Here is a 52,558-nt window from a genome sequence, read left to right as displayed (position 1 = left end):
TCGAGCAGCGCCAGGTACGGCGCCTCCGCCGCGCTCGCGGCCGGGTAATGCCGGGCGATGGCGTGGTCGGCCAGCGCCCGCAGGGCCTCGCCGTCCTCGCGCGCGGCGAAATACTGGAAGGTGCCGACCCGGATGTGGCTCGCCGCCACGCGGGTGAACACCGCCCCCGGCAGCGCGGTCTCCCGGAACACCGGCTCGCCGGTGGTCACGGCCGCCAGCGCCCGCGTGGTCGGGATGCCGAGCGCGTGCATGGCCTCGCTCACCAGGTACTCGCGCAACACCGGGCCCAGCGCGGAGCGCCCGTCGCCGCCACGCGAGAACGGTGTCCGCCCGGAACCCTTCAGCTGGACGTCGCGCCGGCGCCCGCCCGGGCCGGCGACCTCTCCGAGCAGCAGCGCGCGCCCGTCGCCGAGCTGCGGCACGAAGTGGCCGAACTGGTGCCCGGCGTAGGCCAGCGCCATCGGCGCCGCCCCGGCCGGCAGCTCGTTGCCGCCGAACCAGCGCGCCAGCACGGCCTCGTCCGGCGCGCCGGCCGCGCCGAGCTCGTCCGCCAGGGCATGGTTGAAGGCGACGAGCCGCGGCGCCGCCACGGGCACCGGTCCGAGCCGCGCGTAACAGCGCTCGGGCAACGCCTGGTAGCTGTGGGTGAAGGCGAACATGCCCCCATGGTACTCCGCCGCCCCGCCGCCCCGCGACGCCGACCCCGGTTAATACGGAGTCCTCTAATATCCTTTTTTCTTCATATATGGTTCATAATTCCCATGGCCGGCAGGGAGGGCCAAGATGAACTACGTGGTAGAACTCGTTCGCAAAGCCGACGGCCATGGCGTCTCGATCGAGGCCCGGATCACCACCGAGGGCGACCTGCTGCTGGTCGGCCGGGAAGAACTCCCCGTCGAAGCGCAGACCGCCGGTCCGGCCGAGCAGGAATACTGGCTGCGGGTGCCCGCGGCAGCGAAGGACGCCGCGCTGCTCAGCCTGCTCGAGAACTTCTTTGGCGGCAACGCGTTGGCGGTCTCCGACCTGCGCGCGGTACTGATCGCCACCGGGGTGCCCTGCGAACTCTACAGCCAGTGAGGTGAGCATGGATGCCATCCGCAAGCGGTTCCGTGGTTGCCTGCTGGGCGGGGCGGCGGGCGCCATGCTGGGCCAGGCCGGCGCGAACGGCGATGCCGGCTGGATGACCCTGGCGACAGCCGAGGGCCTGCTGCTTGGCTGGGACGACAGCGACGAGCTCGGCAGCGCCTGCCTGGTGCAGTCGGTGCGCCAGGCCTGCCTGCGCCGGGCCGGGCCGGCCGCCGGCGACGCCCTGGCCAGCGCGGCGCCCGTGGGTCTGTTCATGTGGCGCCCCGACGGCGCGTTCTCCATCCGCCCCGCCTTCGACCTCGCCGCGGAGCTGGCCGCGAGCGCCGACGACCAGCCCGGCCCGCGGCTCGGCGCCGGCGCCCTCGCGGCCATGGTCGCCGCGCTGGCGGACGGGATTTCGCTGCCGGGCGCGCTGGCGATCGCCCGCCACCTGCTGGCGCGCTATCCGGATCATGAGCCGGTCCTGGTGGCACTGAACCGCGCGGAGTCCTATGCCCGGGCCGGCATCGACCCGGACCAGGCCACCAGGGAGCTGGGCGCGAGCGCCCCCGGGAATGCGCTGGCAATCGCGGCCTACGGGGCGCTGGTGTCGGGCTCGTTCGCCGCGGGCCTCACCCTCGTCGCCAGGCGCCACGGCGGGGCCGACGCGGCCGCCGCGGTGGCCGGACAACTGCTGGGCGCCCTCTACGGCGTCGACGCCATTCCGGCGCACTGGCTGGCGCAAATGGAACACCGCGACCCGCTCACGGCAACCGCCGACCGCCTGGCCACCTACTGGCGCAACAGCTAGGGCTCGGCCAGCTCCGAGCGGATCTTGATCTCGCCCTCCAGCGTCCGGTGCACGGGGCAGCGGTCGGCGATCTGGAGCATGCGCTCGCGCTGCGCCGGTTCCAGCTCGCCTTCGATCGCGATCACGCGGCTGAGCTCGTGGATGTGGCCGTCGCGCTGCTCGCAGTCCGCGCAGTCCTCCGCGTGGACGCGCCGGTGCGTGACCTCGCAGCTCACCCGGGTGACCGGCAGCTTCTTGTGGCGGGCGTACATATTGAGCGTCATGACCGTGCAGCTGCCCAGGGCCGCGGCCAGGAACTGGTAGGGGTCCGGCCCCAGGTCCCGGCCGCCCTTGTCGGCCGGCTCGTCGGTGACCAGCGCATGCGGGCCGGCCTGCACGCTGCCCAGGAAGCCGTCGGCCGTCAGCCCGCGGACCCGCGCCCCGGGCGCCGGCTCGGGCGCCGGCAGTTCCAGGAAGCGGGCGGCCCAGGCCGCGATCACGTTGCCGGCATAGGTCGAGTGCTCGGAGCGCGACAACAGGTGGTCGGCATCGTCCAGGCTGACGAAACTCTTCGGGTGTTTCGCGGCGACGAAGATCTTCTGCGCCTCGCCGACCGGGACCACGGCATCGACGGGCGAATGCAGCACCAGCAGGGCCCGCCGCAGCCGCGCCAGGCGTTCGCCCAGCGGGTGCCGGCGCGCGTCCGCGACGAAATCCCGCCGCACGCGGAAACTGCGCCCGGCCAGCTCCACCTCGGCGCTGCCCTCCTCCTCGATTTGTTCCAGGCCGGAGCCGAATTGCCTGAGCACGTGCTCCGGGGACGCCGGGGCGCCCAGCGTGGCCACGGCGCGCACGCTCTCGAGCCGCTCGGCGACCGCGAGGACGGCCGTGCCGCCCAGCGAATGGCCCACCAGCAGCTGCGGCGGCGCGTAGTGCCCGGCCAGCCAGCGGGCCGCGTCCTCGAGATCGTCCAGGTTGCTGGCGAAACTGGTGTCGGCGAACTCGCCCTCGCTTTCGCCGAGGCCGGTGAAGTCGAAGCGCAGCACCGCGAAGCCCGCCCGGGCCAGCGCGCGGGTCACGTCGCGGGCCGCCCGGATGTTGCGCGAGCAGGTGAAGCAGTGCGCGAACAGGGCGGTCGCGCGCCACTCGCCGCCGGGCGGCAGCTCCAGCGTGCCCGTGAGCTGGATGCCGTGGCGGTTCTCGAAGCGAAGCTTGTCCATCCGGTCTCTCCTGTCGCGCGTTCGCCGGTGTGCAATCTGCCGGCCCGGGGACTAGGGTGAAGGCTGGAACCGTTTGCGACAAGACTGACAGGGAGGCACGACATGAGCCTGAACGACCGCCAGCGCGCGCTGTGCGCGGAGCACGACTACGATTTCGCCGGCCTGTCCGCGCTCTTTTTGAACTGCACCCTGAAGCCCAGCGGCACCCTGTCGCACACCGAGGCCCTGATCGGGGTCGCGCGCGAGATCATGGCCGCCAACGACATCGCCACCGAGGTGCTGCGCCCGGTCGACTACGAGCTGGCGCCGGGGGTGTACCCCGACATGACGGAGCACGGTTTCGAGCGCGACGACTGGCCGCAGCTGAGCGCGAAAGTGATGGCGGCCGACATCCTGGTGGTGGGCACGCCGATCTGGCTCGGCGAGGAGAGCTCCGTGTGCCGGCGGCTGATCGAGCGGCTCTACAGCGAGTCCGGCAAGCTCAACGACCAGGGCCAGTACGCCTTCTACGGGCGCGTCGGCGGCTGTGTCGTCACGGGCAACGAGGACGGCGTCAAGCACTGCGGCATGACCGTGCTCTACGCGCTCCAGCACCTCGGCTACACCATCCCGCCGCAGGCCGACTGCGGCTGGATCGGCGAGGCGGGGCCCGGCGCCTCCTACGCCGACGAGGGCTCCGGCGGCCCGGAGAACGATTTCACCCAGCGCAACACGACCTTCATGGCCTGGAACCTGATGCACCTGGCGCGCCTGCTGCGGCAGGCCGGCGGCATCCCGGCCCACGGCAACCAGCGCAGCGCATGGGAGGCCGGCTGCCGCTTCGACCATCCCAACCCCGATTACCGTTGAAGCCGGCGCTGGGTATCATGACGGCATGACCGTCCTGCTGTGGATTCTGGCCGTCGTCCTGGTCCTGGTCGGGCTGGCCGGGCTGGTGCTGCCGGCGCTGCCGGGCCCGGTGCTGCTGTTCGCCGGGCTGCTGGCTGCCGCCGCGGCGGAGGGCTTCGCCTTCGTCGGGACCAAGACCCTCGTCACGCTGGCCCTGATGGCGGTGCTGGCGCTGGTGGCCGACTTCGTCGCCGGCGCGCTGGGAGCGAAACGCTACGGCGCCTCGCCCCGCTCCGTCGCGGGCGCCGCCATCGGCGCCGTGATCGGGATCTTTTTCGGCTTCGCCGGCCTGCTGCTCGGCCCGTTTGTCGGCGCGCTCATCGGCGAGCTCGCCGACCGGCGCGACCTGGTGGCGGCAGGCCGCGCCGGCTGGGGCGCCACCCTCGGGCTGGTCATCGGCACCGCCGCGAAGATCGCGCTCGGCTTCACCATGATCGGGCTGTTCCTGCTGGTGCGCTTCCTCTGAGCGCGCGCCGGCCTCAGCCGGCGAACGGGTAGTCCGTGTAGCCCTGCGGCCCCGGCGTGTAGAAGGTGTCGGGATTCGGCGTGTTCAGCTCCAGGCCCTCGCGCCAGCGCCGCGGCAGGTCGGGGTTGGCGAGGAAATCGCGGCCGACGGCGATGAGGTCGGCTTTGCCGGCGTCGATATCGGCCAGCGCCCGCTCCGCGGTGTAGCCGCCGCAGCGGATGACCGGCCCGCCGAACTGCTCCGCCATGGCCAGCTTCAGGGCCTCCGGCACCTCCGGCGCGCCGCTCGCGGAGTGGTCGACGAGATGGACATAGGCCAGCCCCAGGCGGCCGAGCTCGCCGGCCAGCGCGGTGTAGTCCGCGGCCATGGCCTCGTAATGCGGCATGTCGTTGAACACGCCGAAGGGCGACAGGCGGATGCCGACGCGCTCGCGGCCGATGGCCGCGGCCGTCCGCTCGGCAACCTCCAGTGCGAAGCGGGCGCGGTTGGCGAACGACCCGCCGTACTCGTCCTCGCGCCGGTTGGAGGTCGGGCGGAAGAACTGCTCGATGAGATACCCGTTCGCGCCGTGGAGCTCGATGCCGTCGCAGCCGGCCGCGACCGCGTTCCTGGCGCCCTGCACGAACTCGGCCTGGGCGTGCGCGATGTCCTCGGCGGTCATGGCCTCGGGCTGCGGCAAGGGCTGCAGGCCGGCCGCGTCGGTATACATCTGGCCCCGGGCCGCCACGGCCGAGGGCGCGAGGACCTGGGCGTCGGCGGGCAGGTTGCGGGGATGGCCGATGCGGCCGGTGTGCATCAGCTGCATGAAGATCTTCGCCCCGCCGGCATGGGCGGCCGCGGTGACGGCGCGCCAGCCCTCGACCTGGGCCGGCGAGAAGATGCCGGGGATGCGCGGGTAGCCCAGCCCGTTCGGCGACGGCGAGGTGCCCTCGGTGATGATCAGGCCGGCCGAGCTGCGCTGGCCGTAGTACTCGGCCATCAGGGCGTTGGGCACGTTGCTTTCGGCCCGGCTGCGGGTCAGCGGGGCCAGCACGATGCGGTTCTGGAGTTCCAGCGGGCCGAGGCGGCAAGGCTGGAACAGGGGATGGTCGCTGCGGTTCATGGCGTCTCTAGTCTAGCGGTCAGTAGCCGGTGACGAGGAAGTCGAGCGCGGCGAGAATATCATCGCGCCGGCTGGACAGGTCCGCGACGCTTTCGCCGAGGAGGCGCCGGGGGATTCCGGCCAGTTGCGGCGCGAGCATCACGTAGTCCGTGCCCTCGAGCCGGAGCACCGGCGTCAGCTGCGTCATCGGGGGGGCCGGCAACCGGGTCGCCGGGGCCAGGGGAACCACCACGCGAGTCCCGAGCTCCGCCAGCAGGTCGTTCTGCACGTCCAGCAAAAGGGGGAAACGGTCGCGCGTGGCAGGATTCGGGTTGCGGTAGACCACGAACTGCGGCATCAGAAAGAACGCAGACCGTCGCTGAATACGCCCTCGCCTTCGACGAGCTCGTTGTAGCCCTCGATCGCCGCCCGGTTCGCGGCCAGCCACTCCGCCTGCTCGCGCTTTTTCATCTCGCTCACCAGCGCCACCTCCAGCGTCCTGGAGAGGTTGATCTTCAGCGCCCGGGCCCGGTGCAACAAGTCCGAATTAACGGTCAGGTTGACGGCTTTCCTCGGTGCGTCGGCATCGAATACCGTGGCCATCGGCATCACCTTGTCGCGATAGACCATCACAGCATACGCATCCCTACCCGCATCGTCCATGCGCATTTTGGGGACTGTCCCCGGGACAGTCCCCAGCGTCGTAGTATCCTGTGCAGCGCAACATCAACCCGGACGGAGCCATGCACGCCTATCTCATCAATCCCTTCCAGCAGACCATCGAGCAGGTCGAGATCGAACCCTCGCTCGACGCCATCCGCGAGCTGGTCGGCTACCAGACGATCGACTCCGACGAAATCGCCCGCAGCGACGACCGGCTGTTCTTCGACGAGGAGTGCTTCATCCGCTCCCAGCCCCAGCCCGGGCGCTTCCGCCTCGACACCCTGCCGCCGGTGGCCGGCATCGGCATGGTGGTCGGCGGCGGGCCGGACGAAGGCACCCTGGCCTCGCCGGGCCTCACCCTGGACGAACTCAAGGACCGGGTGCAGTTCAGCTAGCGGCGGCGCGGCTTGCGGGCGCGGCCGGGCCCGATTCGCTCCACCTGCAGGCCGAAAGACACGGCGGCCCCGGTCATGACCGCATCGGCCGTCACCAGGCGCGCCTCGTGCCGGACCGCGCAAGCCAGGTGCAGCGCATCCAGCACTCGCAGGGCCGTCTTCCTCGCCAGCAGCCACTCGCGGGCGCGCGAGTAGTCGCCCGGGCCAGGCTCCACCACCTGGAAACGACCCGCGCGAACATCTTCGCGAAACGCGTTCTCGATCTGCCCGGCCTGCCCCTCGTCGAGTTCTCTCAGGCGCATCCAGCGAGCCAGTGCCGAGGCCACCTCGAGCTCGCTCAACCGGCTGAGCAGCACGGGCTCCCGTTGCGCCAGCAACAACCTCTCCACCACCGCGCTGGTCGCCTCCTCGCGGTAGAACGGCAACAGCGCGCTCGTATCGAGGTAAAGCACTCAGTAGCGCTCCTCGTCGCGGCCGGCCCGGGCCTCCGCGGCAGCCGGTCTTTGCATCGGCGGGAGAGCGGCGCGCAATGCCTCGCGCGACTGGAAGGCGATCTCCCCCCGCCCGGCCGGCACCAGCCGCGCCACCGGCCGCCCGTGGCGCATGATCACCACTTCCTCACCCGCCGCCACGGCGTCGAGGAGGCGGGACAACCGCTCGCGAGTTTCGCGCACATTCACCATGGTCATCGCCGATCCCCAAAGGTGTACACGTTTAAGTGTACACATCGTCCACCGGCAGCTCCAGTACCGGATCCCATAGTTGCGGCGCGAACCGCCGCGGGGAAGAGCGGTTATCCATGCCGGTCGGGCGCAAATGCACGGCCCGCCGCCGGGGATGCCCCCCAAGCGGACGAAATCCACGCGGCCCGGCCCGACGAAAGCGCCGACAGGTCCCCGGGGAATCCCACATGTCGCACCGCCTCGCCTGCCTCGCCCTCGTCCTGCTCCTCGCCGCACCGGCAGCCGGGGCGCGGCCCGCGTGGTTCGGCGAGGAGGACCGCTTCCGGGTCGCCTACACGCCGCGCGTGTTCCATGTCACCAACGACGATGACTTCGTCGACTGGAACCACGTCGTCGCCGCCGAGTTCATTACCCCGCGCCACGTGTTCTGGAACGCCGACCGCAGCCACTTCGGCGCGGCGGTGTTCGACAACTCCTACGGCCAGTTCTCGCAGACCATCTATTACGGCCTGGAGTGGGACTGGAAGCCGGCCTGGGGCGGGGAGTTGTTCTGGGCCGTGAGCCTCGGCCTGGTGCACGGCTACAAGGAACCGCACGAGGACCAGCTGCCCCTGAACAACGCGCTGGGTGTCGGCGTCACCGTCGTCCCTGCGCTGGGCTGGGAGCGGCGGCGTCTCGGCTTTGCGGTGAGCCTGAGCGGCAGCGCGGTGGCGCTGCGGGCGAGCTGGAGGTTCGGCGGCTGAAACAGGTTCAGGCGCGCTTCAGCCCGAGGAACTCGACGAAGGGGTCGAAATCCCGGTCCGCGTACAGCAGCGGCAGGGCCTCGGCAATACAGAAGCTCGCGATCACCGCGTCGGTCGTCTTGCGGACGGTGACGCCCCGCTTGCGCAGCGCCCGGTAGTTGTCGGCCACCCTCGGCGCGCGATTGCGATCCAGCAGCTCAAACACCGGCAACCCTTCGAGGAGCTCACGCGCAACACGGTAGTCGCGATCGCGCCGGAAGCCCTGCAGGACCTCGACCAGGATCAGGTCACCGACGGCGACGGGCTCCGTCCCCAGCAGGCCATCCAGCACGTCAGCTGCCCGCGTCGGCGCGCCGTTGAAGTAATCGATCCAGACGCTGGTATCGACCAGCACCATCAGTCCGTTCTCATGGCCTCGAGGTCACCCGTCCAGCGCAGCTTGCCGCGGAGGCCGCGAATGCGCTCCTGGCGCTTGAGCTGGACCAGGGTCTTCAACCCCAGCTCTACCACCTCCCGCTTGCTGCGCGCGCCCGACACCCGCAGTGCTTCGGCCATCAGCTTGTCGTCGATCACGATATTGGTTCTCATGCGCGGGCCTTTAATGTGTATAGATCGCCTGGGTGATACACACAAGGTAGCATTTGTCGCGGGCAAGTAAAGAAACTCAGCCTTCCCCGCGCAGCGCGAAGTAACAGCGCACACAGGCCAGCACGTCGGCGGCCGCGTCATGCGCGCCGGCGAAACCCTCGCCGAAGAGATGCTCGTGGAGTTCCGCCAGTCGCGGCCACTTGTAGTCGCCGTAGCGGCCGGGCAGGCGGCAGACCTCGACCGAGGACAGCATGGTGCAGACGGTCGGCAGCGCGCCCAGCGAACGCAGCAGCTCCGGCGCCGGCGGCATGCGGCCCGCACGCACCAGCTCCGAGAACAGCACGTTGCGGTCGAAGTCCATGTTGTGCGCCACCAGCCGGAACGGCACGTGCGTCTCCAGATCCTCGGCGAGTTCGCGCAGCACGTCGTTGAGCGGCCGGCCGAACTGCAGCGCGTGGGCGGTGCTGATGCCGTGCACCTGCTCGGCGCCCCAGGGGATGGTGAAGCCGTCGGGCTGGATGACGGCGCTGCGGTGGGCCGCGACCTCGCCCGGGCCGGCGGCCACGGCCCAGCTGATCGAGACGATGCGCGGCCAGGCGTCCACCTCGCGGTAGGTGGCGTTGCGCCGGCTGGGGAGGCCGGTGGTCTCGACGTCGAAGAACAGCAGCATCGCCGCAGCCTACACCCTGCCGGGGCCGCGAAAAAGTGAGGCCCCGGCGGGTGCCGGGGCCTCGGGGGGACGCGTCCTGCGATTGGCGGCTACGAGCCGATCATGCCGCCGTCCTTCCTTGTGATCACGAAAGTGGTGTCCCGCGGGATCGTCACGCCGTCCGGCGCGGCCGGGAAATTGGTCCGCGTGGGATCACCGTTGCCGGGATGCTGGGTGTTGATGAACATCGTGCGCCGGTCTGGCGTATAGGCGATACCAGTGATCTCATCACCGCTCACGCCGACAAACAGGCGGCGGATGTCAATGCCGTCGGGATCGGCCACCACCATCTGGTTTTGCAGCCCGGCCTTCTGGCCGCCGTCGGTCTGGATGAACACACGGCCGTCCGGATCGACCCAGATGCCGTCCGGATCCGAGAAGTTGCGCTCGTCGCCTTCGCCATGGGTGTCCTGGGCGATGAGGTAGATGTCCCAGACGAACCGGGTGCCGACATGGCGATGGTCGTCGCGCCAGCGGATGATGTGGCCATCGGGGTTCGGCGCCAGCGGGTTGGCGGCATCGGCCTCGGTGCGGTCGCGGTTGTTGGTCAGCGTGCAGTAGACATCGCCGTTCGGCGCCACGCTGGCCCACTCCGGCCGGTCCATCGGCGTCGCGCCGAGCAGGTCGGCGGCGAGTCGCGTATAGACCAGGACTTCGGCCTGGTCCTTGAACCGGGCCGCCAGCACCGGGTTGTCGATGGTCAGCTCCAGCCAGTCGCCGGTGCCGTCATCCTTGAACTTCGCCACGTAGAGCTTGCCGTGGTCCAGCGGATTCATGCCGCGGGCGCGCATGGACTTCCAGTTGCCGTCGGAGACGAACTTGTAGATGTAGTCGAAGCTCTGGTCGTCGCCCATGTAGACCACCAGGCGGCCGCCCTTGCCGACCACGACCTCGGCGCCCTCGTGCTTGAAGCGGCCCAGCGCGGTGCGCTTCACCGGGATCCTGCGACCGTTGCGCGGATCGATCTCGACCACCCAGCCGAAGCGATTGTCTTCGTTCTTGTAGTTGGGATCGGAGAGGTCGAAGCGCTCGTCGTACACGTGCCAGCCGTAACCGAACCCGACGTTGGTGAAGCCGTAGCGGGCTTGCTCGTCAGTCGGGGCCCAGTTGGGATCACTCGCGCCGAAGTAGCCGTTGAAGTTCTCTTCGCAGGTCAGGTAGGTGCCCCAGGGCGTCTCGCCATTGGAACAATTGTTGACCGTGCCGAGGGTCGGGTTGCCCGCCGGCGTCTGCAGCAGCGGGTGGCCCGCCGCCGGGCCGCTGAATTCGACCGGCGTGTTGACGTGGATGCGGCGCGCGTTGCGGCTCCAGACCTGGCGCCACCTGCCGCGGATCTTGGCCAGGGCCACCACGGAGACGCCGTGGGCGTGCTGCGACACGCGGACGTCCTCGAGGCTCTCGGGGAACGGCTTGCCGAGGACGTGAGAGTTCCTGCCGAACTCGTGGTTGATGCAGAGCATGCCGGCCCTGTTGCGCTTGCCGACGGGGAACAGCGTCATGCCGTCATGGCCGATGCCGATCAGCTCGGCCTGCTCGTCGGCCTTCGGGCGCCGCTCCGGCTCGCCGTTGTACGGCTGCACCGGCGAGCGGGGGTTGACCTTCTCGCCCCAGGAAATCAGGGTCTGGTACTGGTAGTCGGGCGAGATCAGGGGCACCTTGCCGCCGACGTCGTTGGCTTCGGCGATGGTGACCGGCTTGAAGCCGATCAGCTCCTTGCTCTTGCCGCCCTTGCCGTACTTCCAGCCCTTGTTGCCGGCCAACGCCACGGACGACGTGGCGACGTAGGCGGTGGCGGCCGTGGCCAGGCTGCCCATGAGCATTTTGCGGCGCGACAAGCTGACCTCGAGGACGTCCCGGAACGGGCGGTTCTTCGAGGGATTGGAAACTTCGTTATCGTGGTCGTGCATCGGGGGATGCTCTACTCCTGGCGGCAGTGCTTGTTGGGGTTATTCGAGAGAGTGGCATTTGTACCCAGTGGATATTTCAGGACGGTTCTGAATTTGTGAAAAAGATGATCCTGGTCGACGGCCATAACCTGCTCTACGCCGCCCGCGCCCGCTTCGCGGCCGAACTGGTGGGCGGCCATCCCGGGACGGCGGCCCGCGAGGCGCTGGTGGAATATCTCGTCGGGGTGTTCACGGGGGCAGGCGCCGAGGTCCGCATCTACTTCGACGGCGGCGCGGCCCATGCCGAGCGCCGGTCGGAGCAGGTCGAAGTCGTCTACCCGGGCGGGGACGGCGACCAGCGGGCCGACCGCGCCATCCTTGCCGCGCTTAAGGACCGGTCCTGGGGACAGTCCCCAGGACCGGTCCCTGTCGTCGTCACGCGTGACATCAAGCTCGCCCGCCGCGCCCGCAAGCGCGGCGCCGCCGTCCTAGACCCCGGAAAATTCCTCGCAGACTGTGACGCCGGGCTCATCCCCTGAGCCCCCCGCCTCGTACGCTGGCCCCCACAACAAGGCGGCAGGGAAAGCCGCAGCACGGAGGAGCCAGACATGCCATCGTTCCTGCCACGCCGGGATTTCCTCAGGCAGCTGCTGGCCGTGCCTTTCGCGGGCGCGCCGGCCCTCGCCCCCGCGCGCACGGCGGAGGTGGATTTCAGCGTGTTCCCGGTCGCCGGCTTCCGCTACTACGACGGCCCGAACCTGCTCGACCGGCTGCGCGCCGGCGATCCCGTGCGCCTGGTGCGCGAGCCCGACAACCCGCACGACCCGCAGGCCATCCGCATCGAGGCGCTGGGCCAACGCGTGGGTTATGTGCCGCGCAGCGAGAACCGCCCGCTGGTCCGCCTGCTGGAGCAGGGCGCGGAACTGCGGGGCCGGATCATCGCCGTGGATCCGGGCGGCGACCGCTGGGAAGCCGTGCGGGTCGGCGTCTCGCTCTACCTGCCCGGGACCTGAGCGCCCCTCACTCCCCCCGCCCGCGCAGGCGCAGCTCGGCGCGGATGCGCGCCAGCTCGGTCTCGACCCGGTCGCGGAAATCCACGCCCCAGATGGCGCGAAAACCGCGCAGCAGCAGGTAGAGGAACACCAGCGGCATCAGCAGCGTCTGGAACACGAACAGCGCCATCAGGTTGAGCACGTTCGGCACGATGTTCTTGATGCGCTCGACGATCTCCTCGTAGCGCTCCACGTCCACCAGGGCCTTCACCTTGCCGGACATCCGGGTCCACCAGCCCTCCTCCTCTTCGCCGGCCAGCGTCGCCGCGGTGGCGGCGAGCCGGGCCTCGACGTCCGCCAGCTGCGCCTCGGCGCGCGAGCGGGCGCGGATGGCGGCCGCCACGGCCTGCTCCTGCTCCTGCAGCGCCAGCTTCGCCGCCTGGTGCTCGGGGTTGCGCGCGAAGGGATTGAGGACCTCGCTCATGGTCATCTGCGACTCGATGGCCTCCAGCGCCTGCTGCGCCTCGGCCAGCCCCGCCCGCGCATCCGCCTCGGCCGCGCGCAGCTGCCCCAGCTCCCCGGCCAGCGCCTCGCGCTGCGCCCCGAGCGCCTCGAGCTCGCTCTCCAGCCGGCCCTGCTCGGTTTCGGTCAGGGTCGCGGTCATCAGCTTCGCTTCGACCTCCGCCGACAACACCTCCAGCCGTTGCATGTTTTCCTGGGTGCGGGGGCTGACGAAGGCCTGGTCGACCAGCGCATTGCCGGCCAGCACCAGCACGAACAGAAAGCGCAGCAAGGCGGCCAGCGCGAACAGCTTGAGCGGGATGAGGGCGTAGCGCCCGCCGGCGACGAACAGGCTGGCGACGACCACGACGCCGAACACCGTCAGCAGGATCCTGAAGAACCGGGTGGAGACGATCTCGATCAGCAGCTTCTGGGTCACCAGCGAGCCGACCGCGAACTGCATCACCGTCGAGTACTGCTCGACGAGGTCGTTGACCGGGTCGAGCAGCTCCAGCGGCCGGATGCTCGATTCGAGCTTCACGCCGAGGCCGGAGGACTGCCCGACCTCGACCGACTGGGCCATGGAGATGACGGCATTCAGCAGGCGAGCCGTGGCGAAGGCCGCCAGCGCCTGGACCGTGGCGTCGTCCACGTAGGCCTCGGTCTTGCGGTCGATCCAGCCGGACCACGAGACCGCGACGGTCAGCAGCACCACCAGGATCGCCGCCATCTTGCGCCGCCCGCCGAGCATGTTCTCCGAGTTCATCCGGGTCTCCTGGCGACACCCGTCGCCTGCACCTGAAGCCTGGCCGATAGCTTAGCGCAGGGCACCGGATGGACGCGGCATCGAGAATTTGCAATCGTTCCGGTGGGGACAGTCCCCACGGGGGGAAGCGAGATGACCCAGCTCCGCAACATCGTCCTCATCTGGACGCTGCTGACCACGACCTTCTTCTGGACCACCACCATGCGGCTGGTCCTCAAGCCCGAGATCTCCGACTGGCGGATCTTCGGCGTCGGCGGCAAGGGCATGGCCGGCGACGCCTGGCTGCCGCCGCTGGTCGCCCTGGTCGCGCTCGGCGCGTTCTACCTCGAGGGCCGCGGCCGGCTGCGGCCGCTGTTCCACGGCTGGCTGCTCGCCTGGCACGGCGTCCTGTTCGCCCTGGCGCTATACGGCACCCTGCTGGCCGGCGGCGAAATCTCCTTCGCTACCTGGGGCCTCACCCTGTCCTTCTGGTGGCTGGTGGTCCCCTTCGCCGTGTTCCTCGGGCTGGCCGCCTGGCTGGTCGTCCACGAGACGCGCTTCGGCCACCAGGTGCCGCTGTTCGGCTGGCAGCAGCTCAACTACAAGCCGCTGGCCCTGGCCGTCGCGCTGCTGCCGGTGGCCGTGGTGTTCTTCCGCCTCGGCGAGGGCTTCGACGGCTGGGTGAAGATCGCGGTGGCGACGACCGTCCTGCAGTGGGTGTTGCTGGTGGACGCGGTGGGCAGGCCGGCCGCGCGCCGCTAGCCCAGCAGCCCCGCATTGTTCCGCCACAGCCAGAAGTTCAGCGCGCCGGCGAAACTGACCCAGGCGAGATAGGGCACCAGCAGCACGGCCGCGACGCGGCTGAAGCGCCAGAAAGCGAAGACGAGGGTGACGATCAGCGCCCACAGCAGCAGCAGCTCGACGAACGCCCAGAAGCCGAGGTTCCAGGCGAAAAACAGCCAGCTCCACAGCGCATTCACCGCGAGATGGACGATGAACAGCGCCAGCGTGCCGCGGGTCGCCTCCAGCGGCGCCGAGCGCCACACCAGCCAGGCCGCGATGCCCATCATGGTGAACAGGGTGGTCCACACCGGGCCGAACAGCCAGGCCGGCGGCGCCCAGGTGGGCTGCATCAGCTGGCCGTAGAACTCCGGCGCGTTGACCGAGGCGATGGCCCCGATCGCAGCGGTGATATAGGCCAGGGCGAGCCAGAAGACGAGGCCGAGGAGCTGGGTGGCGGGTGTCCTGCGAGGGGTCGGGTTCACGCCGGTTTTCCATTTTCGAGCCAGGCTGCAGAATAACATCGACATGACCACACCTTCGCAACCGGACCGGCCGGCCTTCCTGCCGCCAGAGCAAGAGCTCGCCGAGAAGTTCATCCTCACCGGCGGGCCGGGCGGGCAGCATGTGAACCGCACCGAGTCCGGCGTCCAGCTGCGCTTCGACGTGCCGGCCTCGACCTTCATCAGCGACGCCGTCAAGGCGCGGCTGCTCAAGCTCGCCGGCAGCCGCGCCGACTCCGCCGGCGTGATCACCATCGAGGCCCGCAGCCACCGCAGCCAGCACCGGAACCGGGCCGACGCCCGTATCCGCCTGGCCGCGCTGATCGAGCAGGCCAGCCGCACGCCGCGCAAGCGCGTCCCGACCAGGCCGAGCGCCCGCGCGAAGCAGAAGCGGCTCACCGAGAAGCGCCAGCGTGGCGAGGTGAAGCAGAAACGCGGTGCGCCGGGGATAGATGACTAGGACGGGGTAATTTCTCGCGCCGTCTTGAGGAGCTCGTCCCAGCTGTCCGGCGGATTCCCGCTCTCGATCATGCGCCGAAAAACGCGATATGCGTCGGTCGCGCTCCCGTAGGCCCGCCGCGTGTCCGCGTCGTTGACCCACGCATAGACGATCACTCGGGCCTTCGCCTGGTAGCGAAAGAACAGTCGGTATTGCTGGTAGAACCTGGCGCGGAACCAGTGCCTGTGTTCCGGACCGAGTGCCTGGCCCTGGCGGTATTCCGGGCGTGCCGGGTCCTGCGGGATCAGCTCGAACGCCAGCCGATAGTCGATCAGCGTGCCCTCCCGAATCTCGACCCGCCCGGGCGTCAGCACCCGGAACCGCAGCTCCGGCGGAGTGATCCGCTCGAGGTTGTGGACGTCGCAGAAGAAAGGAAACACCTCCGCCGGCGCCACCGGCAACACGATCTCGGTCTCGAGGCTGTACCAGCCGGCGCCGTGGCGCTGGTGGCGTACTCGGGGAGAGGCGGGAGCAACCATGAGCCCCATCTTGCCGCAGGCGGTTATCCAGTCAAAACCCACGGAAACTCATAAGGAAATTGGGCCTGTAATTCTCTCCAATGGGCTGCACTATCCGCTTGACATTTACTGTAGCCCATGGGATACACTCCGCCTAAACGGCTTCGAGCGACGCAGACCTTCCTTGACTGGATAAATCGACTGAAGGACCTGGGTGGGCGAGCACGCATCCAGATGCGGATCGACCGACTCGCCCACGGCAACCCGGGCAAACACAAGCGCCTGTCAGCTCGGGTTTGGGAGCTCAAGATCGATTTCGGACCGGGGTACCGCGTCTATTACTCGGAGATCCGATCCGAGCTGATCGTCTTGCTGACAGGCGGAGACAAATCGAGTCAGAAACGGGACATCGAAACGGCTATTCGAATGGCAGATCAACTGGAACTCGACGACTCATGAAGCGCTCATCGCACAAACCCAAGGCACCCATCAAGACGGTTGCATACGACGTCGCCGACCAACTCCGCACACCTGCGGAGATGGCCGCTTACCTCGATGCCTGGCTCGAGGAAGCGCCGGACGACGCCCAGGGAATCGCGCGCGCTCTAGGCGACCTGGCTCGTGCGAAGGGCATGTCCGCTGTGGCTAGAGAATCCGGTTTAAGTCGGGAGAGCCTCTACAAGGCGTTGAGTGAGAACGGAAACCCTAGCTTGGCGACGGTCCTGAAAGTCGCGAAAGCGCTCGGGGTGAGGCTGCATGCGGCTGCAGCGTAGCGACCTGCTCGACAAATGCTTCAAATGTCCAGGATCCACTGGATCAGCAGCTTCATGACGAAGCCCAGCATGCCCAGCGCCAGCACCAGGAACAGCACGAAGGTGCCGAACAGCCCGGCCTTCGACTGGTAGGCGATCTGGCCGATGATGAACAGCATGTAGAGCATGAAGGCCGTCAGCCCGAAGGTCAGGCCGAACCAGGAGATCTGCTGCTCGGTGAAGCCGAACAGCTCGGCGGCGTTCACGGCGCCCTCCGCGCTCGCTCCGGCAGGTTGGCGACATCCAGCGTGTCGCGGTAGGCATGCCAGCTGGCATACCCCAGCAGCGGCACCACCACCAGGCTGCCGAGAAGCGCCACGGCCAGCCCGGCCACCGACAGCCCCGCGAGCACCCCGGCCCACAGCGCCATCACCCCGGGGTTCCTGAGTACCACCAGCCAGCTTGCCGTGACCGCCTGCAGCACCGTGACCTGCCTGTCCAGCAGCAGCGGCAGGGTGATGACGCTGGAGGCGAACACCGGCGCGGCCATGAACGCACCGACCATCAGCCACAACTCGAACAGGTAGTGCTCGCGCGAGGCGACGACGTAGCGCAGGAAGTCCACCGGGCTGTTGATCGGCTCGGGCGACAGCGCCGTGATCAGCGCCGCCGAGGTCAGCACCCAGCCGGTGCCGGCCAGCGCCAGCAGGCAGCCGAAAATCACCAGCCGCCAGTCGTGCCGCGGCACCCCGCGCCAGCTCATCCAGGCGTCGTAGACCGTCCTGAAGCCGCCCGGCCGCCCCGCCTCGAGCTCCCGGCTGACGGCATACAGCCCGACCGCGATCACCGGCGCCACCAGGAGGAACCCGCTGAAGGCGCCGGCCAGCAGCCAGAAGTCGTTGCCCGCGACGAGCAGGACCAGCACCGCGAACAGCACGACCGCCGCGCCGTGCGCCAGCCCGACCGGCCAGGTCCGCCGGAAGTCGGCCCAGCCCGCCCGCAGCCAGCGCAAGGGGTGGTCTGGGTTCAGGCGGCGGACGGTGAGCGCGTGTTGGAACTGGTGGTCCATGGGCGAAGTGTAACCGGGGTCAGGTACGCGTTCTGCGCGGGCGCCCTGCTTCAGCCGTGAGCCGTAACCACAACCCTCGCGGTGACAGGATCTCGATGGGCGCGTCGGCCGCGATGGAAAGAAGGTCCTGGTCGCCGGTCACCAGCGCCTCGGCGCCACCCGCAACCGCCTCCGCCAGGACCAGTCCGTCGGAAACGTCCCGGATCAGCAGCGGCAATGCAGGGGTCTTGCCAACTACCACCGCCTCCCGGCGCAGGAAGGCAATGAGCTCCCCGATGGTTTCCACCGGGATTCGCATCTTCTGGCGCAGCACCCGTTGAGACTCAGCCAGCACCGTGACCCCAAGGACCAGCTCGTGCTCGGCGAGCACCAGGTTGAAAAGATCGGCGCACAAGCCGCGCGTGGCAAAAGCGCTCACGAGCACGTTAGTGTCGAAAGCGACCTTCACGACACGTCTTTGAACACGTCCTCGTCAGTCAGGTAGCCGCGCGCCTCCGCCAGGGGCATGACGCGGCGACGCAGGTCCTGGAACTCGGCCAGTGCGAGCTGGCGACGAACCGCGTCACGAACGACCTCGCTGCGGCTGCGCCCGGTGCGCTTCGCTACCCGCGCAACCAGGCGCTCAAGATCCGGATCAAGACGAATAGTGAGGGCTGACGATTTCATGTCATACATTGTAGGACACCGTGCTGCCGGCAACAATTGGCGCCGCCGTGGCCGCGCCGGCATGACCCGCCACCGATCTCCCTACGTCGGCGCCAGGGTCAGCGCCGGCGCATCCGGCAGCCGCTCCAGCAGGGCCAGGCGCTCGGTGTCGGACGTGGTGCCGGCGACTTCGTCGGTCCATACCCGAAAAACCTTCAAATCGTAATTGCCGAAGGACGTCATCATCGCCCCGTCTGCCGCATCGCGGCCGCGCACCACCAGCACCCGGCCGATCCGCGGCGTGTTGTGGCGCGCATCGAAGGTGAACCAGCGGTTCTCGAGATAGGCCTCGAACCAGGCGGAAAAATCGCCGGGGCCGCTGTCCGGGACCCCGATATCGCCGAGATAGCCGCTGGCATAGCGCGCCGGGATGTTCATGGCGCGGCACAGCGCCACCGCCAGGTGGGCGAAATCGCGACACACGCCGGTGCGTTCGCGCGCCGCGTCGGTCGCGGTCTTGTCCGGACGACCGAAGGGGTAGCCGAAGGTGAGCTGGCTCTGCACCCAGTTGCAGATCGCCTGGACCCGCGCCCAGCCCTCCGGCGTCGCGCCAAACAGGCCCCACGCCAGGTCGACCAGCTCGTCGCTGTTGCAGTAGCGGCTCGGGGTCAGGTAGCGCAGCGTGTCCGGCGGCAGCTCGGCAACCGGGTGCTGGCGCGCGTTCCAGTCGAAGGGGTCCGGCTGGCCGTCATTCTCGACTATGCAGTCGGACCACAGCGTCGTCCGCCCGGGCGGCGCGACCATGCGCACCCGGCGATTGGCGAACTCATCGAGATACTCTTCCTGCGGCACCGCAAGATCGGTGCGGACCTCTTCAGACCCGATCACCCGCCCGCCATAGCTCGGATGCGGCAACAGCGCCAGCAACAGCGGCGTCGGGCGCGCGCACTCGATGGTGATCTCGAAACCGATACGGATAAACATGAATACGGTGGCTGGCTCCTTTGAGCCCCAGCATGGACTCAATGGCAGTGGTTCTCAAACCTGGTGTGGCCTGATCAGGTCAATGCTCGCGGCCTGAACTGATACCGCGCCTCAGTCCACCACCGGATAACACGCCTCGCCCCACACGCTGTAGGCGTGCTCCATCATCAGGTGGATGACGATCGGCACGACGTCGCCGAGGATGTTGGCGCCGTCGCGGATCTGGTCGCGGTTGATGCGGCTATTCCAGGTGGCGCCGCCGTGCAGCACCTGGTTGCGCAGCACGTAGAGCCGCTCGAAGGTCGCGGCGAACAGCTTCTTGGTGCGCCCCTCGCCCAGCGCCCGGCGCGCCGAGGCGCGGCTGCGGTCGAAGCGCTCCTGCCACTCCGCCTCGGTGAGGTAGCCGTTCACGTAGTCCCAGTAGGGCTGGTAGACATAGCGGTTGTCGATCAGCAGGCGGATGGACGACGGGTAACGGGTCCACACCAGCTCGTACAGCAGGTTGTCGCGGTCCGCGTCGATCAGCCGGCTGAGAAACTGGAGCAGCAGGCGCGTCTCGGAGAACTCGCGCCGGTTGGGGAATTCCTGGGCGTAGGCGGCGTTGAAGGCCAGCCACAGGAAGATGAACCGGGCGTCATGGTCCTCCGGCTCCTGCTCGGCCCGGTACAGCCAGCTCAGGGCACGGTGTACGCGCAGGGCGAGCGGCTGCGGCCAGTCGGCGCGGTGGGCGCGCTGGTGGGCCTTGAGCGAGGCGTGGTCGAGGGCAAGCTTCACGTCATCCTCCGTGGCGGCAGCGGGCCTTCCATGGCCCCGGCGCAAGGCCCGTCACGTCCGGGTGACGAGCCCAGTATCCGGGGCGGCGGGCTCAGGGGATGAGCCTGGATGCCGATTGGTGCAGTACTGCAGCCGCCGCGGTAACATCCCCGCTCGCCTCGCTCAGGACAACAAAAATGACAATCAACTGGGTTCTCGCGGAAAGCTCGCGCATGCGCTATGCCGCCGGCTCATCCATGTATTTTGCGCAGGGCATTCCCTACGGGCTGATGAACATCGCCGTGCCCGCCTGGCTGGCGAGCCAGGGGGTCGGGGCCGGCCAGATCGCCACTTTCCTCGCCGTCATCATCCTGCCCTGGGCCTTCAAGCTGTTGTCCGGGCCGCTGATGGACCGCTACCAGTTCCTGGCGATGGGCCGGCGGCGACCCTGGGTGCTGGGCGCACAACTCGGCATGACGCTGTCGTTCTTCGGTCTCGTCCTCGTCGACAACCCGGTCGAGCAGGTCGGCCTGCTGACGGTGCTCGGCCTCCTTATCAACGTGTTCGCGGCGACGCAGGATGTCGCCGTCGACGGCCTGGCGATCGAGGTCACGCCGGTCGATGAGCAGGGCCGCCTGAACGGCTTCATGGTGTTCGGCAAGGCCATCGGCTGGGCCGTGACTTCGGCGGTCAGCGGAATGATGCTGGTCACCTTCGGCATGGGCGTTACCGCGCTTGTCGCGGCCGTCGTCCAGGCCGTTTTCCTGCTCGGCTTCATGATGACCGTGGAGCATCGCGGCGAGCGTCGCCTGCCGTGGAGTACCGGCGCCGCGATGTCTGAGCGGCGTGCGGCCGCTTCGTTCGCGGACGTTTTCAAGGGGCTGAACGCGGTGCTGTGGTCCCGGGTCAGCCTTATCCTGATGGCGATCATGCTGTTCGACGGTTTCATCAGCGGCTACGGTCACGCCCTGATGCCTATCGCCGCCATCAACCTGTTCGGCTTCACGACGCCGGAATGGTCACAACTTGTTGCGGTGATGGGGCTGGCGGGTGCAGCCGTGGCGCTGGCGCTGGGGCCCATGATCGATCGCTTCGGCGCCAAGCGCATGCTGATACTGACGGTCTCGCTCGTCGCCATCCACGCCATCCTGCTCGCCCAGACGCAGTTCCTGTGGGAGAACACGACCTACGTCAGGGTGATGCTGGCCGCCTGGGTGTTGCTCGGGCCCGTGACCATGGTGTGCATGATCGCGCTGGCCATGGCCATCTGCTCCAGCGCGAATTCCGCCACCCAGTTTGCCATCTACATGTCGGTGGCCAATCTCGGCGCCTCAGCCGGCTCGAAGAGCTACGGCATGATTGCCGAGCAGACCTCGTACGTCGAAGCCTACCTGCTGCTTGGCGCCATCACCGTCACGATGATCTTCATCACCCTGTTCCATCGGCACCGGCCGGCAGAACAAACCGGCCGCAAGCGGGCGCCGAGTTACACCGTGGGCATGGGCGCCGGCGGGTCCGGCATGTATTTTTCCGGCGCGATGCGCTGCCCCAAGTGCCGCGCCGACATGGAACAGGTGATGATCGACAACACCGAGGTCGATCGGTGTTTCTCCTGTCACGGCCTGTGGTTCGACGCCGGCGAGCTCAGCAAGCTGCGCACGAAAGAGGCGGCGGCTGCGCTCGACATCGGCGACATCAAGACCGGCAAGACACAGAACCGGGTCGACAACTACCGCTGCCCGCGCTGCGCCGGCCCGATGCATCGCATGGTCGACCCCGAACAACCGCACATCTGGTTCGAGCAGTGCGGTTCCTGCCGTGGTTCGTTCTTTGACGCCGGCGAGTTGACCGACCTGGTGACCGTGTCGGTGGGGGATTTCTTCAAGCGGTTTGTGACGCCGGAGCGGCGCTGAGGGCGTTAAGCGGCGACCTTAAGACGCCATATCAGGCGACCGCAGTTTCCACCTTCCCGGGCAAACGGCTCAATACAAGCCTGCCCAGGTCGACTTTCGCCGAAGCATTGTCGATATCGATCCCGACCAGCTGCCCGTCTGAATCATAATCGAGCACTACGCCCTCGGAGATCTCACGGCTCTCAGCGCTCGGCCGATCTGAAAGGTCGATGTACAGTGAATCCGTCTCGGCGTGGTAGCTCAGCTTCATGGCCGGAACCCCCGGTCGGGGAAAGCGTTGTGGATAGCCACTCTATCCTCGAGGGTGACCACTCTCAAGCACCTGTTGCCAAGCTCCAGCGTCAGAATCCGAGGCGTTTAACCGGAAACGCGTCCCGCCAGCCACCGGCGCAGGGACGCCTGGGACTCGTTGGACGGCAGGCCGCGAAGCAGCGAATCGACGCTGATATCCTCATCGACCGCTGGCCAATGGATGCCGGTGCCGTGTCCGATCAGCTCCCAGTCCTGCCGCTCTTCACTCGTCGCGTGCTCCAGGCGCGGATACCACGCCAGGGGAACAGAGATCGTCCGGCCGTCACTTAACACGACGGTCAGCTCGTCATCGGAGCTGCTGACTGACACGGCGCGTGGCCTATCGATCTGCTCGGCTGAAGAACTCATCCCAGGCCTCCAGAAGCTTGTCAGCCCTGCTCAGGCAGCAACCAGCAGCTTCTCGCGCAGGAACTCGGGGGCGAAATCGGCACCATTGGGCCAAACCAGCGTATGCAGCTCCGGGTGGAGCTCGACCCGAGCGAAATAAGCCTCGTCGCGTAGCGGCTCGAACACCTCGCCAGAGAGTTCTGCGGACAGGTCGACCGGTCCTTCGAGCCCGTCGTTGAACCGAAGCCAGACCGTATGACCGCCCAGATACCTGGCTGCAATGATTCTTGTCAGCATACCGTTACTCCAGCGGCGCAATCCGCGTAAGACGCTGACCCGCCTGCGCTCGATCCCACGCCGATATTAGCTCAGCTTTGCGCAGCACGCGCCGTTCGAGTCACTCTCCCTACCGCATCCCCACATGCCGGCCGCTGATATCCGCAATCGAGGCCGCGCCCACCTGCCCCATCACCATCGCCAGCTCCGCCCGCAGCATCTCCAGCACCTTCTCGACGCCCGCCTGGCCGAAGGCCGCCAGGCCCCAGATATAGGGCCGGCCGATGCACACCGCATCCGCACCCAGGGCGAGGGCCTTGAAGATGTCGGTGCCGCGGCGGAACCCGCTGTCGATCATGACCGGGACGCGACCGTTCACAGCCTCCACCACCTCGGGCAGGCTCTCCAGCGCGCCCCAGCCGCTGGCCTCGGCGCGGCCGCCGTGGTTGGAGACGTAGACCGCGTCGGCCCCCGCCTCGACCGCGCCGGCCGCATCCTCGCGCGTGACGATGCCCTTGACCACGATCTTCATCGAGCTGGCCCGGCGGATCCGCTCGAGGTAGTCCCAGGTCATGTCGGCGGTGCCGAAATCGGCGTACGTAACCTGCGAGCCCTGGTACATCGGGTTCAGGCGCAGGAAGTCCTCGACGCTGTACGTGCCGTGGCAGGTCGAGCAGTCGCGGTCATCGATGCGCTCGTGCTGGCCCAGCAGCACGCGGTTGCTGCCGGAGTGGAGGTCGATGGTGAGCACGACCACGCGGGCCCCGGCCCGCTCGGCCCGCTCCAGCATCATCTGGGCGGTGGACCACTGGTTGGTCGGATAGAGCTGGAACCAGACCGGCTCGCCGCGCGCGGCGATCACGTCCTCGATCGGCGTCGTCGCCACGTTCGACAGGAGCTGCAGGTGGCCCTGCGCCCGGGCCGCCCGCGCCGTGGCGAGCTCCGCGTCGGGGTGGAACGCGCCCTGGCTACCGACCGGGGCCAGCACGATCGGCGATGAGAGCGACTCGCCGAGTAGCATGGTCTCGAGGCTGACCCGGCTGGTGTCCACCATGCGCATCGGCCGCAGGTAGACCTGCTCGAATGCGCGCCGGTTGGCGGTCAGCGTCTCGTTGCCGTCGGTGCCGGTGGCGAGGTAACCGTAGTGGGCCGGCGGCAGGTTGTGCTTCGCGACCGCGTGGAAGTCGAACACGTCGAGCGCATCGGCCGGCGACTTGATGAGGTGGTCGGGCAGCTCGAGGGCGTCGAGGGATTCCTCAGCCAAGAGGCGGCCGGCCGCGGTGCAGTACAGCAGGGGACTGGCGGCGAGAAATTTCAGTAGCTGCCGGCGGGCTGGGTTGTCCATGCTGCATTCCTCCGGTCGGCGTGTTGCGGTTCAAGGCCCAGCATGGGGATCGGGCTTCGGGGGAAACTAGCAGTTGGTGTGCTGTGGGGGTAGTCCAGTGCTATGAACTACTCCTACGGCTCTCGATTCAAAACGAACTGGACTGCAGCTTGAGATCCCGAAAGCGAGTAAACCATCGTGATTACATCCATGTCACCGTAGCAGGTCCTTTCCACCTGAACGGCCAATCGCGACCCACCAGCGAAAGCACGCCAGAATCCCCTCTCATCCCGCGGGTGCAGAAACGTCGCCGAGTTATCCGTAGATCTTGACGTATCGGCAATTGGAAATTCCTCTCGATCGACCGCAAGCCCCCAGTTTCCGAAGGCACACTCAATCTCTTCTCCCACCATCGCAGACAGCAAGACTTCCGCAGTGGAGTACGGATCGCCGATGAATAGCTCAGGACTCCCCTCGTAGGCGTTGATGCCCACGAAGGCAAGCTCTGATTCGGCGCTCGATTCATCGGGGAGTGCAGAGGTCGTCGCCCAGCGGCTCTCGAATGCTGTCCCAGTGCCCTCCGTACTCAATTCCCATGAGCCGTTGGCCGAAACTCCTTCCTCTGCCCCGGGCAAAGTCGGCTCAAGCTCCGATAGCCCCGAAGTGTCTTCCGTTTCGGAGACGCTTTCGAAGTGGCGGCGCACGCATTGGCGATACGCCGCCGGCCCCTCTACCTTGGCGCGAGCACAAGCGAGTTCAATCGACCCACGCGTGTCCAAATCGAGCCCGGAGAGATCAGGCGAAGTGTCCATACCCTCAATGCTCTCCAACTCGCGACCGACACAGGCGCGATATGTAGCTGGGCCCTCCGTCTTCGCACGGGCACAAGCCAGTTCAATAGACGTACGGGTATCCAGATCAAGCCCAGAGACGTCAGGCAAAGGATCCATGCCCTCGATACTCTCTAGTTGATTGACGATGCAGTCGCGATATACAGTCGGCCCCTCTACCTTTGCACGAGCACACGCCAGTTGGATCGACGTACGGGTGTCCAAGTCCAGTCCTGAAAGGTCCGGGACCTGAGCAATAGCGTGTCCCGATACAATCGAACTAACCAACAGCATGTAGCTTATTTCGCGCATATTCTCGTCACTCCGCGATCCTGGCAGGCGGGCAGGGCCTGCTCAGACTATCGAAAAATATAACCGTCCGCCCGCTTCAAATGGAGCTTTCGGGACCGAGTAACTTTTCCACGGTTCAGGCGGCGAGACTAGTGACCACCGCGCTTTCCGCTACGGCCAAGCTCGGCGCGCGCGTAGCGAGAAAGATGCGCCGCGAGCGAGTGCACGTCCGCGTCGGCCATCTGGCTTCGACTGCTATCGATAAACGCCGGCAATGCCTTTGGGTTCAGGGCCCACACGTCACTCGACTTGGCCTCCGCAGTCGGCTGAATGAACTACCCTGGGAAAACGACGACAGGCCGAACGGCAACCCTCTTCCCGGTAAGCTCCTGAATCAACTCGCTTAGCCACCTCGCGGAGGCTCGCGCCTGGATAACCGGATTCCGATCAGGCTCCCTGCCGAGCACCAGCACGCGCTCGCCATCGAAAGTAATCAAGGGTTCGCCACGATCTGGTTTCGAGAAGGTCTTGGTTTCGATCAGGTAGACGCCGCTCTCGTGGATCACGATGTGGTCTACATTGAAGCCCTCGCCAGGGAAGTCATGGAGGACGGAAGCGCCACGATTCCGTAGCGATTCAAGAAACTGCCCAACGGCGGCTTCGCCTTCTTGGCCTAACTTCAATGCTCTGAATCTCTTGAAGTTTCTGCGGATACGATTGAAGGCAACGCCAGCCACGATGATCGCTACAACGGTGTAGATCACCGGTTGGGGCCGCATGTCCGTATACCAGCGAAACCACTCCAAGCCGGCGAGCAGAACCATGAACATGGCAATGAAGTAGTCGGAAAGGACTTTCTCGTTGACGAGCTTGTCCATCTCCTTACGGACCGAGTCACCGGGATTGCGGAGAGGCTTTCTTTTGAGCGGTGAACGCATTTCTGACAATCCCTTTCGAGTCCGTGAAGGCCGCTAATCCATTCGAACCACGCCCGTGTCCAATGACCCGGAAGCCGCCGTAGGACAAACCTTCCGCATATAACAGCTTGCGCAATCCGAGCGTCTCGGCCTGCACCAGTGCCGCCCGATCTCCCACGCTGGGAAGTCCAGCAATCCCGGGAATTCGGGGCTTAGACTCCGCGCCCGGAAAATTACCTGATTCACATCAGCATTGGGCCCAACCAAGCCCAATCGCTCGAAAACGCGTTTCACGTGGACATCCGCGGACACGTCTATGGAGTAGTAATCCCGAAGCGGCACCTTGAATTGTCTGGCTAGGATGTTCGCTGCCATGGTGGCGATCTTCGGCCCGACCCCGCGGAATTCAAGAAAGCGATAGACGAGCTCGGCGCTAGAGGGCTCATTGGCCCAGATGCGCGATGCATCGCCTCGATATTTGGCAGCAATCAGTTGAATAGCGAACTGGAAGTTCCGTGCCATCTCCGCGTTGTATCGGTGCAGCGGTGTTGGCCTGGAGAACGCGTCGAGGACCTCGGCATCGCTGAGACGGCGCAGCCGTTTCATATCGAACGTCCCAACTCGATGCTTGAACTCGTAAGGGATAATCCAGCAGCGCTCCGCTCGCATCTGGCGGCTCATGATGCAAGCGATGACGAACGCATGAGGCTGCCGATCCAGGTCGTTCACCATGCGATCGGCGTTGGCGTTGCCGGTGGATTCTAGATTCTGAGAAGGCCCGCGAAACAGCTTGCGGCCACGCTGGATGAGCAACCGAGAAATTTTGGCGGCCGGAGCTTCCGTCATACGGGGCTCCTAACCTAGTCCTTAATCCCGAAGCGACTCTTAAGGCGCTCCATGTTATGCACCCACTTCATTGCCTTCGGCTTAGCGACACTGTTCTGGTTACCGAAGAAGCCTTTCTCCTTGATGGCCTACTCCAGCGGCACCGTCTTAATCCATGCAACCGGCACGTAGTGCTCCATCAAGTCCAAAGGCTTGTCGATCAGGTCCACCAGCAGGCGGCGCAGCTTGGCCGGGTCTAAACCTGGATTACTTAGATTAGACATGTCCGCCCACGCCCTTAAACTTCTCGACGAACGCGGCGATTTTCTGGAACACCGTCTGCTTTTTGGTCAGGTATTGCGGGTTAAGCGGGCTCATCTTTGGCAAGGCAGCGTTGAGTTCTGTACCACTGTCACTGGCATACTCGCGCTTGAGTGAGCTGGCGATATAGTGTCTAGCCGCCTCGGCATTCAGGTTTTCGGCGTCGATCAATTCTTGCGCTTCACGCTGTTGTACTGCTTGTGCAAAGATAAAGAAGGCTTCGATCACGCTGGCCTTGTCGCCGATCTCGTCCAAATCCGTCTGATTGATGAAATCAACGACCAGGCTTTCCTTGGCCCGGTTGCCCAGGCTTGCGCGAATCACCCGGCGTACTTCGTCCACTAGCTCTGCTTTGCTCTTTGTCTTCTTGTTGTGCTCGAAAATCAGCTCCAGAATATAGTCAAGGTTGATTTCCTGGGACGTGAGCAGGTCTACCTCAAAGACAACGTCATCCCAGTCGATTGTCGATTTATCTTTGTCGGCAGAATCCTTCTGCCGACGCAACCAGTCGCGAACGTCGTTGTAGGTTGAGCGGTAGTCCTGAATCTTCCGCTCAGAGGGAATGTGAATATCTTTCAAGGCGGCCAATGCGTCATCGTCCAGGTAGTGCTTGGCCTTGAAGGCCTCAACCGCCGTCGCATCGTTCGTGTCGAGATCTTGCAAAGCCTTGAGGCTGGCAAACTCGTCGTAATTCTGCAGCACGTTCTCAACGCGCAAATACTCACCAAACAGCTTGGCGAAGGCGTTCTTGTCCGCTTCCTTTTCAATGGCAGCGGGGTCAGGAAAGCGCTGCTCAAGCTCCTTCACAACGTCCACGAAACCACGTCGTGCCTCACCAGTGGCCACATCGGTGAAGCCTTCCATGTATTCCTTGTAGCTCTTCTCCAGCACAACGTTTTTGGTGTTCTTGTCGCCGAACAAGGTGATGGCGGCGATGGTCGCCTGCTCCAGGTCGCGAAAGGTGACGATATTGCCGAAGGTCTTGGTGGCGTCAAAAATACGGTTGGTTCGCGAATACGCCTGAATCAGCCCGTGGTATCGCAGGTTCTTGTCCACGAACAACGTATTCAGCCTGGGCGCATCAAAGCCGGTTAGGAACATGCCCACCACGATCAGCAGGTCGATCTCCTTGGCTTTCACCTGCTTGGCCAGATCACGGTAATAGTTTTGGAAGCCGTTGCTGTCCACGCTGAAGTTGGTCTTGAATAGCGCGTTGTAGTCCGCAATCGCCGCGCTCAGAAACTCCTTGGCGCTGCTGTTCATGGCAGAGACATCAAAGCTCTCGTCCTGAATGTCGCCGACCGCGTCCTGCTCCTCGTTAGCGGCAAACGAGAAAATGGTCGCCACCCGTAAAGACTTGTCGCTACCCTTCTGTAGCGTCTTGAAGGACTCGTAATACAGCTTGGCGGCATCCACGCTGCTGACCGCGAACATGGCGTTGAAGCCCTTGTTGCCTGCCTGCAGGCGGTGGGTTTTCTGCCGGAAGTTGTTCAGAATGTATTGCGTGATCTCGCGGATGCGGTCAGGGTGCAGCAAGGCTTGCTTATTCTCCGCCGCGCTTAGCTTTTTCTCATCCTGCTCAGTTTCGATGGCCTTGAACTGCGGGCGCACATCGTTGTAGTCGACCTTGAACTTCAGCACCTTCTCATCGCGAATGGCATCGGTGATCACGTACGAATGCAGCTCACGGCCGAACACGCTGGCGGTGGTGTCAGCGCCGAGAGCGTTCTCAGGGAAAATCGGCGTGCCGGTAAAGCCGAACTGGTAGAACTTCTTGAACTTCTTCTTCAGGTTCTTCTGCGCTTCACCGAACTGGCTGCGGTGGCACTCGTCAAAAATGACCACCACTTGCTGTCCGTAGACCGGCAAGTCGCTCTCGCTCTTCATCAGGTTGTTCAGCTTCTGGATGGTCGTGACGATGATCTTGTTGTCATCCTTGTCCAGGTTACGCTTCAGCCCCGCGGTGCTGTCCGACCCATTCACACTGTCCGGTGAGAAGCGCTGGTATTCCTTCATGGTCTGGTAATCCAGATCCTTGCGGTCCACCACGAAGAACACCTTTTCGATAAAATCTAGCTCGGTGGCTAGGCGTGCCGCCTTGAAGCTGGTGAGGGTCTTGCCCGAGCCTGTGGTGTGCCAGACGAACCCACCGCTTTCGGTGTTGCTCCAATTCTTCGCCTGATACGCGCTGTTGATCTTCCAAAGAATGCGTTCGGTCGCGGCGATCTGATACGGGCGCATGATCAGCAATGTGTTACTGCTGTCAAACACCGAATAGTGTAGAAGCACATTAAGTAGCGTGTGCTTTTGGAAGAAGGTGGCTGTGAAATCCTTCAGATCCTTGATCAGGCTGTTGTCGGCCTTCGCCCAATTCATGGTGAAGTCGAAGCTGTTCTTGTTGCGCTGCGTGGTATTCGCAAAATAACGGCTGTCGGTGCCGTTGGAGACCACGAACAGCTGCAAATACTTGAACAGAGAGTGCTCGCTGTTGAAGCTCTCCTTGCTGTAGCGGTGCACCTGATTGAAGGCCTCGCGAATCGCCACGCCGCGCTTCTTCAATTCCACCTGCACCAGCGGCAAACCATTGACCAGGATTGTGACGTCGTACCGATTCGCGTGACTGCCGGTCTGCTCGAACTGCTTGATCACCTGCACTTTGTTACGGGCGATGTTCCTCTTATCCATTAGATAAATATTCTGGATATGCCCATCGTCAAAGACAAAGTCATGAACGTAGTCATCGTGAATCTTGCGGGTCTTCTCGACGATGCCATCGCTGGGCTTGTCCAGCCAGGTCTCGACAAAACGCAGCCACTCGCCATCTTCAAACGCCACGTCATTCAGTGTTTGCAGCTGCTCACGCACATTGACCAGCATGGCTTCAGGCGTGTTCAGCCCCTGCGGAGCCTCATAGCCCTGATTCACCAGATCCTGAATGAACTCGCGCTCCAGATCGCCTTCGCTCTGGTAGTTCTCATGGACTTGCCATTCCTTGCTGTACTTGTCCAGAACGATGAAATTTCTGGACTCGGCAATGGTCTTGTAGTCGTGCATGCTTATTTCTTGTTCGCCTTGTCCGAGCTTTCATTCTGCTGAAAGTGGTAGGTCTTATTGAACTCTTTCACCAAGTAACCCAACACCCGCTTGTCGTCTTCTGTGAGCTCGACCACCTCTTCACCTGCGTGCTTTGAATGGCTGGAGATGTTGATGATTCTGGCCTCGTACGGATTGGTTCGGCCATGGTCGGTCCTCGGCAACAAATCACCCCACTTTTTGTAGCCAAGGAACGTAGAGGTTTTCTCCAGAATGTTCCGCAAGAAGTTGAAGTGGTATTTGCTGACCTGGCCGCTTGCAATGGCCTTTTCCAGCTCTGCCTTCAGGTAGAGGTGATACGAGAACGGCGAATCATTGGGCTGGGGAATCAGCTGACAGGTGCCATCCCCATGCATCGTCAGCCGGTACTTTTCGAAGCTCTTCTTTTTGTAGCTGCCATCGTCGCTGTTCAACTCGTTGTGCACCACATTGTAAAAAAGCGGATTGTGCGTGGTGATGATGAACTTGACTTCAGACTGGCTAGATTTGATCAACTGCGCCAGGTCGACGGCCAGCTGAATCAGATGGTTCTCGTCCAGCGAACTCACCGGGTCGTCAATGAACACGTATCCCAACTGATCGAACACGTTGGTTTCTCGTTCACCGGGCTCCGGCACATTGAGCACGCCAATGACTTGATCAAGCAAAGTGTAGAAAATGCTCCAGACGAAGTTGCTCTCTTCACCCTTGGAGATCTTCAGGTTTCCCATGCGCGTGTCGTCACCGCGCTCCATCGAGAAGGTGACTTCCGAAAAGGCCTTTATCACGATCTCTTTGCCGTCCTGATCCGTTTCCGGTCGCTCTTCATTGAAGCGCGGCGTGAGCTTGTCGTTGGTGTAGCGCTGAAACGTTGAGATGATGTTCTGGTCCTGACCTTGTTCTATCAGCACCCAATCCGTGAACGTGTTCGGCTGAATTCTCAGCCTGGGCTCGGCATCCCGTGCCAAGTCGTTGTCCCAATAGAATAAGTCTTCTGTGAAGGCGTTGTAGTAGAGAATCTTGTTGCGCGACAGCTCCGGAACGTCAACCTCATCGTCGGGGTAATCGCGATCACCCCTCGGTGCAATGAGCTGCTTGAACGCCCGCGACAGACGTGTTTTACCCATGCCGTTGAAGGCATAGATCAGCTGCACCTTCTTGTTGGCATCTTTTAACTGCTGGGCGATATCGGTCAGCGTCGTGCTCATCTTAGGCCCCGGTCTATTCCGGCTTTGGGAAGCTCAATAGCAGATCGCGGTAATAGGTGTATTGCTTCTGGCGCAGTTCGATTTCGCGGGGCAGACCTTCGGTGATGGAGTTGGTCAGAGTGTCGAACTTATCCAAGATGCCAACAATTCGCTTCTTCTCGTCGGTTGAGGGGTCCGGGATGCGAATACTCTCCAGATTCTTTTTGTTCAGCTTTGGCTGTGCTGCGCCCGAAATGTAGGGAGTTAGGTCAATGCTGTTTAAATAATATTCAACGTACTTTCGCTCATCATATGTCTCGAATCTCAGTACATGAGCATGATTGTTCACCCAGCTTTTCCCGCTGATGCTGAAAGCGATTGGCGTATTTCGCGCTAACAAATTGGCTCCATCTTCGGAGACCAGCAAGAAGTCTCCGTCAAAGAGATAGTCCTTGACATAATCTACGATTCCTGAGGCGCCATAGTATGGAATGTCGCCCGGATCCCGTTGATTGCTCGTAATTGGCTTACGCTTGGAATCAAGATTCTCGGCGAGCTCGCCCAGAGTCTTCCACTCCACGCGGCCCCCTTCAAAACTCAACAACTGGTCGCGGTAGTGGTTGTATTGCTTCTTGCGGGCGGTCAGTTCGGCGGTCAGTTCGGCGGTCAGTTCGGTGAAGGTGTCCAGAATGCGGACGATTTCGGCCTGGATTTCTCGTGATTTTGAAGGGTTACCTGGACATGGGATGGCGATAGGGATGTCCAAAATTTCACTAGTTCGCAATGCTGGTATACCAGCGCCGTGCTGTTTGTTAGTTAGCTTTTCCTGATTCAGCTTCAACAAATGATAAACATATCTATTTTCAACCACTTCAGCGTTCGGCAGCACGACATAACAGTGCGCATTAGCGTAGAATTTTGAAGTAACGAAATTGACATAGCCCGCTGATGCTCCACCTTGGCTCACTATGGTTTTGTTTTCAGTGAAGTTGTAAGTGTCGGTGAATCCGGAATGAGAAATGCCCCCGTTATATGCAGGATAAAGTCCATTCTCAGATAGTAAATCCTTATTTCTCTGCCTGCCTTTTTCTAATTTAATAACAGTCCCCAGCACCTTCCACTCTACCGCGACTCCATCTAGCAATTTGTCCATAAAGTTCAGGCTGCTCACGCCTCCTGCTCCTCCCCTTCGATCTCGCCCACGATGGCGTCAATGTCTTTACGTAGCTTGTCGATCTTGGCGACTGTGGATTTCAGCTCGGCATTGAGCTGGGCAATATCCACCACTTCGCGGTTGTCCTTGGCTTCGACATAGCTACTGACGGACAGGTTGTAGTCGTTGCCGGCCACTTTCTCTAACGGCACGGACTGGGCGAAGTGATCCACGTTCGCTTTGCTGTCGAACACCTTCAGGATCTGTTCGATGTGCGTGTCCAGCAGCACGTTGTTATTGGTTTCCTTCTTGAAGTAGTCCGGACCGCTGGCGTCAATGAATTGGATGTTGGTGTCGGTCTTGTGTTTCGACAGCACCAAAATGTTCACGGCGATGGTGGTACCGAAGAACAGGTTTGGCGCAAGAGAAATCACCGTTTCGACATAATTGTTGTCCACCAGGTACTGGCGAATCTTCTGCTCCGCCCCGCCCCGGTAGAAGATGCCGGGGAAGCAGACGATGGCGGCGCGGCCTTTCGCTGAAAGGTAGCTGAGCGCGTGCAGCACAAAGGCAAAGTCTGCCTTGGATTTGGGGGCGAGCACACCGGCCGGAGCAAAGCGGTCGTCATTGATCAGCGTGGGGTCGTCGCTGCCGACCCACTTTACCGAGTACGGCGGATTGGAGACGATGGCGTCGAAGGGTTTGTCGTCGCCAAATTGCGGTTCGATCAGGGTGTTGCCGAGCTGGATGTTGAACTTGTCGTAGTTGATGTTGTGCAAGAACATGTTCATCCGCGCCAGATTGTAGGTGGTGTGGTTGATTTCCTGCCCGAAGAAGCCCTCTTCGATGGTGTGCGCGTCAAACTGCTTTTTGGCTTGCAGCAGCAGCGAGCCTGAGCCACAGGCCGGGTCGTAGATCTTGTTGACGCTGGTCTGCTTGTGCATGGCGAGCTGCGCGATCAGGCGCGACACGTGCGGCGGGGTGAAAAACTCACCGCCCGATTTACCAGCGTTGGCGGCGTAGTTGGAGATGAGAAACTCGTAGGTGTCACCAAACAGGTCGATGTGGCTGGCATCGAAGCTGCCAAAGTCCAGCCCCGCCACGCCTTTGAGAACAGCGGCTAAGCGTGCGTTCTTGTCTTTGACCGTGTTGCCGAGCCGACTGCTGGTGGTATCGAAGTCAGCAAACAGGCCTTTGATGTCTTGTTCCGAAGGGTAGCCGCTGGCAGACGCTTCAATGGCGGTAAAGATAGCGGCCAGATCAGTGTTCAGGCTCTCGTTGGTGTTGGCACTGGCGGCCACGTTGAAAAACAACTGGCTGGGGTAGATGAAGTAGCCCTTGGTCCTGATGGCATCTTCTTTTGCGGCCGCAATGTTTTTGTCGTCATCATCCATTGCGGCGTAATCCACAGACTCATCGCCCCCGGTGATGTAGTCAATGAAGTTCTCGCTGATGAAACGGTAAAACAGCGCGCCGAGGACGTATTGCTTGAAATCCCATCCATCAACCGCGCCGCGGACATCGTTGGCGATTTGCCAGATCTGGCGTTGCAGGGCGGCGCGTTGTTGGGTGCTTGTCATCACATAAATCCCGTTTAAACACTTCTAACCTGTCATTGGAACATAGGGGTCAGAGCCTTCAACAGCCCTGCTTGAATTGTGCATTCTTTACTAATTTCTCAGTTTCGCACGGCTGATGATGCGGGTGCTGGGGCCTAGCCTTTGACATCGCGCATGACGGGGCATTCGCGGATCGCCACGCCGCGCGACGCGTGAATGTTCGCGTCCGAAGCATTCAATGCGGACCAGCCGGCGAGCTGGGGTAGCCGGTCAACCTCAACTCTGGCTTCTTGTTCCGGGGTCATGATCAGTGGTTACGGCACATTCATTGACGCGCGACACCAGCACACTGGGCGGATTTGAACGGCCGGTAAATCGACCACGAAGAACGCTCGAAGAGAAAAGCGACGATTAGATTCAGCGTCCTGAGCAATACCTGGTCAGCGAAAGCGGCCGATATCCCCAACAAACCTATATCGGCTCTTCTAGAGCGGAATATCATCGTCGAACCCTCTAGACGACTCCAGAATCTGCTTTCCATTGAATTCAAGTTCTTTACCAGTTGCACTCTCTAGGTATCTCTTAAACCAGTTACGACGGTTGTGTATACCTACACAGGTATGTAACTGATCGTTTTCTGCATACCCTTTCGCGATAAGGTCGAAATCGCTCTCTGTCAGCTTATCTGTGGTCTCGGTTAGCCGCTTCAAGTTGGCAATCGCATCATGGTAGCTACCAGAGCTGATAAAGGCTTCGATTAGCACCTCCTTGACCCGCCCAGCTTGCCTAACCTCCCCTAATAGTGACTTTAGGATGTCCGATGCAGCCAATTCGAGCTCTTCGGGTTTCCGTTTCATTGCTTGATGGGCACTGAGAAACCCTTTTGGGTTTAGGTTTCCGATTTTCAGGCAAATGATCGGAATGCCGCGACCGAGCGCGAACCCAACCTCTTGGTTGGTCCATACGCTTTCGTGAAAGCGATCGCTCAGAAGGACCAACATTACTTCCATCGTAGCCAGGCCATTGAGTATCTCTTTCTGCCACTCCTTCATGGGCTTGATTGCGTCGTGCGCAACAAAGGCGGAGACGCCATATGCCTCTAGAGCATTAGCTAGCGATCGTGCAGCCAACTTATCCTCATCTCGGTGGCTTATGAACAGTCGTAGAGCGTTGGCCTTCCACAACCCGACGTCCTGAGGGCGAGCTATCGGCTCGATTGAAAAGGGCGTCGACTGCTGAACGTTAGGGTCTGATTCGTATCGGGCATTGATATACACGGCCCTGACATATTCGTTTTCGACCTCTGGGGTGGCCTTTCTTAGATCTTCTTGAATGCGATCTTGCATCGCTGCTTGCTCATCCAAATCAAGGAGACCAAGCATCTCCTCGGGAAGGAAAATATAAACGTCATGACCGTACGTGCCACCATCCCATGGGTCATAGTCAGTACCAGTTTTGGCGAAGATGCTACTCGCCTCTATCAGCGCACAAAGCTCGGATTCGGCGCGGCGCTGGTAATGTTGCCGTAAGCGCCGGAAGGCCGGAATGAGCTTAGAGGGAAGCGCGAACTCGGTCATGTCCGTACCTCGTTCCACTGCTTCCAGACACCTCCCGGGGGTATCCAGACTACCGCCCGAAGGAACTGGAGAATCGCAAGCCCGACTACAGTCGATCGAATAAAGAGCATTGTGGTACCCCAATCCCTAATGACCGAGTTTGGCTAGATAAGCGAATCATGCCGCACCTAAAAAGCGCGCAAATCTTAGAGCCAACCGCTCTTGATCTGGCCAATCGGCCTTTCTAGAGGGCAACCGCAACTGAGACCCACTTAGTTGCTTCAACGCCTCTAAGATCGGTCCATCGCTTTGCGAGAGCAGCCTCTCTGATATGTGTACCGCGAAGTCCGGATCGATACCGATCAATTGTGCATCAAAAGCTGCATGGTGGAGTTTCGAAAGCGGGATCCCGTTTGGCACGACTGGCTGGCCAAGATGCTCGTGCTTATCCGCAATGATGTGAGCGGCATCCAGTAGCCTGGACTCGGGCAGTCCGGACAAGGCACAGCGACCCTTGTAGGCCGTGATCACAGCCTCTCTAAATGAAGCTTGATGTAGGCGTTGCTTCACTTCCCGCAGCGCATATCGACGCTCTGCGGTGTTCTCCGGTGGCGTCCAGACGTCGTTATCCGAAACACCAAAACCAATCCGTGCCTTTAATGTGTTGGCGTCCCATCCCATCACGAACACCGGAAAGATAGCCTCGTAGAGACCGGGCGCGACGCCGAGGAAGTAGATGATCGGAATTTGCCATTCGTAGGCTTCCCGCAGCCAACGATTGTCAGCAGCGTCTGGATTCGTCCCCATGAAGGCGTAATCGACCAACTCGTCGCCTTCGTATATCTGCCTGTGGACCTCGCGCTGGTCGTCGTACCAAACGCGGTTCCCTGGCCTCGGGAATACGGTCTTGATCGACAGGAGGTACTGCATCTGTTTGGGCTTGAAGATGCCACGCTGCGGATTAACCAGCGGAATCCGCTCACCGTCGAAGATAAAGCCAGGCTTGAGATCAGCGGCGGATAAATGCTGCTTGAGCTCGGCAAGGCGGCGGACATGATCAAACGCGGCCCTTCGTATTCGGTCGTCGCTATTGTCCATTACGCATCCATAGCCTCTGGATCCCGGCGCTTTTTGGGCTTTCTAGCCCAATATCGGACCTTGACTCAATACGCACTTGACCCGGCGCTGGCCTGCGACGGCCATCAGGTGGGAGAGGAAGGGAATCCGCCTGCCCTTGCGGCACTGGCCCGCGTGGGCGATGGCCGCGTAAACGAACGCGGCCTCGATCTTGGTCGTCAGCATGGGAGTCCTCTCGGAGTCAGTCCGGGGTGGACGCTGCCAGTTTACGAGCGGGCGGGCTCAGGGCGTGAGCCCGCCCCTCCCGCAACCCCAATAACCCACCTACACTCTCCTCATGCCCTTCAACCCGCCCGTGGCAAACACCCCGCTGCGAACCCGCCCCGCGGCCGCCTGCCTCCTTCTCCTCGCGCTCACCCTGCCAGCCTGCACGTCTTCCGGTCCGCCGGAGGGCGCGGTAGCCGACGTCCAGGCGCTGGTCTCGCTGCAGCCGGCCGGCGCCTTCTACCGCGACGGCCACCTGCTGATCCGCTACGACTTCGACGAGGGCGAGGCCGGCCTGGTCGCGGCCTGGTCGCCGCCGGGCTCGGACGAGGCGGGCCACCACCTGCGCATGGCGGTGATGGACATCGAGACGCCGCTGCCGGCGACGCCGGCGGAGCTCGCCAGGGACTGGGAGCCGGTGGCGCTGTTCGGCTATCCGCGTTGGCGGGCGCTGGTCACGGCGCTGCTGGAGCAGTTTGCCCCGGCCGCGGCCGGCGAGGCCACGCTGGTGGCGATCCGTCGCGCCGATTTCGTAGTGCACCGCGCGCCGGACGGGGCGCTGCGGGTTCACCCCCTCGCCGACGGGCCGGCCGGCCTGCGCATCGGGCGGCGCGTCAGCGAGGAAGCCTTTTCCGCGGCGGCCGCGGACTTCCTCCAGGCGCAGCTCGAGGCCGCGGGCGAGCCGGCGGCCCTGGCGCTCTTTGCGGTCGCCGAGGACGAGCTCGGCAGCAGTTTCGTGCTGTTCGACTTCGCCCGGCGCCAGTCGGTGTTCATCGCCCCCATGCCGCGCGCGGACGCGCCGCACGAGCAGCTCGACTTCTCGCTGCGGGTGCTCGGCTCGGTCAGCGTGCAGGGTCACGTCCTCACCGTGGCGCAGCAGCCCTTCACCTTCGCCAACCGCCTGTTCTGGACCACCGCGCAGTCCGGCCTGGCCGCGCTGCCCATGGCGCCCCCTCCGAACGGCGACATCCCGCCGGTCTCGGGCGCGGCGCCGATGGACGTGGTGGCTTGGGAAAAGGCGCTGGACAAGCTGGTCGGGCGCGACCGCTATCGCGGCAGCATGGAGCTGTTGATCGACGGCGAGGCGTTCTTCGAGACCCTGCTGCAGGCGGTGCAGGAGGCGCAACGCAGCATCGACATCCGGGTCTACATCTTCGACCGCGATGATTACGCGCTGCGCGTCGCCGACCTACTCAAGGCCCGCTCGCAGGACATCAAGGTGCGGGTGCTGGTGGACCGGCTCGGCACCCTCGCGGCCGGCCACGCGCCGGGCGAGCTGGCCCATGAGACGCGCAACGGCGCGGCGCACTCCATCGTCGACTACCTGCGCCGCGACTCCAACGTCGAGGTGCGCGTGGTGGAGAACCCGTGGTTCACCTCGGACCACACCAAGGTCATTGTGATCGACCGCGCGCGGGCCTTCGTCGGCGGCATGAACATCGGCGGCGAATACCGCTACGACTGGCACGACCTCATGGTCGAGGTGCGCGGGCCGATCGTCGGCCGCCTCGACAAGGACTTCGAGAAGCGCTGGGCGCACACCGGCGCCGGCGGCGATTTCGCCTTCGCCCTCAGGGCGCTGCGGCCGGAGCGCCATGCCGGGCCGGCGCAGGATCCCGCCTACATGGACCTGCGCCCCCTGTACACGCGCACCGGCGACCCCCAGGTGCTGCGCGCCCAGCTCGCCGCCATGCGCGCCGCGCAGTCACGCATCTACATCCAGCAACCCTACGTCGCCGACAGCCAGGTGCTGGCCGAGCTCATCCGCGCGCGCCGCCGCGGCGTCGACGTGCGCATGATCCTCCCCGCCGAAGGCGACTCGAAGATCATGAACAGCGCCAACCTGGTCGCCGCGCACATGCTCATCAGCAACGGCGTGCGCGTGTTCGTCTACCCCGGCATGACCCACGCCAAGGCCGCGCTCTACGACGACTGGGCCATCATCGGCTCCGCCAACTTCGACAAGCTCAGCCTGCGCATCAACCAGGAAACCAACCTCGCCACCTCCGACCCGCGCTTCGTCGAGGCCCTCGAGCGCGAGCTGTTCGACGTCGACTTCGCCCGCTCCACCGAGTGGACCGAGGCCGCCCCCGTCGGCTGGGGCGACTACATCGCCCGGGTGATTGCGAAGCAGTTGTAGGGGCGGGGTCGCGCAACCGCCCCGTCCGGTTCATGCCTGTGTCAGGCTCACCCGCTCGACCTTTCGCAGGTCCGTCTCCCGGCGGGCATGCCACAGGTCATAGGCGCACTGCATGGCCAGCCAGCTCTCCGGCGTGCGCCCGAGACACTTGGACAACCGCAGCGCCATCTCGGGACTTACCCCGCTGGCGCCGGCAAGCACCCGGCTCAGCGTCGAGGGCGCCACGCCGAGCCGCGCAGCCAGCTCTCTCCCGCTCATTCCGTGGGGAGCGAGGTAGACCTCGGTGATGAACTCGCCGGGATGCGGAGGGTTGTGCATGGCCATCAGTGGTAGTCCTCGTAATCCAGGACGTAGGCATGTCCGTCCCGGAACGCGAATGTCAGTCTCCAGTTGCCGTCGACCCAGATCGACCACCGCCCGCGCGCATCGCCTTTAAGCGGATGGAGGCGGAAACCGGGAATATCCGTGTCGCCGATAACCTGTGCCGTATCCAGTGCTGCCAGCAGCATCCTTAGCCGCCTCGCGTGGTGCGGCCTGATGCCGGCCAGGCTGCCGAGCTCGAAAAACCTGCGCAGTCCCTTGTGTCGGAAGGACTGGATCACGGCGCGATTGTACGGCGTTGCGCATCACGCAACAAGTCGGCCGCACTGATGGCGCCGCTACAGTGGTTGGGACGGAACATCATCATGGTTTCAGTCTAGTGGGGCACGATTGCCGTCGGAACGCCCGATATCTGTTGATTCTCGGGGTAAATACTTGGGACAGCAGCTCACCGATGATACGCTCCGGTTATCTTCAGGTGATAACGACTACTAGCAATGAAACCCAGCGTCATCAATGTCGGCATCATCTCGCGCGACGACTACATCCGGCGCACGATGGCGATCGCCCGTGGAGAGTACAAGCCCGGTTCCGGCGAGCCGAAGGTATGGTTCGAATCCCTGCGGTCCATGGCCGAGGCCCTGAGTCCCGACAACCAGGAGCTGCTGCGCCTCATCGCTGCAGAGAACCCGCAATCCCTTGCCGAGCTGGAGCAGCTCTCGGGTCGCAAGAAGAGCAATCTCTCCCGGACGCTCAAGATGCTCGAGGGCTACGGCATCGTATCGCTCGCCCGGAAGCAACACCGGCTCGTCCCCAAGGTCCACGCCACGGATTTCAAGGTGGAGTTCGGGGTCAACGTAGGCAATTGGAGGCCATGACATGAAAGCAATCCGACTCACGGCCCTCGCCGCATTGCTGCTGCTGGCCGGCAGCGCGCTCGCGGAAGATGCTGCCGCCCCGGCGAGCCCGGCCTTCGACGCGGCGCTGGCCGAGACGCTCGGCGCGGACGACTACGGCATGCGCCAGTACGTGCTGGTGATCCTGAAGACCGGCCCCACGCCGGTGCCCGCCGGCGCGGCCCGCGACGAGATGTTCCGCGGCCACTTCGCCAACATGCAGCGGCTCGCGGCGGAAGGTAAGTTAGCTTTGGCGGGCCCGCTCGACGGCGTGGACGGCTGGCGCGGCCTGTTCATCCTGGCGGTCGACGATCCCGAGGAGGCCGCATCGCTCGTCGCCACCGACCCGGTCGTCATCCACGGCGAGATGATCGCCGAGTACCACGCGTACTACGGCTCGGCCGCCCTGATGCTCGTCAACGAGACCCACGAGAAGGTGGCGCGGAAGGGGTTTTAGGGGGCCCTGGGGATCCGCTTCGGGGGAAAGCAACAGCGCGGGCCACTCCCGCTTCGACTGCAACAACGAAACGAGTTCCGAGTTCCTTCTGCTCCGCAACATATCGGCTGGTCTGCGCCAGGTATTCGTCACTCGCCTGGCCAACGAAGCGAGCTCGTTTCAACGAGTCAGACGCCGCGCTTCAGCAAACACATCCTCAGCCGCGTAGTCGGGCAACTCGCCCCTGTCGAATGCAGCAACGCGGTTCTCGATCTCCCGGGCCCATTGCGCCTCCACCTCAACAACAGGCAGGTGCAGGGACTCAAGCAATGACTCGGCGAGCCTGGCCCGATCCTCGGGACTCAGGGCCCGGGCAGATTTTTCGAGGTCCTTCAGCAACGAAGACATCTTCTTCCTCCGGCGCGTGCGGGGCGAGATTCGATACCCCGCATGTTACGACGAACCACCGGTCACGGCGAAACTGGGACTTTCTCGACCAAACCCATAGAAATAACCGATTGCGATTCAACGGCCTCCGCGCAACAATACTGTATGTCTGAACAGTATCCGGGAGCGCCGCAATGTCCCACGCAGACCACCGCCAACCTGGCCCCGCGCTGAACCCCGAGGGCTTTGCCCGCCAGGCCCGCGCGGCCGAGCTCGAGGGCGAGATCGCCTCGCTGGCCGCCCACATCAACGCCGCCAATTACCGGCTCATCGAGATGCTGCGCGAGTTCGACGAGCTCGAGGGCTGGAGCGGCTGGCCGACGGCGGCGCACTGGCTGCAATGGCGTTGCGGCTATTCACTCGGCGCGGCGCGGGAACGGTTCCGCGTCGCCCGCGCGTTGCCGGGCCTCCCTCAGATCCGCGAGGCGTTCCGCGCCGGCCGGCTCTCCTTCGCCCAGCTGCGCGCCGTGATCCGCGTCGCCACGCCGGGGAACGAGGCGACCCTGCTGATGTGGGCGCAGCATTCCACGGCTTCGCAGCTGGAGAAGTTCGCCCGCCTCTACCGCCGCCACGGGGAGAACGCCGCGGCCATGAGCCAGCACCGCGAGCGCTCCTTCACTTCATGGGAAGAGGACGACGGCATGGTGTCGTTCCGCATCCGCCTGCCGGCCGAGCAGGCGGCGGTGGTGTTGCGGGCCATCGACGCGGCGAAGGCCTCCCTCGAAGGCGGCGACCGGGAAGATGACGTCTCCGCGGAGACGCCGCCCTCGTTCTGGGACGAGCCGCCCGCGCACCCCGACGAGGACGTCTCGGCGGAGACGCGCTGCGCGCGCCAGGCCGACGCGCTGGTTCGGGTCGCGGAGTCCTATCTCGATCCGGACGGCCGGCCGCGATCGCTTGCCGAGAAATACCAAGTCCACGTGCACCTCGACCTAAGGCGCGACGCGGATGGCCCGGTGCCGGATCCCGACGCCCCGGCGCTGGCCGAGGAGACCGTCCGCCGGCTCGGCTGCGAAGCCGGGCTGGTGCCGGTGCTGCACGACGGCGAAGAGATCCTGTCGGTGGGGCGCAAGACGCGCGCCGTGCCGCCGGCGATCCGGCGGGCGTTGCGGCTGCGCGATCGCGGCTGCCGCTTCCCGGGCTGCACGCACACGCGCCACGTCGATGCGCACCATGTGCATCACTGGGCCGACGGCGGCGAGACCAGGCTGTCGAACCTGGTGGAGCTCTGCAGCGCGCATCACCGGCTGCTGCACGAGGGCGGCTACGGACTGCGCGTCACCGACGACGGTGCGCTGGTGTTCACGCGCCCGGACGGCGAACGCATCCCCGACGTGCCGCGGCCGCTGGTCCTAACCGGCGATCCGTTGGCGCTGCTCGCCGCCGGCAATCAGCGCGACGGCGTCTCCGCGGAGACGTTCCGCTGCAAGTGGGACGGCAAGCCGCCGGACTATGGGGCCATGGTGCGGTTGCTGGATGGGCTTCGCCCGCCAGGGCCCTGCCCGGACGGCCAAGGCTAATGATCTGCTCGCGTATTAACTACGATCCCGCCAGTAACCCGGGCGTCGAGATTGGTGCGCCACCGCGACAACCAGAATCTCGTCGTCTTGCTCTCGCACAACGACGTCATACGGAAAGCGCCTGAGAATCAGCCTCCTGGCCCCGCCGGAATACGCGCCTGCATAAGCCTGTTGAACTCGCTGCGATCCAACAGCTTCGCCGTACCCGAATCGATCTCGGCGAGGCGGCGTGCGACCTCCCGCTCCCAAGCCTCGCCTGCATCGGGATCGGCCGGCGAATCCAGGCTCTTGACCAAGGTGCACGCAAGTTCAGCGCGTTCCGCCTCCGGAAGCGAAAGCGCATCAGAACGTAACTTGCTCAAAGCATCGGCGCTCATGGGCCGAAGTCTATAATGAAGCGCGCTCCAGCGCCTCCGCCCTCCTCGCGATCTCCGCCACCGCCCCGTTGACCAGCGGGCTGTACAGCGGCAGGTGGCCGTACCAGTACAAGAGCCCCCAGAACCCGGCCGGGTGCCAGTAGGAACAGAGCTCGACCATGCGCTTGCCGTCGCGCTCGCGGATGTTGAACTCCTGCAGGCCTGAGCCGGGCGCGCGCATCAGCATCGACAGGGTAAGCCGCTCGTTCGGCTTCAGGCCGAGCACGCGCCAGCCGTCCACGATGTCGCCCATGCGCAGCGTCTCCGGGTCGCGCCGGCCGGTGCGGAAGCTCGGCCCGCCGATCAGCCAGTCGAAGGCGCGGCGCAGCCACCACAACGGACGATACGAGAAGAAATCCCCATCCCGGCCGAACTGCTGCAGCACCTCGAACAGGGCCTCGCGCGACGCAGTGGTCTCCTTCTCCCCGCAGAACTTCTTGGCGTAGAAGGAGTACTTGGGGTTCCAGTCGCGGCAGGCGATCGAGCCCTCGACCCAGCGGGCCGGCGCCTGGCGGTTCTTCTCCGCCTCCAGCGTCGCGGCGATGGACTCGCGGAAGGTGAGCAGCCGCTGGGGCACCAGCTCGCGCATCTCGTGGTCTTCGGCGACGTAGTCGTGCGCCAGCCCTTCGACCAGCGACATGGCCGTGGTCGGCGGGACGGAGGTGACGAAATACAGCCAGTAGCTGGAGAGCTTCGGCGTCAGCACCGGCACGGGGAGCACGATCGGCTTCTTGCCGACGAACTCGCCGTAGATGTTCATGATCTCCTGGTAGGTCAGGACGTCCGGCCCGGCGATCTCCAGCGTGCGGTGGCCCTCGAAGGGCAGGTCCGCCGCGGCGATGGTGTAGGTGAGCACGTTCTCGAGCGCGATCGGCGTCGAGCGCCGGCGCACCCACTTCGGCGTGATCATGAACGGCAGGTGGTTGACCAGGTCGCGGATGACCTCGAAGGCCGCTGACCCGGGGCCGACGATCATCGCCGCCTGCAGCTCGATGACCTGGATCGAACCCTCGCGCAGCGTGTCCCCGACCACCCGCCGGCCCTCCATGTGCTGGGAGCGCTTCTCCTTCGGCATGATGCCGCCGAGATACACGATCCGCCGCACCCCGGCGGCCTCGCAGGCCTTGCGCGCGTTCTCCGCCGCACGGCGCTCGACCGGCACGAAGTCGCTGCCGGTCCACATCATGTGCACGAGGTAGTAGACGACGTCCGCGCCCTCGAGCACGGGCGCGAGCGTCTCGGGCTTCAGCACGTCCGCCGACCAGCACTCCACGCCCGGCCATTCGCGGGCCTCGAGCACGGCCTTGTTGCGCGCCACCGCCCGCACCTGCCAGCCGGCCGCGGCCAGCGCCGGCGCCAGGTTGGAACCCATGTAGCCGCTCGCCCCGAGCACCACGGCGACTCGCCTGTCGTTCATCGCCGCCTACCAGCCCCGCGTCCCGGGCCCGCCCTTGAACGGCCCCTTCACCCAGGAGGTAATCCAGCCGCCGTAGAAGTCGCCTTCCTGCGGCTGCACGCGCTCGCCGGCCACGTAGCAGGCCTCGACCCGCCCGGCGTAGAACGAGACGTGATCGCGGATCCGCTCGTCCACCGGGTCCGGGTAGGCCCAGCAGGCGTCCCGCACCAGCCCGCTCTCGGTGCGCAGGTGCCAGTAGCGCGCCTGGCCTTTCCACTCGCAGAAGGTGCGCGTGGGGCTGGGCTCGAGCCGGGAGAAATCCACGTCTCCCGGCGGGAAGTAGAAACACGGCGGATGCGAGGTCTCGAGCACCCGGATGCCGTTCGTTGTCGCCGCGATGACCATGCCGGTGTCTTCGACCTTCAGCGGCCAGTCGATGCGCTCGATGCGCGGCGGGCGCGGGTAGTCCCAGACGGATTCTGCGGTGGGGAGGGGGGTCATGGCGGGCGGCTCGTTCGTTGCGGGTGCCCGCACACTATAAACTCCCCTCATGGCCGTGGACCTGAACCAGCCGCCCCACCTCCTCGTCGTCCACGGCGCGCAGCGCGGCCGCGCCAGCCAGGTCAAGGCGGAGAAGAAGATCCGGCAGCTGGTCGCGACCGCCCTCGCCGCCCGCAACATCGCCGAGGACTTCGAGGTCCGCCAGTACGTCTACGAGTCCACCAAGGACCGCCACCCGACGGTACAGCTCGGGAAGCTGGTCTCGCTGGCCATCGCCCGCGGCCGTCCGCTGGCGGGCTTCGCGCTGGCCACGGCGGTGGACCTGGTCGGCGACGTGCTGCTCGGCGTGGCCGACGGCAGCACGGCGGCCGCGGTCCGCGCCGGCCTGAAGGCGTCGATCCTCGAGTCGCACGCCGCCGGCCACCGCGTGCTGGTGGTGGCCCACAGCCTCGGCACGGTCTACGCCCTGCAGGCGGTCAACGAGCTGCTCGAGGAGTCGCCGCAGCATTTCGCCGGCGACGACCGCCGCCTCTGGGCGACGCAGGGCCTGGTCACGCTCGGCAGCCCGCTGGGGCTGGACTTCAGGCTCTTCGGGCTGCACGTCTTCCCGCGCATCCCGCTCCGCCCGGTGCCCTCCGACTGCGAGCGCTTCCCCTGGCACAACTTCTTCAGCCGCCACGACCCGGTCGTGACCGGCCGCGTGTTCGGCGAGTGCATGGTGTGCACCGAGTCCGAGAGCCCGGTCGAGCGCCGCTACCGCGACCACACCGACGCCGCCGGCTGGCTGCTGCAGGGCCACCATGTGCGCACCCGCACCCGCTGGCTCACCGCCCACGCCGCCTACTGGACCGCGCCCGCGGTCGGGGACCGGCTGGTGGGCATGCTCTGGGGGTAGGCCGGAGCGAGGGCCTGTCCGCCGGCCCCAATTGATAGTGGCTTCTACTATCGACAGCCCGAACCGGGCCGCGCTAAGATGCAAATGATTCTTGTTTGTATTAATAGCTGCTCATGAACACCCGCGCGGCTTCCCTGAAAAACCCTTCCGGCGTACTCGAGCGCGTCTACGTCGACCACCACGGCTGGCTGCGTCACTGGCTGCAGTCGCGCCTGGGCTGCCCGGACGCCGCCGCCGACCTGGCCCAGGACACCTTTGTCCGGGTCGTGGCCCGGCGTGAGGAGCTGCAGCGCTCGCCGCTGCGCCAGCCGCGCGCCTTCCTGCGCGTCATCGCGGGCGGCCTGCTGGTGGATCACCTGCGCCGGCGTGACCTGGAGCGAGCCTTCCTCGACGCGCTCTCGGCCCGGCCCGACCCCACCGCGCTGTCCGCCGAGGAGCGCGAGATCCTGCTCGAGACCCTGGACCGCATCGACAAGCTCCTCGACCGGCTGTCGGCGCCGGTCCGCCGGGCCTTCCTGCTGTCCCAGCTCGACGGGCTCGGCTACGCCGCCATCGGCCGGCGCATGGGCGTGTCCGAGCGCACCGTGAAGCGCTACATGCAACAGGCTTACCGGCAATGTCTCGCAGCGCTGCTGTAAGCGACGCCGCGGTATCGCCCCCGATCCTGGACGAGGCCGCCGGGTGGCTGGCCCTTGCCCGGCAGCGCGCCCTCGACGCCGATGAGGCGGCGCAACTGGAGGCCTGGCGGCGACGCAGCGCGGCCCACGAGCAGGCCTGGCAGGCTGCGCTCGAGTTGCAGCGCATGCTGCGGGACGTCCCCCCCGGCCTTGGTGCGGAGGTGCTGGGGCGCCACCGGCTGGACCGCCGCTCGGTGCTGAAATCGCTGGCGATCCTCGCGGTCGCGGCCCCGGCGGGCTACGCCGCCTGGCTGCAGGCGCCCGGCTGGCACGCCGACTATCGCACCGCCACCGGCGAACGGGAGGACGTGACGCTGCCGGACGGCAGCCGGCTCACGCTGAACACGGCTTCGGCCGTGCGGCTGGCCTGGTCCGACAAGGAGCGCCGGCTGGTGCTGGTCGAGGGCGAGATCCTGGTCGCGACCGCCGCCGGGAGCAAGTCCGACCCCCGTGCCCTCCTGGTCGAAACGGCGCACGGCACGATCCGCGCCCTCGGCACCCGGTTCAGCGTCCGCGAGACCGGCGACGGGCGCACCGGCGTCAGCGTGTTCGCCGACGCAGTCGCGGTCCAGCCGGGCGCGGGCGGGCCGGCGCACCGCCTGGAAGCGGGTAACACGCTGGCCTTCGACCGCCTGCGGGTGTTCCCGGCCGCAGCCCACGACACCGGCGCCTCGGCCTGGACTCGGGGGCAGCTGGTCAGCAGGAACCAGCGCCTGGGCGATTTCGTGGCGGAGCTGGCCCGCTACCGGCCCGGCGTCCTGCGCTGCGACCCGGCGGTGGCGGACCTGCGGCTGTCGGGGGTATTCCAGCTGGAGGACACCGACCGCATTCTCGACCTGCTCGGCGAGACCCTGCCGGTGCGGGTCGAGCGCCGCGCTCCGTTCTGGGTCACCGTCACCGTGCGCTGAACGCGCGGCCCTGTCCCTTTTTCCGGACTCGTCCGGCATAGGTGAATGCAAACGCCAATTATTGGCATTCATCAGCTACTGGATACCGGAACCATGCAAGTCAACCATCACGCCTCTTCCTCCGCATCTCGCGCCGGCCTGGCGGCCGCCGCGGCCCTCGCCGTGCTCGCCGCCCTGGCCCTGCCGGCGTCCGCCCCGGCCCAGGACGCCCCCGCGCAGCCGGCCGCCGCGGCCGGCGCACAGTCTTTCTCCATCCCGGCCGGGCCGTTGGAGCAGTCGCTGACCCGGCTGGCCAGCGAGGCGAACCTCAACCTGTCCTACCCCCCCGGCCTGGTCGCCGGCAAGCAGGCCCCGGCGCTGCAGGGGCAGTTCACCCCCGAGCTCGCGCTGCGCATGCTGCTGGCCGACAGCGGGATCGTGTACCGCTTCACCGGTCCCGACACCTTGGTGCTCGCGGCCGCGCCCGCCGGGCCGATGATGGTCGACGCCATCCGCGTGGAAGGCTGGCGGCCCTCGCGCAACAGCGGTTACCGCGCGGAATGGATCAGTTCCGCCATGAAGACGGATGCGCCGCTGGTGGAGACGCCCGCCTCGGTCGCCGTGGTTACTGAGGCGGTGATCCGCGACCAGAATGCGCGCACGGTCGAAGAAGCCCTGCGCAACGTCGCCGGCGTGGGCGCCGGCGCCAACGCCGCCAATGTCTCGGTGCAGGAATCCTTCTCCATTCGCGGCTTCAACTCGCTGCTGATCCGGGTCAACGGCGTGCAGCGGCGCTCCACCGGCCCGCTCAGCCTGGCCAACGTCGAGAGCGTGGAAGTGCTGAAGGGGCCGTTCTCGGTGCTCTACGGCGACCTCGCCCCCGGTGGCTTCGTCAACGTCCAGACCAAGCGCCCGCAGGCGGAAGCCGCGGCCTCGCTCTCGGTCGGCGCCAGCGCCGTGGCCTCGGGCAGCGGCGCCGAGGGCTTCGGCAGCGTCGACTTCACCGGCCCGGTCGGCGCCAGCGACCAGCTGCTGTACCGCTTCATCGCCTCGGCCGAAGGCGGCGACACCTTCGTCGACACCACCGACCGCGAGCAGTTCTTCATCGCGCCGTCGCTGTCCTACCTTGGCGCCGGCGACCGGCTGCGCCTCGACCTGGACCTGAGTTACCTCAGGAACGACGAGAGCTTCCTGTTCGGCATCCCGACGCGCAACGGCCGCCCTGACGCGCGCATTCCGCTCGACGCCCAGCTCGGCAGCGCCGACAACGAGAAGCTGACCGAGGACTACAGCGCTGAGCTGCGCGGCACCTACCAGCTCTCCGACGCGACGCGCATCGACAGCGCGCTGACCTGGCACCTCACCGATCACCTGTCCTTCGCGCTGCGACCCTTCGGCAGCCTGGGCCAGCAGGTCGCCGCCGACGACACCGTGCGCCGCAGCGTCAGCCTGCGCAGCTACGAATCCACCGACCTGCAGTACGAGGCGAACGTGATCCACGAATTCGCCTGGGGCGCGACCGACTGGCGGCTGCTGTTCGGCGCCGACATCCGCCAGACCGAGTTCAAGCACACGCCGCCGGGCTTCGGCAACATCACCAACTTCGATTTCGTCAACGTGCTCGACCCGGACACCGGCGTGGCGCTGCCGCCGCAGAACGACCCGGGTATCTCGCTGTTCGCGTCGGCCACCGACACCACCGACACCTATGGCTTCTACACCCAGGCCGAGGTGTGGGCGACCGAGCAGCTCAAGCTGCTCGCCGGGCTGCGGTACACCGAGCTCGACTACGTTTACGAGGACCCTTTCTTCACCTTCGAGGAGAACCCGGACAGCGTCGACCCGCGCCTGGGCGTGCTGTACAAGCTCACGCCGGCGTCTTCGTTCTATCTCACGTACAGCTCCTCCTTCGAGCAGTCCTTCAGCTTCGACGAGGCGAATCGCGACCCGCTGGAGGCGAGCCAGCTCGAGGCCGGCTACAAGCACGACTTCTTCGGGGGCGCGCTGTCAGCGACGGTCGCCGTTTACGAACTGGTCCAGGAGAACCTGGTCACAGTCAACCCGGACACACTGCTCGACGAGCAGATCGGCGAAGCCCGCTCGCGCGGCTTCGAAGCCGGGCTCAGTGGGCAGCTCTCGCCGCGCACCCGCATCGCGGCCAGCTACGCCTACCTCGACAACGAGATCACGGAAGACAATAACGGCAACCAGGGCAACCGCCTGCCCAACGTACCGGAGCACGAGGCCAGCATCTGGCTCAACTACACCCTGTTCGAGCGCGCCTCGGGCCGCCTCGAAGCGGGCGGGGGCGTGTTCTACGAGGGCAAGCGTTTCACCGGCGGCCGCAACACCGTCACCCTGCCCAGCTACACCACGATGGACCTGGCGCTCAACTACAGCTTCGCGGCCGGCGGGATGCCCATGGCGCTGCAGGGCGGCGTGCGCAACCTGCTCGACGAGGAGTACTACGTCAGCGGGTTCGGCGAAGGCATCGCCTTTGCCGGCGCCCCGCGCACGGTCTACCTGCGGCTCGACATGAAGCTCTGATGGTGAGACCGGCCGGAGTTGCCAATGAAGGCGCGGCTTTCGGGCCGCGCCTGCTTCGTTTCCGGTCGTGAAGCGCTCGCGGCTGTTCTTCCTGGTGCACAGCTGCACCGGCGTGGCCGCCGGGCTGGTGCTGTTCGTGATCTGCTGGAGCGGCACCTTCGCGGTGTTCGCGCACGAGCTCGACTGGCTGGTCACCCCCCAAGCGCGCGTGTCGCCGGCCGAGAACCGGACCGGCTGGAAGGAATGGGAGGAGGCCGTGCGCGCATCGCGCCCGGGGGCGGAGATCAGCGGCCTCGAGGCCCCGCGCTACGCCCGCAGCGCGGCGGTCGCGCACATCTTCGACGCGCGCGGCCAGGCGCGCTTCGTCTACGTCGATCCCTACCGCGCCGCCGTCCTCGGCGACACCAGCACCTACACCCTGCACCGCTTCCTGCGCAACCTCCACATGTCCTTCTTCATGGGCTCGATCGGCATCTACGTGGTGTCGGTGTTCGCCCTGTTCCTGCTGCTGTCGATGGTCTCGGCGCTGTTCTTCTACCGGCGCTGGTGGCGGCGCTTTTTCTTCATGCCCCGCGGCCGCGGCCACGGCTACTGGAGCGGGCTGCACCGGACCACCGGGCTGTGGTCGCTGCCCTTCGTGCTGCTGATCGGCCTGACCAGCGTCTGGTACGGTTTCGAGCTGCTGCGGGTGGACGCCATCGACGGCAAGTTCAGCCACGCCGGCGTCGGGGATGCGGCCGTGCGCCAGATCCCTGCCCCGGCGGCGGAGGCGGGCGACCCGCTGCCGCTGGCGACGCTGCTCGAACAGGCGCGCGCGGCGCGCCCGGACCTGGAGATCCGCCAGCTCGGCTACGCCTTCTATCACGAGGGCGCGCTCTACCTGGAGGGCCAGGCCGGGCACCTGCTGGTGCGCGACCGCGCCAACCAGCTGCATCTCGACCTGCGGGCCGGCGCCGTCCTGTACGACCAGTCGGCCGGCCGCCTGCCGCTGTACTGGCGCTGGTCGGAGACCGCCGACCCGCTGCACTTCGGCGATTTCGGCGGCTTGTGGACCAAGTCGCTGTGGTTCCTGTTCGGCCTCATGCTGAGCGGGCTGATCCTCACCGGCGCCTGGCTGCACGCCGGGCGCCTGCTCCGCGACTCCGACCAGCGCTACCGCTGGCGGATCATGACGCCGGCGCTGGCGGCCTCGGCGGGGCTGTTGGCGCTGGCTACCTGGGCCGGGCTCGACCAGGCGGCCGTCTACGGCTACACCGTGGATGGCGTCGCGCACCGCCCGGACCTGGCCCCCGGGGTGCGCTGGTTCATGCTCGCCTGGCTGCTGGCGACCTTCGCTATCATCGGCGGCTGGTTCTGGCTGCTCGGCAGGATTCGATGATGATTCATCTCGCGGGCATCGCCGCCGTGCTGACAGGCCTCGCCGCCGACGAGCGCATCCGCCTCGATGGCGTGCTGGACGAGGCGGCCTGGCAGCGCGCCGCGGCGCTGGACGACCTGCGCCAGAGCCAGCCGGTGCCGGGCGCGCCCGGCAGCCAGCGCACGGTCGTGCGGCTGGCTTACGACGACGCGCACCTCTTCATCGCCGTCGCGGCCTTCGACGACGCGCCGGAGGGCATCGTGGCGCGGCAGCTGCAGCGCGACAGCGAGCTGTTCTTCGACGACCACGTCACGGTGGTGCTCGACCCGCACGGCCGGACCCGCGAGGGCTACCTGTTTCGCGTCAACCCGCTGGGCGCGCGCAGTGACGCCATGATCTTCGAGGGCCGGGGCGAGGATTTCGACTGGGACGGGCGCTGGCGCGCGGCGGCGCGGCTGCACGAGGCCGGCTGGACCGTGGAAATCGCCATTCCCTTCACCACCCTGTCGGTCGAGCCGCAGGCGACACGCTGGGGCGTGAACGTGGAACGGCGGATCGCGCGCGCCAACGAGCGGGTGCGCCTCGCCGGCGGCCTGCGGGAGACGCCGATCAGCTCGCTCGCCGACACCATGCCCCTGGCCGGTGTCCCGGTCGTCGCCCCCGGTCTGGGCGTGCGGCTGGAGCCTTACCTGGCGCTGCGCGGAACCCGCGACCACGAGGGCGCCGGCAGCGACACCGAGTTGACGCCGGGCCTCGACGTGTTCTACCAGGTCACGCCGGCGATCACCGCGGCGCTGACCATCAACACCGACTTCGCCGAGGCCGAGGTCGACGAGCAGCGCGTCAACCTGACGCGCTTCCCCCTGTTCTTTCCCGAGAAGCGCGAGTTCTTCCTGCAGGATACGGCGCTGTTCCGCTTTGCCGGCCTCGGCCAGTCGCCGCTGCCCTTCTTCTCTCGCCGCATCGGCCTCGACGAGGCCGGCAATCCCGTCGACATCGACTTCGGCGGCAAGGTCTCGGGCCGCCGCGGGCGGCTCGCCTTCGGCGCGCTGGGCGCGCG

Annotated in this window: 64 protein-coding genes (1 of these 64 cut by a window edge); 23 read left to right on the top strand and 41 right to left on the bottom strand. The window is 65.3% G+C overall.

Features of this window, described 5'->3' with window-relative positions; translation table 11 throughout:
- On the bottom strand, positions 1-659 hold the start of the coding sequence (locus tag G6N75_RS00715) for a protein adenylyltransferase SelO (RefSeq protein ID WP_165346149.1). 784 nt of this gene lie to the left of the window's left edge; 659 of the gene's 1,443 nt are visible here — the first part of the coding sequence; it begins with the start codon at positions 657-659; its stop codon lies beyond the left edge, outside the window.
- A gap of 124 nt (positions 660-783) precedes the next feature.
- Here G6N75_RS00715 and G6N75_RS00710 point away from each other — a divergent pair, with 124 nt between their 5' ends.
- Both G6N75_RS00710 and G6N75_RS00705 read left to right on the top strand, forming a co-directional pair.
- The gene (locus tag G6N75_RS00710) at positions 784-1,077 is read left to right on the top strand and encodes a hypothetical protein (RefSeq protein ID WP_165346148.1); all 294 of its coding nucleotides are present in this window, start codon (positions 784-786) and stop codon (positions 1,075-1,077) included.
- Positions 1,078-1,084: 7 nt separating this feature from the next.
- Entirely contained in the window at positions 1,085-1,876 is a 792-nt protein-coding gene (locus G6N75_RS00705) for an ADP-ribosylglycohydrolase family protein (protein ID WP_165346147.1), read from the top strand.
- Here the strand turns inward: G6N75_RS00705 and G6N75_RS00700 are convergent.
- Entirely contained in the window at positions 1,873-3,075 is a 1,203-nt protein-coding gene (locus G6N75_RS00700; RefSeq protein ID WP_165346146.1) for a bifunctional alpha/beta hydrolase/OsmC family protein, read from the bottom strand. The two genes, G6N75_RS00705 and G6N75_RS00700, sit on opposite strands and share 4 nt — an antisense overlap.
- 102 nt (positions 3,076-3,177) lie before the next feature.
- Between G6N75_RS00700 and G6N75_RS00695 the strand changes: the two genes are divergently transcribed.
- Both G6N75_RS00695 and G6N75_RS00690 read left to right on the top strand, forming a co-directional pair.
- Positions 3,178-3,924, top strand: a complete 747-nt coding sequence (locus G6N75_RS00695; protein WP_165346145.1) for a flavodoxin family protein — start codon at positions 3,178-3,180, stop codon at positions 3,922-3,924.
- Between the two features lie 25 nt (positions 3,925-3,949).
- Positions 3,950-4,429 (top strand): DUF456 domain-containing protein, encoded by a 480-nt coding sequence (locus tag G6N75_RS00690; RefSeq protein WP_165346144.1) that lies wholly within the window; start codon positions 3,950-3,952, stop codon positions 4,427-4,429.
- A gap of 13 nt (positions 4,430-4,442) precedes the next feature.
- Here G6N75_RS00690 and G6N75_RS00685 read toward each other — a convergent pair whose 3' ends face one another.
- From G6N75_RS00685 to G6N75_RS00675, 3 genes are read right to left on the bottom strand one after another with little or no spacing between them, the layout of a single operon-like run.
- Positions 4,443-5,531: an alkene reductase gene (locus G6N75_RS00685; RefSeq protein ID WP_165346143.1), complete on the bottom strand. Its 1,089-nt coding sequence runs from the start codon at positions 5,529-5,531 to the stop codon at positions 4,443-4,445.
- Between the two features lie 19 nt (positions 5,532-5,550).
- Positions 5,551-5,868: a CcdB family protein gene (locus G6N75_RS00680; protein ID WP_165346142.1), complete on the bottom strand. Its 318-nt coding sequence runs from the start codon at positions 5,866-5,868 to the stop codon at positions 5,551-5,553.
- The gene (locus G6N75_RS00675) at positions 5,868-6,140 is read right to left on the bottom strand and encodes a type II toxin-antitoxin system CcdA family antitoxin (protein ID WP_240900856.1); all 273 of its coding nucleotides are present in this window, start codon (positions 6,138-6,140) and stop codon (positions 5,868-5,870) included. The genes G6N75_RS00680 and G6N75_RS00675 overlap by 1 nt, the downstream gene beginning before the upstream one ends.
- Positions 6,141-6,223: 83 nt before the next feature.
- Between G6N75_RS00675 and G6N75_RS00670 the strand changes: the two genes are divergently transcribed.
- A complete protein-coding gene (locus tag G6N75_RS00670; protein ID WP_165346141.1) occupies positions 6,224-6,568 on the top strand; it encodes a hypothetical protein in 345 nt (114 codons plus the stop codon).
- Here G6N75_RS00670 and G6N75_RS00665 read toward each other — a convergent pair.
- Together G6N75_RS00665 and G6N75_RS00660 are read right to left on the bottom strand one after the other, a co-directional pair.
- On the bottom strand, positions 6,565-7,020 hold the full coding sequence (locus G6N75_RS00665) for a type II toxin-antitoxin system VapC family toxin (RefSeq protein WP_165346140.1): 456 nt from the start codon (positions 7,018-7,020) through the stop codon (positions 6,565-6,567). The two genes, G6N75_RS00670 and G6N75_RS00665, sit on opposite strands and share 4 nt — an antisense overlap.
- Entirely contained in the window at positions 7,021-7,257 is a 237-nt protein-coding gene (locus G6N75_RS00660) for a type II toxin-antitoxin system prevent-host-death family antitoxin (RefSeq protein WP_165346139.1), read from the bottom strand.
- A gap of 221 nt (positions 7,258-7,478) precedes the next feature.
- On the opposite strand from G6N75_RS00660, the gene G6N75_RS00655 reads away from it, so the two are divergent.
- On the top strand, positions 7,479-7,994 hold the full coding sequence (locus G6N75_RS00655; RefSeq protein WP_165346138.1) for a hypothetical protein: 516 nt from the start codon (positions 7,479-7,481) through the stop codon (positions 7,992-7,994).
- Positions 7,995-8,001: 7 nt separating this feature from the next.
- Here G6N75_RS00655 and G6N75_RS00650 read toward each other — a convergent pair whose 3' ends face one another.
- From G6N75_RS00650 to G6N75_RS00635, 4 genes are all read right to left on the bottom strand, one after another.
- A complete protein-coding gene (locus G6N75_RS00650) occupies positions 8,002-8,391 on the bottom strand; it encodes a PIN domain nuclease (protein ID WP_165346137.1) in 390 nt (129 codons plus the stop codon).
- Positions 8,391-8,582 (bottom strand): type II toxin-antitoxin system VapB family antitoxin, encoded by a 192-nt coding sequence (locus tag G6N75_RS00645; RefSeq protein ID WP_165346136.1) that lies wholly within the window; start codon positions 8,580-8,582, stop codon positions 8,391-8,393. The genes G6N75_RS00650 and G6N75_RS00645 overlap by 1 nt, the downstream gene beginning before the upstream one ends.
- A gap of 76 nt (positions 8,583-8,658) precedes the next feature.
- The gene (locus G6N75_RS00640; protein ID WP_165346135.1) at positions 8,659-9,252 is read right to left on the bottom strand and encodes a 3'-5' exonuclease; all 594 of its coding nucleotides are present in this window, start codon (positions 9,250-9,252) and stop codon (positions 8,659-8,661) included.
- Between the two features lie 89 nt (positions 9,253-9,341).
- Positions 9,342-11,198, bottom strand: a complete 1,857-nt coding sequence (locus tag G6N75_RS00635) for a PhoX family phosphatase (protein WP_165346134.1) — start codon at positions 11,196-11,198, stop codon at positions 9,342-9,344.
- 104 nt (positions 11,199-11,302) lie between these two features.
- Between G6N75_RS00635 and G6N75_RS00630 the strand changes: the two genes are divergently transcribed.
- Complete coding sequence (locus G6N75_RS00630; RefSeq protein WP_240900855.1) at positions 11,303-11,716, top strand: NYN domain-containing protein; 414 nt, start codon at positions 11,303-11,305, stop codon at positions 11,714-11,716.
- 69 nt (positions 11,717-11,785) lie between these two features.
- Positions 11,786-12,190 (top strand): HIRAN domain-containing protein, encoded by a 405-nt coding sequence (locus tag G6N75_RS00625; protein ID WP_165346132.1) that lies wholly within the window; start codon positions 11,786-11,788, stop codon positions 12,188-12,190.
- A 7-nt stretch (positions 12,191-12,197) separates the two neighbouring features.
- On the opposite strand, the gene G6N75_RS00620 is transcribed toward G6N75_RS00625, so the two are convergent.
- Positions 12,198-13,436: a hypothetical protein gene (locus G6N75_RS00620; protein ID WP_165346131.1), complete on the bottom strand. Its 1,239-nt coding sequence runs from the start codon at positions 13,434-13,436 to the stop codon at positions 12,198-12,200.
- A 132-nt stretch (positions 13,437-13,568) separates the two neighbouring features.
- On the opposite strand from G6N75_RS00620, the gene G6N75_RS00615 reads away from it, so the two are divergent.
- Positions 13,569-14,177, top strand: coding sequence for a hypothetical protein (locus G6N75_RS00615; RefSeq protein ID WP_165346130.1), 609 nt, complete (start codon positions 13,569-13,571; stop codon positions 14,175-14,177).
- Here the strand turns inward: G6N75_RS00615 and G6N75_RS00610 are convergent.
- Entirely contained in the window at positions 14,174-14,680 is a 507-nt protein-coding gene (locus tag G6N75_RS00610) for a TspO/MBR family protein (protein ID WP_346765452.1), read from the bottom strand. The genes G6N75_RS00615 and G6N75_RS00610 overlap by 4 nt on opposite strands.
- A gap of 43 nt (positions 14,681-14,723) precedes the next feature.
- On the opposite strand from G6N75_RS00610, the gene arfB reads away from it, so the two are divergent.
- Positions 14,724-15,158, top strand: a complete 435-nt coding sequence (arfB, locus tag G6N75_RS00605) for an alternative ribosome rescue aminoacyl-tRNA hydrolase ArfB (protein WP_165346129.1) — start codon at positions 14,724-14,726, stop codon at positions 15,156-15,158.
- Here the strand turns inward: arfB and G6N75_RS00600 are convergent.
- Positions 15,155-15,676, bottom strand: a complete 522-nt coding sequence (locus tag G6N75_RS00600; protein ID WP_165346128.1) for a type II toxin-antitoxin system YhaV family toxin — start codon at positions 15,674-15,676, stop codon at positions 15,155-15,157. The two genes, arfB and G6N75_RS00600, sit on opposite strands and share 4 nt — an antisense overlap.
- A gap of 117 nt (positions 15,677-15,793) precedes the next feature.
- On the opposite strand from G6N75_RS00600, the gene G6N75_RS00595 reads away from it, so the two are divergent.
- Positions 15,794-16,114, top strand: coding sequence for a type II toxin-antitoxin system RelE/ParE family toxin (locus tag G6N75_RS00595; RefSeq protein WP_165346127.1), 321 nt, complete (start codon positions 15,794-15,796; stop codon positions 16,112-16,114).
- Positions 16,111-16,428 carry an addiction module antidote protein gene (locus G6N75_RS00590; RefSeq protein WP_165346126.1) on the top strand — a complete coding sequence of 106 codons (318 nt, stop codon included), beginning with the start codon at positions 16,111-16,113 and terminating at the stop codon, positions 16,426-16,428. Before G6N75_RS00595 ends, G6N75_RS00590 begins: the two co-directional genes overlap by 4 nt.
- Positions 16,429-16,448: 20 nt before the next feature.
- Here the strand turns inward: G6N75_RS00590 and G6N75_RS00585 are convergent, their stop codons facing one another.
- The 6 genes from G6N75_RS00585 to G6N75_RS00560 form a co-directional block, all read right to left on the bottom strand.
- Complete coding sequence (locus tag G6N75_RS00585; RefSeq protein WP_346765451.1) at positions 16,449-16,673, bottom strand: DUF2788 domain-containing protein; 225 nt, start codon at positions 16,671-16,673, stop codon at positions 16,449-16,451.
- On the bottom strand, positions 16,670-17,476 hold the full coding sequence (locus G6N75_RS00580; RefSeq protein WP_165346125.1) for a DUF2189 domain-containing protein: 807 nt from the start codon (positions 17,474-17,476) through the stop codon (positions 16,670-16,672). The genes G6N75_RS00585 and G6N75_RS00580 overlap by 4 nt, the downstream gene beginning before the upstream one ends.
- Positions 17,477-17,495: 19 nt before the next feature.
- Positions 17,496-17,924, bottom strand: coding sequence for a putative toxin-antitoxin system toxin component, PIN family (locus G6N75_RS00575; RefSeq protein WP_165346124.1), 429 nt, complete (start codon positions 17,922-17,924; stop codon positions 17,496-17,498).
- Positions 17,921-18,142, bottom strand: coding sequence for a type II toxin-antitoxin system VapB family antitoxin (locus tag G6N75_RS00570; protein WP_165346123.1), 222 nt, complete (start codon positions 18,140-18,142; stop codon positions 17,921-17,923). Before G6N75_RS00570 ends, G6N75_RS00575 begins: the two co-directional genes overlap by 4 nt.
- An 81-nt stretch (positions 18,143-18,223) precedes the next feature.
- Positions 18,224-19,105 carry a transglutaminase family protein gene (locus G6N75_RS00565; RefSeq protein ID WP_165346122.1) on the bottom strand — a complete coding sequence of 294 codons (882 nt, stop codon included), beginning with the start codon at positions 19,103-19,105 and terminating at the stop codon, positions 18,224-18,226.
- Positions 19,106-19,216: 111 nt separating this feature from the next.
- Positions 19,217-19,879: a HEPN domain-containing protein gene (locus G6N75_RS00560; RefSeq protein ID WP_165346121.1), complete on the bottom strand. Its 663-nt coding sequence runs from the start codon at positions 19,877-19,879 to the stop codon at positions 19,217-19,219.
- A 176-nt stretch (positions 19,880-20,055) separates the two neighbouring features.
- Here G6N75_RS00560 and G6N75_RS00555 point away from each other — a divergent pair, with 176 nt between their 5' ends.
- A complete protein-coding gene (locus tag G6N75_RS00555; RefSeq protein ID WP_165346120.1) occupies positions 20,056-21,771 on the top strand; it encodes an MFS transporter in 1,716 nt (571 codons plus the stop codon).
- Positions 21,772-21,802: 31 nt separating this feature from the next.
- Here G6N75_RS00555 and G6N75_RS00550 read toward each other — a convergent pair whose 3' ends face one another.
- From G6N75_RS00550 to G6N75_RS00485, 15 genes are all read right to left on the bottom strand, one after another.
- The gene (locus G6N75_RS00550) at positions 21,803-22,021 is read right to left on the bottom strand and encodes a DUF2283 domain-containing protein (protein ID WP_165281328.1); all 219 of its coding nucleotides are present in this window, start codon (positions 22,019-22,021) and stop codon (positions 21,803-21,805) included.
- Positions 22,022-22,128: 107 nt separating this feature from the next.
- Positions 22,129-22,431: a DUF2442 domain-containing protein gene (locus tag G6N75_RS00545; protein ID WP_165346119.1), complete on the bottom strand. Its 303-nt coding sequence runs from the start codon at positions 22,429-22,431 to the stop codon at positions 22,129-22,131.
- Positions 22,432-22,461: 30 nt separating this feature from the next.
- Positions 22,462-22,707, bottom strand: coding sequence for a DUF2442 domain-containing protein (locus G6N75_RS00540; protein ID WP_165346118.1), 246 nt, complete (start codon positions 22,705-22,707; stop codon positions 22,462-22,464).
- A 109-nt stretch (positions 22,708-22,816) separates the two neighbouring features.
- Positions 22,817-24,031 carry an alpha-hydroxy acid oxidase gene (locus tag G6N75_RS00535; RefSeq protein ID WP_165346117.1) on the bottom strand — a complete coding sequence of 405 codons (1,215 nt, stop codon included), beginning with the start codon at positions 24,029-24,031 and terminating at the stop codon, positions 22,817-22,819.
- 113 nt (positions 24,032-24,144) lie between these two features.
- Entirely contained in the window at positions 24,145-25,152 is a 1,008-nt protein-coding gene (locus G6N75_RS00530; RefSeq protein WP_165346116.1) for a hypothetical protein, read from the bottom strand.
- Between the two features lie 314 nt (positions 25,153-25,466).
- Complete coding sequence (locus tag G6N75_RS00525) at positions 25,467-26,009, bottom strand: nuclease-related domain-containing protein (protein ID WP_240900848.1); 543 nt, start codon at positions 26,007-26,009, stop codon at positions 25,467-25,469.
- Positions 26,010-26,102: 93 nt separating this feature from the next.
- Positions 26,103-26,894, bottom strand: coding sequence for an iron-sulfur cluster loop (locus G6N75_RS00520; protein ID WP_165346115.1), 792 nt, complete (start codon positions 26,892-26,894; stop codon positions 26,103-26,105).
- Between the two features lie 128 nt (positions 26,895-27,022).
- The gene (locus G6N75_RS15395; RefSeq protein WP_276611190.1) at positions 27,023-27,157 is read right to left on the bottom strand and encodes a hypothetical protein; all 135 of its coding nucleotides are present in this window, start codon (positions 27,155-27,157) and stop codon (positions 27,023-27,025) included.
- Positions 27,150-30,248, bottom strand: coding sequence for a type I restriction endonuclease subunit R (locus G6N75_RS00515; RefSeq protein WP_165346114.1), 3,099 nt, complete (start codon positions 30,246-30,248; stop codon positions 27,150-27,152). The genes G6N75_RS15395 and G6N75_RS00515 overlap by 8 nt, the downstream gene beginning before the upstream one ends.
- A gap of 2 nt (positions 30,249-30,250) precedes the next feature.
- Positions 30,251-31,474, bottom strand: coding sequence for an AAA family ATPase (locus G6N75_RS00510; protein ID WP_165346113.1), 1,224 nt, complete (start codon positions 31,472-31,474; stop codon positions 30,251-30,253).
- A gap of 13 nt (positions 31,475-31,487) precedes the next feature.
- Positions 31,488-32,624 carry a restriction endonuclease subunit S gene (locus G6N75_RS00505; protein ID WP_165346112.1) on the bottom strand — a complete coding sequence of 379 codons (1,137 nt, stop codon included), beginning with the start codon at positions 32,622-32,624 and terminating at the stop codon, positions 31,488-31,490.
- A complete protein-coding gene (locus G6N75_RS00500; RefSeq protein WP_165346111.1) occupies positions 32,621-34,186 on the bottom strand; it encodes a type I restriction-modification system subunit M in 1,566 nt (521 codons plus the stop codon). Before G6N75_RS00500 ends, G6N75_RS00505 begins: the two co-directional genes overlap by 4 nt.
- Before the next feature lie 464 nt (positions 34,187-34,650).
- Positions 34,651-35,742 (bottom strand): toll/interleukin-1 receptor domain-containing protein, encoded by a 1,092-nt coding sequence (locus G6N75_RS00495; protein WP_165346110.1) that lies wholly within the window; start codon positions 35,740-35,742, stop codon positions 34,651-34,653.
- Positions 35,743-35,898: 156 nt separating this feature from the next.
- The gene (locus tag G6N75_RS00490) at positions 35,899-36,819 is read right to left on the bottom strand and encodes an HNH endonuclease (protein ID WP_165346109.1); all 921 of its coding nucleotides are present in this window, start codon (positions 36,817-36,819) and stop codon (positions 35,899-35,901) included.
- A 42-nt stretch (positions 36,820-36,861) separates the two neighbouring features.
- Positions 36,862-37,023: a hypothetical protein gene (locus tag G6N75_RS00485; RefSeq protein ID WP_165346108.1), complete on the bottom strand. Its 162-nt coding sequence runs from the start codon at positions 37,021-37,023 to the stop codon at positions 36,862-36,864.
- A gap of 130 nt (positions 37,024-37,153) precedes the next feature.
- Here G6N75_RS00485 and G6N75_RS15520 point away from each other — a divergent pair, with 130 nt between their 5' ends.
- Entirely contained in the window at positions 37,154-39,202 is a 2,049-nt protein-coding gene (locus tag G6N75_RS15520; protein ID WP_165346107.1) for a phosphatidylserine/phosphatidylglycerophosphate/cardiolipin synthase family protein, read from the top strand.
- 30 nt (positions 39,203-39,232) lie between these two features.
- Here G6N75_RS15520 and G6N75_RS00475 read toward each other — a convergent pair whose 3' ends face one another.
- Together G6N75_RS00475 and G6N75_RS00470 are read right to left on the bottom strand one after the other, a co-directional pair.
- Positions 39,233-39,526, bottom strand: a complete 294-nt coding sequence (locus tag G6N75_RS00475; protein WP_165346106.1) for a HigA family addiction module antitoxin — start codon at positions 39,524-39,526, stop codon at positions 39,233-39,235.
- Complete coding sequence (locus tag G6N75_RS00470) at positions 39,526-39,804, bottom strand: type II toxin-antitoxin system RelE/ParE family toxin (protein WP_165346105.1); 279 nt, start codon at positions 39,802-39,804, stop codon at positions 39,526-39,528. The genes G6N75_RS00475 and G6N75_RS00470 overlap by 1 nt, the downstream gene beginning before the upstream one ends.
- A 216-nt stretch (positions 39,805-40,020) precedes the next feature.
- On the opposite strand from G6N75_RS00470, the gene G6N75_RS00465 reads away from it, so the two are divergent.
- Positions 40,021-40,401 (top strand): transcriptional regulator, encoded by a 381-nt coding sequence (locus tag G6N75_RS00465; protein ID WP_165346104.1) that lies wholly within the window; start codon positions 40,021-40,023, stop codon positions 40,399-40,401.
- A gap of 1 nt (position 40,402) precedes the next feature.
- A complete protein-coding gene (locus tag G6N75_RS00460) occupies positions 40,403-40,876 on the top strand; it encodes a YciI family protein (RefSeq protein WP_165346103.1) in 474 nt (157 codons plus the stop codon).
- Between the two features lie 159 nt (positions 40,877-41,035).
- On the opposite strand, the gene G6N75_RS00455 is transcribed toward G6N75_RS00460, so the two are convergent.
- A complete protein-coding gene (locus G6N75_RS00455) occupies positions 41,036-41,263 on the bottom strand; it encodes an addiction module protein (RefSeq protein WP_165346102.1) in 228 nt (75 codons plus the stop codon).
- A 173-nt stretch (positions 41,264-41,436) separates the two neighbouring features.
- Between G6N75_RS00455 and G6N75_RS00450 the strand changes: the two genes are divergently transcribed.
- The gene (locus G6N75_RS00450; RefSeq protein ID WP_165346101.1) at positions 41,437-42,822 is read left to right on the top strand and encodes an HNH endonuclease signature motif containing protein; all 1,386 of its coding nucleotides are present in this window, start codon (positions 41,437-41,439) and stop codon (positions 42,820-42,822) included.
- Positions 42,823-42,950: 128 nt separating this feature from the next.
- Here the strand turns inward: G6N75_RS00450 and G6N75_RS00445 are convergent, their stop codons facing one another.
- The 3 genes from G6N75_RS00445 to G6N75_RS00435 are packed head-to-tail and all read right to left on the bottom strand — an operon-like array spanning position 42,951 to position 45,135.
- A complete protein-coding gene (locus tag G6N75_RS00445; protein ID WP_165346100.1) occupies positions 42,951-43,199 on the bottom strand; it encodes an addiction module protein in 249 nt (82 codons plus the stop codon).
- A 10-nt stretch (positions 43,200-43,209) separates the two neighbouring features.
- Positions 43,210-44,655 carry a DUF2867 domain-containing protein gene (locus G6N75_RS00440; RefSeq protein ID WP_165346099.1) on the bottom strand — a complete coding sequence of 482 codons (1,446 nt, stop codon included), beginning with the start codon at positions 44,653-44,655 and terminating at the stop codon, positions 43,210-43,212.
- A 6-nt stretch (positions 44,656-44,661) separates the two neighbouring features.
- Positions 44,662-45,135: a DUF427 domain-containing protein gene (locus tag G6N75_RS00435; RefSeq protein ID WP_165346098.1), complete on the bottom strand. Its 474-nt coding sequence runs from the start codon at positions 45,133-45,135 to the stop codon at positions 44,662-44,664.
- Positions 45,136-45,184: 49 nt separating this feature from the next.
- Here G6N75_RS00435 and G6N75_RS00430 point away from each other — a divergent pair, with 49 nt between their 5' ends.
- The 6 genes from G6N75_RS00430 to G6N75_RS00405 all read left to right on the top strand — a co-directional run.
- Complete coding sequence (locus G6N75_RS00430; protein ID WP_165346097.1) at positions 45,185-46,030, top strand: hypothetical protein; 846 nt, start codon at positions 45,185-45,187, stop codon at positions 46,028-46,030.
- A gap of 113 nt (positions 46,031-46,143) precedes the next feature.
- Complete coding sequence (locus G6N75_RS00425; RefSeq protein ID WP_165346096.1) at positions 46,144-46,668, top strand: sigma-70 family RNA polymerase sigma factor; 525 nt, start codon at positions 46,144-46,146, stop codon at positions 46,666-46,668.
- Positions 46,647-47,615, top strand: a complete 969-nt coding sequence (locus tag G6N75_RS00420; protein ID WP_165346095.1) for a FecR domain-containing protein — start codon at positions 46,647-46,649, stop codon at positions 47,613-47,615. The genes G6N75_RS00425 and G6N75_RS00420 overlap by 22 nt, the downstream gene beginning before the upstream one ends.
- A 93-nt stretch (positions 47,616-47,708) precedes the next feature.
- A complete protein-coding gene (locus G6N75_RS00415) occupies positions 47,709-50,141 on the top strand; it encodes a TonB-dependent receptor (RefSeq protein WP_165346094.1) in 2,433 nt (810 codons plus the stop codon).
- A gap of 67 nt (positions 50,142-50,208) precedes the next feature.
- The gene (locus G6N75_RS00410; RefSeq protein WP_165346093.1) at positions 50,209-51,519 is read left to right on the top strand and encodes a PepSY-associated TM helix domain-containing protein; all 1,311 of its coding nucleotides are present in this window, start codon (positions 50,209-50,211) and stop codon (positions 51,517-51,519) included.
- The coding region (locus tag G6N75_RS00405; protein ID WP_165346092.1) for a carbohydrate binding family 9 domain-containing protein at positions 51,519-52,558 on the top strand (1,040 nt) is incomplete at its 3' end. The genes G6N75_RS00410 and G6N75_RS00405, both read left to right, overlap by 1 nt.

Origin of the sequence: Thioalkalivibrio sp. XN8 (genome assembly GCF_011058255.1) — a bacterium.
Classification (GTDB): Bacteria; Pseudomonadota; Gammaproteobacteria; order Steroidobacterales; family XN24; genus XN24.
Note: the sequence above shows the minus strand (reverse complement) of the source record. Positions and strands in the feature narration are given on the sequence as shown.

What these genes read in the sequence shown, in the direction of transcription:
- G6N75_RS00710 (WP_165346148.1), top strand. Translation starts at nt 784, where the DNA reads ATGAACTACGTGGTAGAACTCGTTCGCAAAGCCGACGGCCATGGCGTC.
- G6N75_RS00705 (WP_165346147.1), top strand. Translation starts at nt 1,085, where the DNA reads ATGGATGCCATCCGCAAGCGGTTCCGTGGTTGCCTGCTGGGCGGGGCG.
- G6N75_RS00700 (WP_165346146.1), bottom strand. Translation starts at nt 3,075, where the DNA reads ATGGACAAGCTTCGCTTCGAGAACCGCCACGGCATCCAGCTCACGGGC.
- G6N75_RS00695 (WP_165346145.1), top strand. Translation starts at nt 3,178, where the DNA reads ATGAGCCTGAACGACCGCCAGCGCGCGCTGTGCGCGGAGCACGACTAC.
- G6N75_RS00690 (WP_165346144.1), top strand. Translation starts at nt 3,950, where the DNA reads ATGACCGTCCTGCTGTGGATTCTGGCCGTCGTCCTGGTCCTGGTCGGG.
- G6N75_RS00685 (WP_165346143.1), bottom strand. Translation starts at nt 5,531, where the DNA reads ATGAACCGCAGCGACCATCCCCTGTTCCAGCCTTGCCGCCTCGGCCCG.
- G6N75_RS00680 (WP_165346142.1), bottom strand. Translation starts at nt 5,868, where the DNA reads ATGCCGCAGTTCGTGGTCTACCGCAACCCGAATCCTGCCACGCGCGAC.
- G6N75_RS00675 (WP_240900856.1), bottom strand. Translation starts at nt 6,140, where the DNA reads ATGGTCTATCGCGACAAGGTGATGCCGATGGCCACGGTATTCGATGCC.
- G6N75_RS00660 (WP_165346139.1), bottom strand. Translation starts at nt 7,257, where the DNA reads ATGACCATGGTGAATGTGCGCGAAACTCGCGAGCGGTTGTCCCGCCTC.
- G6N75_RS00655 (WP_165346138.1), top strand. Translation starts at nt 7,479, where the DNA reads ATGTCGCACCGCCTCGCCTGCCTCGCCCTCGTCCTGCTCCTCGCCGCA.
- G6N75_RS00650 (WP_165346137.1), bottom strand. Translation starts at nt 8,391, where the DNA reads ATGGTGCTGGTCGATACCAGCGTCTGGATCGATTACTTCAACGGCGCG.
- G6N75_RS00645 (WP_165346136.1), bottom strand. Translation starts at nt 8,582, where the DNA reads ATGAGAACCAATATCGTGATCGACGACAAGCTGATGGCCGAAGCACTG.
- G6N75_RS00640 (WP_165346135.1), bottom strand. Translation starts at nt 9,252, where the DNA reads ATGCTGCTGTTCTTCGACGTCGAGACCACCGGCCTCCCCAGCCGGCGC.
- G6N75_RS00635 (WP_165346134.1), bottom strand. Translation starts at nt 11,198, where the DNA reads ATGCACGACCACGATAACGAAGTTTCCAATCCCTCGAAGAACCGCCCG.
- G6N75_RS00630 (WP_240900855.1), top strand. Translation starts at nt 11,303, where the DNA reads ATGATCCTGGTCGACGGCCATAACCTGCTCTACGCCGCCCGCGCCCGC.
- G6N75_RS00625 (WP_165346132.1), top strand. Translation starts at nt 11,786, where the DNA reads ATGCCATCGTTCCTGCCACGCCGGGATTTCCTCAGGCAGCTGCTGGCC.
- G6N75_RS00620 (WP_165346131.1), bottom strand. Translation starts at nt 13,436, where the DNA reads ATGAACTCGGAGAACATGCTCGGCGGGCGGCGCAAGATGGCGGCGATC.
- G6N75_RS00615 (WP_165346130.1), top strand. Translation starts at nt 13,569, where the DNA reads ATGACCCAGCTCCGCAACATCGTCCTCATCTGGACGCTGCTGACCACG.
- arfB (WP_165346129.1), top strand. Translation starts at nt 14,724, where the DNA reads ATGACCACACCTTCGCAACCGGACCGGCCGGCCTTCCTGCCGCCAGAG.
- G6N75_RS00600 (WP_165346128.1), bottom strand. Translation starts at nt 15,676, where the DNA reads ATGGTTGCTCCCGCCTCTCCCCGAGTACGCCACCAGCGCCACGGCGCC.
- G6N75_RS00595 (WP_165346127.1), top strand. Translation starts at nt 15,794, where the DNA reads ATGGGATACACTCCGCCTAAACGGCTTCGAGCGACGCAGACCTTCCTT.
- G6N75_RS00590 (WP_165346126.1), top strand. Translation starts at nt 16,111, where the DNA reads ATGAAGCGCTCATCGCACAAACCCAAGGCACCCATCAAGACGGTTGCA.
- G6N75_RS00580 (WP_165346125.1), bottom strand. Translation starts at nt 17,476, where the DNA reads ATGGACCACCAGTTCCAACACGCGCTCACCGTCCGCCGCCTGAACCCA.
- G6N75_RS00570 (WP_165346123.1), bottom strand. Translation starts at nt 18,142, where the DNA reads ATGAAATCGTCAGCCCTCACTATTCGTCTTGATCCGGATCTTGAGCGC.
- G6N75_RS00565 (WP_165346122.1), bottom strand. Translation starts at nt 19,105, where the DNA reads ATGTTTATCCGTATCGGTTTCGAGATCACCATCGAGTGCGCGCGCCCG.
- G6N75_RS00555 (WP_165346120.1), top strand. Translation starts at nt 20,056, where the DNA reads ATGACAATCAACTGGGTTCTCGCGGAAAGCTCGCGCATGCGCTATGCC.
- G6N75_RS00550 (WP_165281328.1), bottom strand. Translation starts at nt 22,021, where the DNA reads ATGAAGCTGAGCTACCACGCCGAGACGGATTCACTGTACATCGACCTT.
- G6N75_RS00545 (WP_165346119.1), bottom strand. Translation starts at nt 22,431, where the DNA reads ATGAGTTCTTCAGCCGAGCAGATCGATAGGCCACGCGCCGTGTCAGTC.
- G6N75_RS00540 (WP_165346118.1), bottom strand. Translation starts at nt 22,707, where the DNA reads ATGCTGACAAGAATCATTGCAGCCAGGTATCTGGGCGGTCATACGGTC.
- G6N75_RS00535 (WP_165346117.1), bottom strand. Translation starts at nt 24,031, where the DNA reads ATGGACAACCCAGCCCGCCGGCAGCTACTGAAATTTCTCGCCGCCAGT.
- G6N75_RS00530 (WP_165346116.1), bottom strand. Translation starts at nt 25,152, where the DNA reads ATGCGCGAAATAAGCTACATGCTGTTGGTTAGTTCGATTGTATCGGGA.
- G6N75_RS00525 (WP_240900848.1), bottom strand. Translation starts at nt 26,009, where the DNA reads ATGGACAAGCTCGTCAACGAGAAAGTCCTTTCCGACTACTTCATTGCC.
- G6N75_RS00520 (WP_165346115.1), bottom strand. Translation starts at nt 26,894, where the DNA reads ATGACGGAAGCTCCGGCCGCCAAAATTTCTCGGTTGCTCATCCAGCGT.
- G6N75_RS15395 (WP_276611190.1), bottom strand. Translation starts at nt 27,157, where the DNA reads ATGTCTAATCTAAGTAATCCAGGTTTAGACCCGGCCAAGCTGCGCCGC.
- G6N75_RS00515 (WP_165346114.1), bottom strand. Translation starts at nt 30,248, where the DNA reads ATGCACGACTACAAGACCATTGCCGAGTCCAGAAATTTCATCGTTCTG.
- G6N75_RS00510 (WP_165346113.1), bottom strand. Translation starts at nt 31,474, where the DNA reads ATGAGCACGACGCTGACCGATATCGCCCAGCAGTTAAAAGATGCCAAC.
- G6N75_RS00500 (WP_165346111.1), bottom strand. Translation starts at nt 34,186, where the DNA reads ATGACAAGCACCCAACAACGCGCCGCCCTGCAACGCCAGATCTGGCAA.
- G6N75_RS00495 (WP_165346110.1), bottom strand. Translation starts at nt 35,742, where the DNA reads ATGACCGAGTTCGCGCTTCCCTCTAAGCTCATTCCGGCCTTCCGGCGC.
- G6N75_RS00490 (WP_165346109.1), bottom strand. Translation starts at nt 36,819, where the DNA reads ATGGACAATAGCGACGACCGAATACGAAGGGCCGCGTTTGATCATGTC.
- G6N75_RS00485 (WP_165346108.1), bottom strand. Translation starts at nt 37,023, where the DNA reads ATGCTGACGACCAAGATCGAGGCCGCGTTCGTTTACGCGGCCATCGCC.
- G6N75_RS00475 (WP_165346106.1), bottom strand. Translation starts at nt 39,526, where the DNA reads ATGGCCATGCACAACCCTCCGCATCCCGGCGAGTTCATCACCGAGGTC.
- G6N75_RS00465 (WP_165346104.1), top strand. Translation starts at nt 40,021, where the DNA reads ATGAAACCCAGCGTCATCAATGTCGGCATCATCTCGCGCGACGACTAC.
- G6N75_RS00460 (WP_165346103.1), top strand. Translation starts at nt 40,403, where the DNA reads ATGAAAGCAATCCGACTCACGGCCCTCGCCGCATTGCTGCTGCTGGCC.
- G6N75_RS00455 (WP_165346102.1), bottom strand. Translation starts at nt 41,263, where the DNA reads ATGTCTTCGTTGCTGAAGGACCTCGAAAAATCTGCCCGGGCCCTGAGT.
- G6N75_RS00450 (WP_165346101.1), top strand. Translation starts at nt 41,437, where the DNA reads ATGTCCCACGCAGACCACCGCCAACCTGGCCCCGCGCTGAACCCCGAG.
- G6N75_RS00445 (WP_165346100.1), bottom strand. Translation starts at nt 43,199, where the DNA reads ATGAGCGCCGATGCTTTGAGCAAGTTACGTTCTGATGCGCTTTCGCTT.
- G6N75_RS00440 (WP_165346099.1), bottom strand. Translation starts at nt 44,655, where the DNA reads ATGAACGACAGGCGAGTCGCCGTGGTGCTCGGGGCGAGCGGCTACATG.
- G6N75_RS00435 (WP_165346098.1), bottom strand. Translation starts at nt 45,135, where the DNA reads ATGACCCCCCTCCCCACCGCAGAATCCGTCTGGGACTACCCGCGCCCG.
- G6N75_RS00430 (WP_165346097.1), top strand. Translation starts at nt 45,185, where the DNA reads ATGGCCGTGGACCTGAACCAGCCGCCCCACCTCCTCGTCGTCCACGGC.
- G6N75_RS00425 (WP_165346096.1), top strand. Translation starts at nt 46,144, where the DNA reads ATGAACACCCGCGCGGCTTCCCTGAAAAACCCTTCCGGCGTACTCGAG.
- G6N75_RS00420 (WP_165346095.1), top strand. Translation starts at nt 46,647, where the DNA reads ATGTCTCGCAGCGCTGCTGTAAGCGACGCCGCGGTATCGCCCCCGATC.
- G6N75_RS00415 (WP_165346094.1), top strand. Translation starts at nt 47,709, where the DNA reads ATGCAAGTCAACCATCACGCCTCTTCCTCCGCATCTCGCGCCGGCCTG.